52 protein-coding genes and 4 pseudogenes (2 of these 56 running past the window's edge) are annotated in these 56,978 nt (G+C 60.5%); 30 read left to right on the forward strand and 26 right to left on the reverse strand.

All coding sequences use genetic code 11. The features are described 5' to 3' along the window. The 3 genes in view from BT119_RS02960 to BT119_RS27420 are tightly spaced (at most 55 nt apart) and all read left to right on the forward strand, a layout consistent with a single transcriptional unit that may run on beyond the window. A protein-coding gene (locus BT119_RS02960) for a methyl-accepting chemotaxis protein (protein WP_072364736.1) crosses the window boundary here: on the forward strand, positions 1–1,542 show its 3' portion. Its footprint begins 591 nt before the window's first position; the window shows 1,542 of its 2,133 coding nt (coding positions 592–2,133); its start codon lies off the left edge, out of view; its stop codon occupies positions 1,540–1,542. Continuing rightward, positions 1,539–3,026 carry a chemotaxis protein CheW gene (locus tag BT119_RS02965; protein ID WP_044308321.1) on the forward strand — a complete coding sequence of 496 codons (1,488 nt, stop codon included), beginning with the start codon at positions 1,539–1,541 and terminating at the stop codon, positions 3,024–3,026. Before BT119_RS02960 ends, BT119_RS02965 begins: the two co-directional genes overlap by 4 nt. Positions 3,027–3,081: 55 nt before the next feature. After that, on the forward strand, positions 3,082–3,207 hold the full coding sequence (locus BT119_RS27420) for a hypothetical protein (protein ID WP_003315538.1): 126 nt from the start codon (positions 3,082–3,084) through the stop codon (positions 3,205–3,207). Positions 3,208–3,278: 71 nt separating this feature from the next. Here BT119_RS27420 and BT119_RS02975 read toward each other — a convergent pair whose 3' ends face one another. The 3 genes from BT119_RS02975 to BT119_RS02985 form a co-directional block, all read right to left on the reverse strand. Next, on the reverse strand, positions 3,279–3,764 hold the full coding sequence (locus BT119_RS02975) for a GNAT family N-acetyltransferase (protein ID WP_072364738.1): 486 nt from the start codon (positions 3,762–3,764) through the stop codon (positions 3,279–3,281). A gap of 61 nt (positions 3,765–3,825) precedes the next feature. Continuing rightward, positions 3,826–4,224, reverse strand: a complete 399-nt coding sequence (locus BT119_RS02980) for a hypothetical protein (RefSeq protein WP_003367095.1) — start codon at positions 4,222–4,224, stop codon at positions 3,826–3,828. A 121-nt stretch (positions 4,225–4,345) separates the two neighbouring features. Beyond that, positions 4,346–5,221 (reverse strand): MBL fold metallo-hydrolase, encoded by an 876-nt coding sequence (locus BT119_RS02985; RefSeq protein ID WP_072364740.1) that lies wholly within the window; start codon positions 5,219–5,221, stop codon positions 4,346–4,348. Between the two features lie 108 nt (positions 5,222–5,329). On the opposite strand from BT119_RS02985, the gene BT119_RS02990 reads away from it, so the two are divergent. After that, positions 5,330–6,220 carry a LysR family transcriptional regulator gene (locus tag BT119_RS02990; protein ID WP_256573016.1) on the forward strand — a complete coding sequence of 297 codons (891 nt, stop codon included), beginning with the start codon at positions 5,330–5,332 and terminating at the stop codon, positions 6,218–6,220. Positions 6,221–6,324: 104 nt separating this feature from the next. Here BT119_RS02990 and BT119_RS27670 read toward each other — a convergent pair whose 3' ends face one another. The 11 genes and pseudogenes from BT119_RS27670 to BT119_RS03045 form a co-directional block, all read right to left on the reverse strand. Then, positions 6,325–7,092, reverse strand: a complete 768-nt coding sequence (locus tag BT119_RS27670; RefSeq protein ID WP_371857159.1) for a methyl-accepting chemotaxis protein — start codon at positions 7,090–7,092, stop codon at positions 6,325–6,327. 90 nt (positions 7,093–7,182) lie between these two features. Beyond that, positions 7,183–8,337 (reverse strand): annotated as a pseudogene (locus tag BT119_RS27675) (cache domain-containing protein); the annotation flags it as partial. A gap of 142 nt (positions 8,338–8,479) precedes the next feature. After that, positions 8,480–9,052 (reverse strand): sarcosine oxidase subunit gamma, encoded by a 573-nt coding sequence (locus tag BT119_RS03000; protein WP_058416754.1) that lies wholly within the window; start codon positions 9,050–9,052, stop codon positions 8,480–8,482. A 3-nt stretch (positions 9,053–9,055) separates the two neighbouring features. Then, the gene (locus BT119_RS03005; protein WP_072364744.1) at positions 9,056–11,962 is read right to left on the reverse strand and encodes a 2Fe-2S iron-sulfur cluster-binding protein; all 2,907 of its coding nucleotides are present in this window, start codon (positions 11,960–11,962) and stop codon (positions 9,056–9,058) included. Continuing rightward, a complete protein-coding gene (locus BT119_RS03010) occupies positions 11,959–12,264 on the reverse strand; it encodes a sarcosine oxidase subunit delta (RefSeq protein WP_003367099.1) in 306 nt (101 codons plus the stop codon). The genes BT119_RS03005 and BT119_RS03010 overlap by 4 nt, the downstream gene beginning before the upstream one ends. Positions 12,265–12,277: 13 nt before the next feature. Beyond that, a complete protein-coding gene (locus BT119_RS03015; RefSeq protein ID WP_003432957.1) occupies positions 12,278–13,519 on the reverse strand; it encodes an FAD-dependent oxidoreductase in 1,242 nt (413 codons plus the stop codon). Then, positions 13,501–14,403, reverse strand: coding sequence for a bifunctional methylenetetrahydrofolate dehydrogenase/methenyltetrahydrofolate cyclohydrolase FolD (gene folD, locus BT119_RS03020; protein WP_072364746.1), 903 nt, complete (start codon positions 14,401–14,403; stop codon positions 13,501–13,503). The genes BT119_RS03015 and folD overlap by 19 nt, the downstream gene beginning before the upstream one ends. Next, a complete protein-coding gene (purU, locus tag BT119_RS03025) occupies positions 14,400–15,266 on the reverse strand; it encodes a formyltetrahydrofolate deformylase (protein WP_003407853.1) in 867 nt (288 codons plus the stop codon). The genes folD and purU overlap by 4 nt, the downstream gene beginning before the upstream one ends. Positions 15,267–15,560: 294 nt before the next feature. Next, the gene (locus BT119_RS03030; protein WP_024663487.1) at positions 15,561–16,016 is read right to left on the reverse strand and encodes a hypothetical protein; all 456 of its coding nucleotides are present in this window, start codon (positions 16,014–16,016) and stop codon (positions 15,561–15,563) included. A 361-nt stretch (positions 16,017–16,377) separates the two neighbouring features. Next, the gene (locus tag BT119_RS03040; RefSeq protein ID WP_003367111.1) at positions 16,378–17,106 is read right to left on the reverse strand and encodes a DUF4198 domain-containing protein; all 729 of its coding nucleotides are present in this window, start codon (positions 17,104–17,106) and stop codon (positions 16,378–16,380) included. A 53-nt stretch (positions 17,107–17,159) separates the two neighbouring features. Next, the gene (locus tag BT119_RS03045; protein ID WP_003432952.1) at positions 17,160–19,271 is read right to left on the reverse strand and encodes a TonB-dependent siderophore receptor; all 2,112 of its coding nucleotides are present in this window, start codon (positions 19,269–19,271) and stop codon (positions 17,160–17,162) included. 239 nt (positions 19,272–19,510) lie between these two features. Between BT119_RS03045 and BT119_RS03050 the strand changes: the two genes are divergently transcribed. After that, positions 19,511–20,260, forward strand: coding sequence for a carbon-nitrogen hydrolase family protein (locus tag BT119_RS03050; RefSeq protein ID WP_054081837.1), 750 nt, complete (start codon positions 19,511–19,513; stop codon positions 20,258–20,260). Positions 20,261–20,266: 6 nt separating this feature from the next. On the opposite strand, the gene BT119_RS03055 is transcribed toward BT119_RS03050, so the two are convergent. The 3 genes from BT119_RS03055 to BT119_RS03065 all read right to left on the reverse strand — a co-directional run bounded on the left by BT119_RS03055 (position 20,267) and on the right by BT119_RS03065 (position 22,182). Beyond that, complete coding sequence (locus tag BT119_RS03055; protein WP_054081836.1) at positions 20,267–21,520, reverse strand: MFS transporter; 1,254 nt, start codon at positions 21,518–21,520, stop codon at positions 20,267–20,269. A gap of 105 nt (positions 21,521–21,625) precedes the next feature. Continuing rightward, complete coding sequence (locus tag BT119_RS03060; RefSeq protein WP_003315517.1) at positions 21,626–21,808, reverse strand: DUF1289 domain-containing protein; 183 nt, start codon at positions 21,806–21,808, stop codon at positions 21,626–21,628. A gap of 2 nt (positions 21,809–21,810) precedes the next feature. Next, positions 21,811–22,182, reverse strand: coding sequence for a hypothetical protein (locus BT119_RS03065; protein ID WP_072364752.1), 372 nt, complete (start codon positions 22,180–22,182; stop codon positions 21,811–21,813). A 195-nt stretch (positions 22,183–22,377) separates the two neighbouring features. On the opposite strand from BT119_RS03065, the gene BT119_RS03070 reads away from it, so the two are divergent. From BT119_RS03070 to BT119_RS03085, 5 genes and pseudogenes are all read left to right on the forward strand, one after another. Continuing rightward, entirely contained in the window at positions 22,378–23,469 is a 1,092-nt protein-coding gene (locus BT119_RS03070) for an SMP-30/gluconolactonase/LRE family protein (RefSeq protein WP_003367125.1), read from the forward strand. A gap of 108 nt (positions 23,470–23,577) precedes the next feature. Then, the gene (locus BT119_RS03075; protein WP_003423890.1) at positions 23,578–24,414 is read left to right on the forward strand and encodes a DUF1206 domain-containing protein; all 837 of its coding nucleotides are present in this window, start codon (positions 23,578–23,580) and stop codon (positions 24,412–24,414) included. Positions 24,415–25,579: 1,165 nt separating this feature from the next. Next, positions 25,580–25,750, forward strand: a pseudogene (locus BT119_RS27680) (HAMP domain-containing protein); the annotation flags it as partial. Positions 25,751–25,846: 96 nt separating this feature from the next. Then, positions 25,847–26,605: a methyl-accepting chemotaxis protein gene (locus BT119_RS27685; protein ID WP_371857160.1), complete on the forward strand. Its 759-nt coding sequence runs from the start codon at positions 25,847–25,849 to the stop codon at positions 26,603–26,605. Positions 26,606–26,623: 18 nt separating this feature from the next. Next, positions 26,624–27,544, forward strand: a complete 921-nt coding sequence (locus BT119_RS03085) for a substrate-binding domain-containing protein (RefSeq protein WP_058396782.1) — start codon at positions 26,624–26,626, stop codon at positions 27,542–27,544. A 97-nt stretch (positions 27,545–27,641) separates the two neighbouring features. Here the strand turns inward: BT119_RS03085 and BT119_RS03090 are convergent, their stop codons facing one another. Beyond that, positions 27,642–28,586: a DNA/RNA non-specific endonuclease gene (locus BT119_RS03090; RefSeq protein WP_003432935.1), complete on the reverse strand. Its 945-nt coding sequence runs from the start codon at positions 28,584–28,586 to the stop codon at positions 27,642–27,644. Positions 28,587–28,794: 208 nt separating this feature from the next. Between BT119_RS03090 and BT119_RS27690 the strand changes: the two are divergent. From BT119_RS27690 to BT119_RS03100, 3 genes and pseudogenes are all read left to right on the forward strand, one after another. After that, positions 28,795–29,550: pseudogene (locus BT119_RS27690) on the forward strand (MCP four helix bundle domain-containing protein); the annotation flags it as partial. A 132-nt stretch (positions 29,551–29,682) separates the two neighbouring features. Continuing rightward, the gene (locus BT119_RS27695; protein ID WP_371857161.1) at positions 29,683–30,408 is read left to right on the forward strand and encodes a methyl-accepting chemotaxis protein; all 726 of its coding nucleotides are present in this window, start codon (positions 29,683–29,685) and stop codon (positions 30,406–30,408) included. A 162-nt stretch (positions 30,409–30,570) separates the two neighbouring features. Continuing rightward, complete coding sequence (locus tag BT119_RS03100; protein WP_003432933.1) at positions 30,571–32,367, forward strand: methyl-accepting chemotaxis protein; 1,797 nt, start codon at positions 30,571–30,573, stop codon at positions 32,365–32,367. Between the two features lie 45 nt (positions 32,368–32,412). Here the strand turns inward: BT119_RS03100 and BT119_RS03105 are convergent, their stop codons facing one another. Next, entirely contained in the window at positions 32,413–32,784 is a 372-nt protein-coding gene (locus BT119_RS03105) for a PH domain-containing protein (RefSeq protein ID WP_003367147.1), read from the reverse strand. Positions 32,785–32,989: 205 nt separating this feature from the next. Here BT119_RS03105 and BT119_RS03110 point away from each other — a divergent pair, with 205 nt between their 5' ends. Next, positions 32,990–33,301 carry a DUF6482 family protein gene (locus BT119_RS03110; protein ID WP_032609388.1) on the forward strand — a complete coding sequence of 104 codons (312 nt, stop codon included), beginning with the start codon at positions 32,990–32,992 and terminating at the stop codon, positions 33,299–33,301. A 6-nt stretch (positions 33,302–33,307) separates the two neighbouring features. Here BT119_RS03110 and BT119_RS03115 read toward each other — a convergent pair whose 3' ends face one another. The 3 genes from BT119_RS03115 to BT119_RS03125 form a co-directional block, all read right to left on the reverse strand. Then, a complete protein-coding gene (locus BT119_RS03115) occupies positions 33,308–33,709 on the reverse strand; it encodes a RidA family protein (RefSeq protein ID WP_003367150.1) in 402 nt (133 codons plus the stop codon). A gap of 63 nt (positions 33,710–33,772) precedes the next feature. Continuing rightward, the gene (locus BT119_RS03120; protein ID WP_072364754.1) at positions 33,773–35,749 is read right to left on the reverse strand and encodes a DNA topoisomerase III; all 1,977 of its coding nucleotides are present in this window, start codon (positions 35,747–35,749) and stop codon (positions 33,773–33,775) included. A gap of 170 nt (positions 35,750–35,919) precedes the next feature. Next, the gene (locus tag BT119_RS03125; protein WP_032609424.1) at positions 35,920–36,747 is read right to left on the reverse strand and encodes an HDOD domain-containing protein; all 828 of its coding nucleotides are present in this window, start codon (positions 36,745–36,747) and stop codon (positions 35,920–35,922) included. A gap of 333 nt (positions 36,748–37,080) precedes the next feature. On the opposite strand from BT119_RS03125, the pseudogene BT119_RS27700 reads away from it, so the two are divergent. The 16 genes and pseudogenes from BT119_RS27700 to BT119_RS03200 form a co-directional block, all read left to right on the forward strand. Continuing rightward, a pseudogene (locus BT119_RS27700) lies at positions 37,081–38,112 on the forward strand (cache domain-containing protein); the annotation flags it as partial. Positions 38,113–38,205: 93 nt separating this feature from the next. After that, entirely contained in the window at positions 38,206–38,970 is a 765-nt protein-coding gene (locus BT119_RS27705; protein WP_371124460.1) for a methyl-accepting chemotaxis protein, read from the forward strand. Positions 38,971–39,211: 241 nt separating this feature from the next. Further along, positions 39,212–40,045, forward strand: coding sequence for a phosphonate ABC transporter ATP-binding protein (phnC, locus tag BT119_RS03135; protein ID WP_044308342.1), 834 nt, complete (start codon positions 39,212–39,214; stop codon positions 40,043–40,045). A 44-nt stretch (positions 40,046–40,089) separates the two neighbouring features. Further along, positions 40,090–41,100, forward strand: a complete 1,011-nt coding sequence (gene phnD / locus BT119_RS03140) for a phosphonate ABC transporter substrate-binding protein (protein WP_003367161.1) — start codon at positions 40,090–40,092, stop codon at positions 41,098–41,100. Positions 41,101–41,128: 28 nt separating this feature from the next. Next, positions 41,129–41,917 carry a phosphonate ABC transporter, permease protein PhnE gene (gene phnE / locus BT119_RS03145; protein WP_003367163.1) on the forward strand — a complete coding sequence of 263 codons (789 nt, stop codon included), beginning with the start codon at positions 41,129–41,131 and terminating at the stop codon, positions 41,915–41,917. 36 nt (positions 41,918–41,953) lie between these two features. Then, on the forward strand, positions 41,954–42,703 hold the full coding sequence (gene phnF / locus BT119_RS03150; protein ID WP_042930461.1) for a phosphonate metabolism transcriptional regulator PhnF: 750 nt from the start codon (positions 41,954–41,956) through the stop codon (positions 42,701–42,703). Between the two features lie 14 nt (positions 42,704–42,717). Continuing rightward, positions 42,718–43,182 (forward strand): phosphonate C-P lyase system protein PhnG, encoded by a 465-nt coding sequence (gene phnG, locus BT119_RS03155; protein WP_072364756.1) that lies wholly within the window; start codon positions 42,718–42,720, stop codon positions 43,180–43,182. Further along, complete coding sequence (gene phnH / locus BT119_RS03160; protein ID WP_072364758.1) at positions 43,182–43,778, forward strand: phosphonate C-P lyase system protein PhnH; 597 nt, start codon at positions 43,182–43,184, stop codon at positions 43,776–43,778. Before phnG ends, phnH begins: the two co-directional genes overlap by 1 nt. Beyond that, positions 43,778–44,857, forward strand: a complete 1,080-nt coding sequence (locus tag BT119_RS03165; protein WP_044308344.1) for a carbon-phosphorus lyase complex subunit — start codon at positions 43,778–43,780, stop codon at positions 44,855–44,857. Before phnH ends, BT119_RS03165 begins: the two co-directional genes overlap by 1 nt. Positions 44,858–44,868: 11 nt before the next feature. Continuing rightward, on the forward strand, positions 44,869–45,741 hold the full coding sequence (locus tag BT119_RS03170) for an alpha-D-ribose 1-methylphosphonate 5-phosphate C-P-lyase PhnJ (RefSeq protein WP_003432920.1): 873 nt from the start codon (positions 44,869–44,871) through the stop codon (positions 45,739–45,741). Beyond that, positions 45,738–46,559, forward strand: a complete 822-nt coding sequence (phnK, locus tag BT119_RS03175) for a phosphonate C-P lyase system protein PhnK (protein ID WP_032609383.1) — start codon at positions 45,738–45,740, stop codon at positions 46,557–46,559. Before BT119_RS03170 ends, phnK begins: the two co-directional genes overlap by 4 nt. A gap of 41 nt (positions 46,560–46,600) precedes the next feature. Continuing rightward, entirely contained in the window at positions 46,601–47,317 is a 717-nt protein-coding gene (gene phnL / locus BT119_RS03180; RefSeq protein WP_003367180.1) for a phosphonate C-P lyase system protein PhnL, read from the forward strand. Then, complete coding sequence (locus BT119_RS03185; protein ID WP_003367182.1) at positions 47,311–48,456, forward strand: alpha-D-ribose 1-methylphosphonate 5-triphosphate diphosphatase; 1,146 nt, start codon at positions 47,311–47,313, stop codon at positions 48,454–48,456. Before phnL ends, BT119_RS03185 begins: the two co-directional genes overlap by 7 nt. After that, positions 48,456–49,022 carry a phosphonate metabolism protein/1,5-bisphosphokinase (PRPP-forming) PhnN gene (phnN, locus tag BT119_RS03190; RefSeq protein WP_024663751.1) on the forward strand — a complete coding sequence of 189 codons (567 nt, stop codon included), beginning with the start codon at positions 48,456–48,458 and terminating at the stop codon, positions 49,020–49,022. Before BT119_RS03185 ends, phnN begins: the two co-directional genes overlap by 1 nt. After that, positions 49,013–49,762, forward strand: a complete 750-nt coding sequence (phnP, locus tag BT119_RS03195) for a phosphonate metabolism protein PhnP (protein WP_044308345.1) — start codon at positions 49,013–49,015, stop codon at positions 49,760–49,762. Before phnN ends, phnP begins: the two co-directional genes overlap by 10 nt. A gap of 207 nt (positions 49,763–49,969) precedes the next feature. Further along, positions 49,970–52,351 carry a glucose/quinate/shikimate family membrane-bound PQQ-dependent dehydrogenase gene (locus tag BT119_RS03200; protein WP_072364760.1) on the forward strand — a complete coding sequence of 794 codons (2,382 nt, stop codon included), beginning with the start codon at positions 49,970–49,972 and terminating at the stop codon, positions 52,349–52,351. A 62-nt stretch (positions 52,352–52,413) separates the two neighbouring features. Here the strand turns inward: BT119_RS03200 and BT119_RS03205 are convergent, their stop codons facing one another. The 4 genes from BT119_RS03205 to BT119_RS03220 form a co-directional block, all read right to left on the reverse strand. Further along, positions 52,414–53,937 (reverse strand): amidase, encoded by a 1,524-nt coding sequence (locus BT119_RS03205; protein WP_072364762.1) that lies wholly within the window; start codon positions 53,935–53,937, stop codon positions 52,414–52,416. A 122-nt stretch (positions 53,938–54,059) separates the two neighbouring features. Then, a complete protein-coding gene (locus tag BT119_RS03210) occupies positions 54,060–55,211 on the reverse strand; it encodes a M20 family metallopeptidase (RefSeq protein ID WP_003367193.1) in 1,152 nt (383 codons plus the stop codon). Then, positions 55,208–56,635: a M20 family metallopeptidase gene (locus BT119_RS03215; RefSeq protein WP_003367195.1), complete on the reverse strand. Its 1,428-nt coding sequence runs from the start codon at positions 56,633–56,635 to the stop codon at positions 55,208–55,210. The genes BT119_RS03210 and BT119_RS03215 overlap by 4 nt, the downstream gene beginning before the upstream one ends. Next, on the reverse strand, positions 56,632–56,978 hold the end of the coding sequence (locus BT119_RS03220) for an ABC transporter ATP-binding protein (RefSeq protein ID WP_072364764.1). It continues 676 nt past the right edge of the window; 347 of the gene's 1,023 nt are visible here — the last part of the coding sequence; the start codon falls outside the window, past its right edge; the stop codon is at positions 56,632–56,634. Before BT119_RS03220 ends, BT119_RS03215 begins: the two co-directional genes overlap by 4 nt.

Genomic DNA, 56,978 nt, shown 5'->3' on the forward strand with positions numbered 1-56,978 from the left:
CCGGCCTATCGTGCCTTCTGGGCCAAGCTCGAACGTGGCGAGTATGACTCCGGCGAATACAAGCGCATCGGCAAGAACGGTCGCGAGTTGTGGATCAGCGCCACTTACAACCCGATATTCGACCCGGATGGTCGTCCTTACAAGGTCGTGAAGTTCGCCAACGATGTGACCGAGAGCCGCATTCGTCAGGCTGAGTCCGCGGGCAAGGTGACAGCCATCGAACGTTCTCAGGCGGTGATCGAATTCGATCTGACGGGCAAGGTGCTGCATGCCAACCGCAATTTTCTGGCGGTATTTGGCTACGAGCTCGATGAAATCGTCGGCGAGCACCACCGCATGTTCTGCTCCGAGGAATTTGTCAGCAGCCTGCAGTATCGTGAGCTCTGGGAGAAGCTGGGGCGCGGCGAGTACGACGCCAACGAATACAAGCGCAAGCGCAAGGACGGTAAGGAGATCTGGATTCAGGCCACCTACAACCCGATTTTCGATGCGCAGGGCAAACCCTACAAGATCGTCAAATTCGCGCTCGACGTGACTGTGGCCAAGGAAACCAGCGTCGAGGACCAGGGCAAGGTGAATGCCATCGACCGCGCCCAGGCCGTCATCGAATTCGACATGGCCGGCAACATCATCACCGCCAATGCCAACTTCCTCAAAGCGCTGGGTTATGGCCTTCAGGAAATCAAAGGCAAGCACCACCGTATCTTCTGTGAGGAAGAATACGTGCGCGGCACCGAGTACCGTGAATTCTGGCACGGGCTGGGGCAGGGCGAGTTCTACTCCGGGCGCTTCATGCGCGTCAGCAAATATGGGCAGAAAATCTGGATTCAGGCGACGTACAGCCCGATTTTCGACCACGACGGCTTGCCGTTCAAAGTGGTGAAATTCGCCACTGACATTACCCTTCAGGTCGAGATGGAACAGGCGATAGAGGCCAAGACCCGCGCCATGGGCGAGTCGGTGAAAGCACTGATGAATGCCATTTCCTATGTGGCACAGAGTACCGAGACGGCCACCGATCTGGCCAGAATGACGCGTGAGCAGGCCAGCACCGGTTCGCAGACGCTGGTCAAGGCCTCCGACGCGATGGACATGATTGCCAAGTCCGCCGAGGGTATTCAGGACATTATTCAGGTGATCAGCGAGATCGCCAGTCAGACCAACATGCTGGCCTTCAACGCGGCTATCGAAGCGGCCAGGGCCGGTGAACATGGCCTGGGCTTTTCGGTAGTCGCCGACGAGGTGCGCAAGCTGGCCGAGAAGTCTTCGCGTGCGACCAAGGAAATCAACAAGCTGATTCTGGAAACGGTCAGCCGGATCGAGTCGGGCAACGAGATTTCGCGCAGTGCCGGCGAAGCTTTCGAACACATCGTGGAAGGCGTGATGCAGACCACTCAGGCGATTGACGGGATCAACACGGCGACAGAGAAGCAACGTCTGTCGGCGCAGGAAGTCGAGGCACTGATCGTCGAGCTGCACAAAGCCAACCTGACCGGCTACACCCAGACTCTGGACAAGGTATCCATCGGACAACCTGCATGAGCAGCCTGAATGCCTATGGCGTCGTGCAGATCAACGGTGTGTATCTGGCGGTGGTTGCCGATGCGTTGATGGAGGCCGTGCACTGGCCCGCTGATCTGCATCCCCATCCATTGACACGGGGAGCGCTGCGTGGGGTGTTTACCTTGCGTGGCAAACCGGTGCCATTGGTCGACCTGCGGGCTCAATTGGCGGAGGGCGGCGATATGTCTTCGCCGACGCCACTGGTGGCGATTCTCAAGTACGGCGGTGGATACCTCGGGCTGGCGATTGACGCTGTGTGCGACATTCTCAAGGCCCGTGATTCTCAGTTCAGTCCACTGGGACCAGCGGGCAGCGGTGTCGGCTTGCTGCCCTCTCTGCTGCTCGGCGCCGAAGAGTCGCGGATGATCTACAAGCTTGACCTCGACTTCATGAGTGGTTTGCCAGGCGTGATGTTCGCTGCCGATCCGAGCGCGCAAGTGCTCAAGGACGAGGCACTGGCCGCCAAGGGCCGCTTGCTGCATTACCTGGTGTTTGAGTGCGACGGCCGCAACTTCTGTATCGATGCGAGCGTTGTGACCGAGTTGGTGGACGATCCCGAGATCACGGCGTCGGATTTTGCCAGTGACTGCTGCTTCGGCGTCACCTCGGTGCGTGGCACCAAGGTCCCGGCGCTCAACCTGTCAGAAGTGCTTGGCCTGGACCACCAGCGCCAGACGTCCAAGCCGCAGTTGCTGCTGTTGACTGCGCCGGACGGGCGGGTGTGCGGGTTTGGCTACGACCGCATGGTCGCCATTCAGCGTCAGGATCCGGACAGCCTGTTGGCGGCACCGCATTATGGCCTGCCGCACCCAGAGCTGCTGGCCGGGGTCATGAACCTGGAAGAGGGGCAGCAGGCCTTGTTGCTCGATCATCCGATGCTGTTGCAGCGCCCGGAAGTCAAAAGCTACACCCAGGTTTACCAGCACGACGTCAAACCTGCCCAGGCCTCGCACGATGTGACCAAGGCCATGCTGCGCCACGCCTGCCTGCTGTTCGATGCGCCGACCCGCTTCGTGGCACCGTTGAGCCAGATCGTGGAGATCATGAGCATGCCGCAGCAATTGATCGGCCTGTCGCAGCCGGAAACGCATTTGCTGGGACAGTTCAATCTGCGCGGCGAACAGGTGCCGCTGATCTGCCTGAGCAGTCTGCTGGGCGAAGGCGCACAGGTCCAGGGCGAAGCGTCGCGTGTATTGATCGTGCGTGGCGAGCGGCTGTGCTTCGGTTTTGCAGTGAACCGCGTCGATGCGATCGACGCGTTCAATCAGTTCGATCCGGCCATGCTGGAACAAGGCTGGCAAGCCAGTACTGGCAAGGGCATTTCGGTCAATGACCGGGTCCGCTCGCTGGTCAGCGTCGGCAGTCAGGAGCGCAGTTGGCGTGCGACCCTGCTTGATCTGCAGGGCCTGGCCCGACAGTTGGAATGCAACGTTGATCAGCGCCGCAGTGTGCAATCAGTCTGAACCGAATGCTCCGCGCGTGGCCTTATTTGAGTGTTCACCAGCGGAGTCAACGACCATGACTGACAAGAAAGACGAGAAAAAACCGGAACCGCAAAGCGACGTGCCCGCGCACTCGACGCCCGAAGAAAAGGAACGCCTGAAAGACTTCAACAAGGACGGCATCCCGCCTGGGGTTTGCTGACCGCTGTTGAATGCTTTTCTTAAACGCCCGGCCCACACAGGCCGGGCGTTTTCGTGTCAGGCCTTTGTGCTTCAATCGCCGCCTTTGGCGAAGTCCAGCAGCCCGGCACCCTCCATCCGGTAGCGAACCCATTCACTTTGCGGCGCAGCGCCGATCGCTTCGTAGAACTTGATGGCTGGCTCGTTCCAGTCCAGCACGCTCCACTCCAGGCGACCACAATCGTTGGCTACCGCTTCGCGAGCGATATGTCGAAGCAGTGCGCGTCCGGCGCCGATGCTGCGCTTCTCAGGAGTGATGTACAGGTCTTCCAGATACACGCCGTTGCGTCCCAGCCAGGTCGAGTAACTGTAGAAATAAACGGCATAGCCAACGGGCTGGCCGTCATGCAGGCACATCAGCGCCCTGGCCGGTGCGTTGTCGGCGAACAGGCTGCGTTGAATGTCGTTGGTACTGGCCTTGACCTCATGCCCTGCGCGTTCATAGATGGCAAGTTCGGTAATGAACGTCAGAATCTGACTGGCATCAGAGGCAGTGGCTGGACGGATTTCGAGGGACACGGAGGGCAATCCTTGGCTAATGGGCGCAGCATGATAGCCGCACTCGCCAGGCGCTCGATAGTCAGGCGTCACGCAGCAGGTCGTTGGCGTTGAGCAACTGATAGGCGATCTGTGGACGTGCTTCCAGGGCGCGGCGGATGGCGGCAGGTATCGATTGACGCGTCTTGCGACACAGCCCGACCTTTTCCTCGACGACAATGCTGATGCCGCGCATGGTGCGCACTTCATTGAAGCCCGGAGCGACGTCGACACGCACGCCCAGTTGCTGGAAAATCTTGCGCTGCATGTGCTCCAGATCTTCCAGACTTTCGATACGCTCCAGGCGATCCAGCAGGGTTTTTTCTGCGTCGCGGGACAGCAGCAGAATCCGCAGGTCTGCACCTTCCGCATCCAGCAGCTCGCGCTTGCAGTCGCAAGCGCCGGGCGGACAGGGGTTACGGATTTTCAGAGGGGCGTTCATGGGCGCAGCATAACGACTGACAAGGGCGTCTGACCATACCTCCGTGCGTGTCCGCAGCGCACGTAAAAGTCCGTCCACTGCGATATTCGCGCCGCCTCGCCGAGGCCTTACAGGTGCCGGATCAATTCGGCCATTTCATCTCGCCCTTGATGACTTTTGCACTCATCTCCAGCGAAGCCGGTTCGGCCAGTTGCGGCCAGGCTTTGTGCATGGCGTCGATCAGGGTGGTGGAATCCTTGGCTTTGGCGGCCTGTTCTTCGAAGGACTTCAGGTAGTCGGCGGTGAATGTCACAGCCTGGGTGCCTGACGGAATCTTGCCCAGGTAATGACCCGGAATTACGGTGGCCGGTTTCAGCGCCTCGATGCCTTTGAGTGTCGCGAGCCAGTCCTGACGCGATTTCGCGCTTTGCGTGTCAGCGACCCAGACATGGATGCCGCTGGAGACCACGACACCGCCAACCACTGCCTTGAGGGAGGGAATCCATACGTAACTGCGCTCGGGTGCCGGGCCGTTAAGGCCTTTGATCTGCAATGGTTGGCCTTCAAGCGCCAGGTGGTCGTCCTTGAGCTCTTCCGGCACAACCAGGCTGGTTGGCGCATTGTCCTTGAGAATCGGGCCCCAATAGGCGAGTTTGCCCTGCATCGAAACCTTGATCGCCTTCACGGTAGGCGCGCTGGCGACGATCTTCGCTTCGGGGAACGCGGCTTTGATGACGTCCAGACCGAAGTAGTAGTCCGGGTCGCTGTCGCTGATGTAGACGGTGGTGAGTTGCTTGCCGCTGGCCTTGATCTTTTGCACCAGTGCCTCGGCGTCGTTGCGCTGGAACTGCGCATCGATGAGCACCGCGTCATGCTTGCCGGTGATCAGTTCGGATGAAACCGGGAAGACGGCTTTTTCAGCCGGGTTGTATACCTCGATCGCCAAGGGAGCGGCGGCCTGGGCTGCGAGAGGGAACAGAGCGGCGAAGGACAGGGCAAGCAGGGATTTGCGCGGCATGGGATACGACCTTTGTTTGGACAGGGCTGAGGTCGTTATCTTAGGTTGCCTCAAGTGAAACAAAAGCCTCAGTATTGGCAACTATTGATTGCTTATATCGGACGAATTGTGGATCGGATCATAGCTGCACGGGTATTCATCGCCATCAACGAGAGGGGCAGCCTTATCGCCGCTGCCGAGGCGCTGGATATGTCTAGGGCCATGGTCACGCGTTATCTGGCGCAGATGGAGCGCTGGGCCGGAGCGCGACTGCTGCACCGGACCACGCGCAAGCTCGGCTTGACCGCCCCAGGGCAAGTGACCTTGTTGCGGTGTCAGCAACTGGTCGAGCTGGCCGACGCGGTGCCACTGGCAGCCGATACGCAAGTCGACGAGCCACGCGGCATGCTGCGTATCGCCTGTTCGCAGTCACTGGCCCAGGCCGTTCTGGCACCCGCGGTGACGGCTTACCTGCAACGCTATCCCGACACCTCGGCAGACCTGATTATCGGTAACGAGGCCGTGGATCTGGTCAGCGAGCGAATCGATCTGGCGATCCGCATCACCAATCAGTTGGACCCCAATGTCATTGCCCGTCCGCTGGGGCAGTGCGCTTCGGTGGTGTGTGCTTCTCCAGCCTATCTCGCCGTGCACGGCACACCGTCCAGGCCACAGGAACTGTCTGCTCACAACTGCCTGACCTATTCGTACTTCGGCAAAAGCCTGTGGGAGTTTACCCGCCAGCAGATGCCGCTCAGTGTGCCGGTCGGCGGCAACCTCAGTGCCAACGATTCAGTGGTGCTGCTGGAGGCCGCAGTGGCTGGCGCCGGTGTCAGCCTGCAACCGGTGCATTCGGCGGCGCCGCTGGTGGCGAGCGGCAAGCTGATCGCCCTGATGCCGGAGTACCAGTCACGGGCTTTGGGGATACACGCGATCTACACCTCAAGGCACCATCAGTCGGCAACGCTGCGCACTTTTCTGGATTTTCTGACTGAATGGTTTGAGAGGGGTGGAGATTAGATCTCCTGCTGTGGACAGGACTCAGAGCGTCCAGAACACGCGGAGCATGGGCACGATAGGAAGACACAGACGCCCATCGTTCCTCACGCTCCGCATAGGCAGGATCAGGTCTTGAACTTGCGCACCAGGCCGTCCAGCTCGCTTGACAGGATCTCCAGGCTTCTGGAATCCGCGCGGGCCGAGTCCGAGAGTTCGGCGATCAACTGGGCGTCGCCATGGATCTGGCTGATGTGCCGGTTGATGTCTTCGGCCACCTGATGCTGCTCCTCGGCAGCGGTTGCGATCTGGGTGTTCATGTCGCGAATCACATCCACTGACTCACGAATCTGCCCGAAGCTGCTGCGTGCCTGCCCGATCTTGGTCACCGATTGCTGCGATACGTCGAGGCTGGCATGCATCTGTTGCGCCACCGAGGCAGTGCGTTTGGCCAGGTTGCCCAGCAGGCTGTCGATTTCTGCGGTCGAGTCCGAGGTGCGTTTGGCCAGTGCGCGGACTTCGTCGGCTACGACGGCGAAGCCGCGCCCCTGTTCGCCTGCACGTGCTGCTTCGATGGCCGCGTTGAGGGCCAGCAGGTTGGTCTGCTCGGCAATCGAACGGATGGTATTGAGGATCGACTGAATGCCTGCGCTGTCCTTTTCCAGTTGCGTCATGTCCTTGGCCGAGCGGGTGAGTTCTTCGCTGAGCTGGTCGACGCTGCGCACCGCATCATCGATCTGCCGCTGACCTTCACGCGCCTGTTGCTGGCCGCTGTCGGCCGAGTCTGCGGCCTGGCTGCAGGAACGGGCGACTTCATTGGAGGTGGCGACCATTTCATGAAACGCCGTGGAGACCATGTCCACCGCTTCGCGCTGCCGGCCAGCAGCTTCGGCCATGTCGTTGGAGACACGCGTCGAGCTGTGTGAGGCTTCGAGAATCTTCCCGGCCGCCTGACCGATGTGCTGAATCAGGCTGCGGATCGCGGTCAGGAACTTGTTGAACCAGCCCGCCAACTGCGCAGTTTCATCCTTGCCGCGCACGGCGAGGTTCTGGGTCAGGTCGCCTTCACCGCCTGCAATACCTTCCAGGCCGCTGGACACGCTGTGAATCGGGCGCACGATGACCCGGGCAAAACTGGCCCCGACAATCGCAAAGACCACCGCCAGCACCACCGCGATGATGCCGATCAACCAGGTCAGGCGGGTGGCCGAGGCCATCACTTCGTCCTGTTTGATCAGGCCGATGAAGTTCCAGCCCAGTTGCTCGGACGAGTACACATTGGCCATGTAACGCTCGCCGTTGAGTGTCACCTCGACCAGACCACTGGCGGTTTTCGCCAAATCGCTGAAGCCGTCGCCCAGTTCTCCCAGTTTCTTGAAGTTATGCTCGGGCTGTTTGGGATCGACCAGCACGGTGCCGTTCTTTTCCATCAGCATCAGATAGCCGCTTTCGCCGAGCTTGATCTGCTTGACGATGTTGGTCAGTTGCTTGAGCGATACGTCGATATTGACCACGCCACCAGGGTTGCCCAGTTTATTGGGAATCGCCCGGATGGTACTGACCAGCACCGCGTCGTCGTTGGCCCAGTAATAGGCGTCGCTGCGCACGGTTTTGCCGGCATTGGCCATCGCCGTCTTGTACCACGGCCGCACACGCGGGTCGTAGTTGCTCATTTTCGGGTCTTCCGGCGTCATGATGTAGCTGCCGTTGATCAGACCATAAGAAACGTAGGAGTAGGCCGGGTGAGCCTTGGCGATATTGGCGAACAGCTCGGTCGCCTGCCTGTCATTCTCGGACTGCGGGGGAGGCGTGGCGCCCATGTAGTTGCGGAAATCATCGCTCGCCCCGGCGATCAGCGGGTGCGCCGCGATGTAATTGACGTTCTGCGTAATGCCGTCGAAAAACAGCTGCATGGCATTGTCGACCTGGCGAATCTCACGTGCGCTACCGTCCACGAAATCGCTGGTCGCCTTGTCGCGCAGGTTCACGACCACGATGGCGGCGACGACTAATATGGGCAAGCACGCAATGACTGCGAACGCCCACGTCAATTTCTGTTTGATATTCATTTGAGCTCCGGGGGGCGTGTTACTGCCGCAAGTGTCGGGTGCTGCATGGATGCAGTCTGCGACCCGAGGCATTGAGCTGAGGGTCGCTCTTATGGTCTACCAAGAGGTCAACGACTGTTTGCCAGCATTCTTTAGGCGGCTTGGCGGTAACAGACACTTGTTGTCGTTCCTGAGCACGAAACGGCCTTTATTCACCGAAGCAGTAACCCGTTGTTCATGAGAGGCGCCCCCCAAACTCGGTCATGGCATCCAGCATCGCGTCCTTGAAGTAAGCCAGTGAAGCCCGATCGAAGAGGATCTGGAAACAGGGTTCAGCCTGCGCGCCGAGGTTGATGACGATCACATTGATGCGCGCTGCCGAGGTCTGCGCCACCGAACCTGTCGCAAACGCTTCGGGGCGCAGATCCACGCCACACAGTTTGGCCATCACCTCGGCGATGCACGCGCCACTCAGTTGCAGCCAGGCATGGCTGTCTTCGCGAGGCAGCAGGTAATTGGCGCTGTGGTCGAGCTCCCAGCGAGCTTCTTCATCAGCGATGCGCTGCCCGTCATCGTGCGGGCTGCCCAGCAGCAGGTATTCGGTCTGTGAAAGGCGCGCGACGTGGCTGCCGTCCGCCTGTGTGACAGCGCGGTTCGGTGCCTCGGGCAGGTTGAAGCCGCTTGCCGTCAGGTAGTCAGCGCTTTGCGTACCGCGAAATCCCACGCGTGGCCGATCGGTCAGGTCTTGCAGCGTGCACAAGGCGCGCGCGTTGGCGCCGAGAGGACTGTTCTGGAGAAGGCTGGTCATGGGTCAGAGCTCCTGGCGCTGGTTTTCAGGGTCGAAGAAGGGCAGTTTCACGACGGTTGCCTGAACCACCACGCCATCTTCGACGCGGATCGGAATCTGCTGGCCGGGTGTGCTCTGGTCGAACGCGGCATAGGCCATGCCGATGATCATGCCCAGGGTCGAGGAGTACTCGCAGGACGTCACGTTGCCACTGATGTCCGGGCCCTTGAGCACCAGATGCCCCTCGAGCGGCAGCGGGCTGGCCTTGGGCAGGGTGAAGCCAACCAGTTTGCGCTTTTGCGGCTGGGCTTCGAGGATGTCCACCGAGCGGCGGCCGACGAAGAAAGGTTTGCTCCGGCTGACGGCCCAACCCATGTCGATTTCGGCCGGATGGGTCATGCCGTCGGTGTCCTGGCTGATGATGACGTGGCCTTTTTCCAGACGTAACAGACGTTGCGTCTCGACGCCGAACGGACGCATGTCGAAGACCTTGCCAGCCTCGACAAGGGCATCCCAGAGCCTGAGCGCGTGACGAGCGGGGACGTGGATCTCGTAGCCCAGTTCGCCGACGAAACCGACCCGTAGCAGCCGCGCCTTGATACCGGCAACAGTGCCCAGGCGCACGCCAAGATAAGGGAAACCTTCGGCAGACAGATCAAGGTCGGTACAGACCTGCTCCAGCACCTTGCGTGAATCCGGACCCGCCACGTTGACCGCGGCAATGGCCGCCGTGACGTTGGTGATGTCCACGTTCAGACGCCACTGGGCATTCCACTTGAGCATCTGCTGATAAATGCGATCCACGCCGCTGGTGGTGGCGGTAACGTAGAAATGCTGTTCGGCAAAGCGCGCGCAAACGCCGTCGTCGATGACCACACCTTGTTCGTTGGTCATCAGCGCATAACGCGAACGCCCGACCGGCTGTTTCAGAAAGGCGAAGGTATACATGCGGTTGAGCAGCTCGGCGGCATCGGGGCCGCGCACGTCCAGACCGCCGAGTGTCGACACGTCGATGATGCCGACCTTGTTACGCACGTGCAGCGCTTCCTGCTGCATGCAGGCATCGCGTTGCGAGGCTTTGCCATAGAACGCCGGACGCTGCCAGATCCCGGCCGGCATCATCTTCGCACCGGCCTGCACATGACGCTGGTGCATGGGCGTCTGCCGATACGGATCGAAGGCACGGCCCGCAACGTGTGCCAGTTTTTCTGCCTCGAAGGGCGGTCGGGCTGTGGTCACGCCGGTTTCACTGATACTGCGCTGTGTCGAAGCGGCCACCAGTCGCGCGGTCGGCAGTGCCGAATGACGACCCTGTGACGGGCCCATGCCTACCGTGGAATAGCGTTTTACCAACTGGATGTCGCGATAGCCGATGCGCGTGGCATTGACGATATCGCGTACCTGAAGGTCTTCGTCGAAATCGACAAAATCCTTGCCGTCAGGGTGCGGGAAGATCGGCCAGGCGAAGTTGACCTGCGCTTCGCTGCGCAGCGGAGCAGGGCTTTCAGCCGATGTCAGGCCCAGTGCCGTGACCACGCCGGCGGCAGCATGCGCCGCATCGGCCAGCACGTTGTCCAGCGCGTGGTAACCGTTGACCGAGCCTGCAATGCCAAGATTCTTCGGCAGGCTGCTGATGGCGAATTCGGCCTGCTGATCGTCATAGGCCAGCTTGCCGCCGGCCTGACACAACAACTGGTAGACCGGCATGTAGCCGCCGGACATGCACAGCAGGTCGCAGTCGACACGCGAGCCGCTGTTCGCCACCTGACCCTGGCCAGTGATTTTGCGCAGCTCGGCACCGCTCACATGGCGCATGCCTTTCTCATGCAGCGCTTCATAGACCGTTGTGTTCATGTGGCAGACGATGCCGCGCTTCTCCAGCGCAAGCCGTAGCGTCCGGTCCGACGGGCTGCTGCGCATGTCGGCCACTGCGACCACATCGACGCCCTGATCGTGCAAGTCCAGTGCGGCGAGGTAACCGTCATCGTTGCCGGTCAGCACTACCGCGCGTTTGCCGGGCTTGACGGCGTACAACTTGATCAGGCGCTGTACGGCGCTGGTCAGCATGACGCCGGGGAGGTCGTTGTTACGGAAAATCACCGGCTGATCGAACGAGCCGCTGCATACCAGACAGTGTGTGGCGCGCACCTTGTACAAACGCTTGCCCTGAATCACCGGCAGGTAATTGTCGGTGAACCATGCGTTGCAGGTCGCTTGCTTGAGCACCTGGATATTGTCATGTGCTTCTACCGCAGCGACCAGTTCACGCCGCAGCTGTTCGGCACGCAGGCCGTCGACATCGAAGCGGGCATAGGCCAGCGAACCGCCGAGAATGGGCTGCTGTTCGATCAGCAACACCTTGGCGCCTGCATTGGCGGCGCTCAGTGTTGCCTGCAAGCCGGCAGGTCCCGCGCCGATCACCGCCAGATCCGTGAACAGGTAGGCCTTGTCGTAGTACTCGGGCTGGAACGCCAGGTCCAGCACGCCAAGGCCGGCCTTCTTGCGAATGATCGGCTCCCAGACTTTCCACATGCCCTTGGGCTTGTAGAACGAGCGGTAATAGAAACCCACCGGCATGAACTTCGAGAACTTGCCCAGGTACGCGTCCCGGTCGTTGTCCAGCGAGCCGTTGAAGTTCTGGCCGGTGGCCTGCAAGCCTTCCTGCAGGGCAACGGTGTCGGCCATTACGTTGGGCTCGTGAGGCAACTGGATCAGGCTGTTGGCGTCCTGCCCGGCCATGGTCAGGGGGCCGCGCGGGCGGTGGTACTTGAACGACCGCGAAAGCAGGAAGCGACCGTTGGCCAGCAGAGCACTGGCGATACTGTCGCCCTGCAGGCCCTGATAGGTTTTGCCATCGAAGCTGAACGTGAGCGGCCGGGTGCGATCGATCAGCAGGCCCATGGGCGCGGGCAGGCGGGCGGGGGTGGTCATCCTGCGATCTCCTTGGAGGCGAGGGGGGCGAAGTCGATACGTGCGGTAAACAGGTCGCGTGGGTCGAAGGTGCGGATGATCTCGTCGCTGCCGGTGTGGCGCTCGGCCAGGAACCAGTAGCTGGAGGGGTTGTGCATCCACCACTCGCACACCACGCCCAGTGTGTCTTCACTGTTGAACACGTAATCGGCCCACTCGCTGTCGCTGCAGGTTTGCGGGTCGGGCATGTGTTTGAATTCCCCGCCGTAGGTGAACTCGCTGATGTTGCGCGGCCCGTTGAGCGGGCAGGTCATGATTTTCATGTGTCGCTCTCCGTCAGTGGCTGGCCGCTGTTGCGCCCATTTCGTTGACTTGCTGGAAGGTTGAGAAGCGTTCGAGCGCGAATGGCCTGATCAACTCGGGCACCTTGCCGCCGCTGGCCACCAGTTCTGCCATGGTCTTGCCGCAGATCGGCGTGGCCTTGAAGCCCCAGGTGCCCCAGCCCGCATCGAGGTAGTAGTTCCTGACGGGGGAAAGGCCCATGATCGGGCTGTAGTCCGGGGTCATGTCGGTGATCCCGGCCCATTGGCGCATCAGTTTGGCGTTGGCCAGAAACGGAAACATCTCGATGGCGTGGGCCAGCAGGCTTTCCTTGAGGTCCAGCGTCGAGCGGCTGTTGAACAACGGGTACGGATCAGAACCGCCGCCAAACACCACTTCGCCACGGCTGGTCTGCTGCACATAGCAGTGCAGGGCGGACGAACTCACCAGCGGGTCGAGAAAGGGTTTGAAAGGTTGAGTGACCATCGCCTGCAGCGGGAAGGTCTGGATCGGCGAGCGAATCCCGGCCTTCTTCATCATCTGCGAACTCATGCCCGCCACCGCCTGTACGGCGCAGCCGCACTGGAGGGTGCCGCGATTGGTCTTCACCGCAGTGATGGTGCCGTTCTCGATCACCAGTTCCTGCACTTCGGTCAGTTGATGAATCTCCACACCGCGCTTGGCCGCCTGCTTGGCGTAGCCCCAGGCAACCGCGTCATGCCGGGCGGTGCCGCCGTCGATGTGCCACAGGCCGGCGAGCACCGGCAGATGACCGGGGTCCAGATTGAGGCTTGGCACCAGTTCGCGGATCTGCTGGCGGTCGATCATCTCGGTGCGGCCGCCGAAATGCTTGTTGACCTCGGCGCGCTGGCGGAACGAACGGACCGTGGCATCGGTATGCGCGAGAGTCAGTTGGCCGCGCTCGGAGTACATAATGTTGAAGTCGAACTCGTTGGACAGGCCCTGAAACATCTTCACCGACTCGGCATAGAACTTCACACCTTCGCTGGTCAGGTAATTGGAGCGGATCACCGCCGTGTTGCGCGCCGTGTTGCCGCCGCCCAGGTAACCTTTTTCCAGCACGGCGATATTGGTGATGCCGTGGTATTTCGACAGGTAGTAGGCGGTGGCCAGGCCATGCCCGCCGCCGCCGATGATCACCACGTCGTAGGAGGACTTCAGTTCCTTCGGCGCAGGCAGATCTACCTCGACCGGGTACTCCGAACTGAGCCCGTATTTCAACAGGTTGAAAGGCATACGGCCTCCGATTGGCTGCGTTGCGCGTGGGCCTGCTGCCGGGCAGCAGTCACGGTGTTTTTCATCAGAAAAGCGATGGTCATCGGTCCGACCCCGCCGGGAACGGGCGTGATCGCAGAGGCGACTTCGATGGCGCTGTCGAAGTCCACATCGCCCACCAGGCGGCTACGGCCGTGGTCGTCGATGCGGTTGATACCGACATCGATCACCACCGCGCCGCGCTTGAGCCAGCTGGCATCTATCAGGCGCGGGCGGCCAACCGCTGCCACGACGATGTCGGCCAACTGACACAAGGCCCTGCCATCATTACTGCGCGAATGCACCACCGTCACCGAGCAGTGCGCTTGCAGCAGCAGGGCGGCCATGGGTTTGCCGACGATGTTGGAACGACCGATTACCACCGCATGCTTGCCGCTCAGATCGCCGCAGGTTTCTTCGAGCAAGTGCAGGCAGCCGCTGGGGGTGCAGGGCTTCAATACGTTGCGCCCCTGGCTCAGACCACCGACGTTTTCACTGTGAAAGCCGTCTACGTCCTTGCCCGGATCGATAGCCTGCAGGACGCGGTTTTCTTCTATGTGAGCGGGTAAGGGCAGTTGCAGGAGAATGCCGTGTACCGTGTTGTCGGCATTCAATTCGGCAATCAGCGCCAGTAAGCGGGCCTGGCTGCTGTCGGCCGGCAGGCGGTGTTCCAGCGAGCGAATGCCGGCTTCCTCGGCACGCAGGACCTTGTTGCGTACGTAAACCTCACTGGCCGCGTCATTACCGACCAGAATGACCGCCAGTGCCGGTTCGATGCCTTCGACCTTCAAGGTGTTCACATCGTGTCTGACCTGTTGCAGAACGCGAGCGGCGGCGGCCTTGCCGTCGATGATGTGTGCGCTCATCGGAACACCACCGTTCGATCCGTGTTGAGAAACACGCGGTGCTCCAGGTGATATTTGACGGCCCGCGACAGCGCGATGGTTTCGTTATTGCGTCCCGCCGCGACCAGGTCGGCAGGCAGGTAGACGTGATCGACGCGCTGCACTTCCTGCTCGATGATCGGACCTTCGTCCAGGTCACTGGTGACGTAGTGCGCGGTGGCACCGATCAGCTTCACACCGCGCTCGTAAGCCTGATGGTAGGGCTTGGCGCCTTTGAAACCCGGCAGAAACGAGTGATGGATATTGATCGCCCGGCCAGCCAGTTGCTGGCACAGGTCGTCGGAGAGAATCTGCATGTAGCGCGCCAGTACTACTAGCTCGGTGCCGGTTTCATCGACCACCTTCATCAGTGCGGCTTCCTGCGCGGCCTTGGTTTCCCGGGTCACGGGCAGGTAGATGAAGCGAATCCCCTCACGTTCGGCCATCGGTCGCAGGTCAAGATGATTGGACACGATGGCGGTGATGGTCATGTCCATTTCGCCCTTGTGGTAGCGGTACAGCAGGTCGGTCAGGCAGTGATCGAACTTGCTGACCATCAGCAGCACACGCATCGGCCGGCGCGTGTCGTGTAGCTCCCACTGCATGGCAAAGTCGCTGGCAACGGCGTCGAAGCCGGCTTTCAACTGCTGGATGTCGCCCTCATGACCATCGTTGAAGCGAAACACTGCACGCATGAAAAAAGTGCCGCTGTACTCATCGTCGAACTGGGCCATTTCACCGATGTAGCAGCTGTTGCCAGCCAGGTAGGAAGTCACCGCCGCGACAATCCCGGAGGTCGCCGGGCAGCTGATCTTCAGGATGAAATGGTTCTTCTCGTGTTGCATGGCGTGTCCTCTGAAGGGTAGCGGCAGTTTGGCGCAGGGCGAAAAAGGTCAGGTGCAGAGGTTTTTCGTCGATGAATAAAATTCTCTACAGGAATTTAATATTCTTGAAGGCTGTTTTATAGGCGAAAGGAAATCCAGCGTCCAGAGGTTTCTGGAAACTTTGTTTACTAAAGGGAATATTGCAGGTTTCTTGTGGGGGGCGGGGTCGCCGGATTTCACTGTAGTGGCAAGCTGCTATTCCGGCGGAGCGTTGCGCCCGCTGGAAATATTCACGGCCCGGTCAATGCGTGACGCCTATTTCATCCCGATCAGGCCCTTGGCCTGGCTACGGCTATCGGAGTCCATATTATTGGACGACATCGCGTTATTCAGCGCGCTCATGGCTTGGGACAACGCTGATTGCATGCTCCTGATGGTGGACGTCAAAAGCTCTCTCTGCCGTTTCTTCTCATCTTCCGACAGGGTCTTGTCGTTCAGCAGTTCCATCAATTCCTGGTTCTTTTCAGCGATCTTATCCTGAAGCTTACGGATGTTTTTCAAGACTTCCTTGACGTCCTCAGGCAGGCCGGACCGATCAATGTCCGCGTTCCTTTCACTTTCGAGTTTTTCCTGACCTTCCTTCGAGATCTGAACCTTAACAGCGGCAGGTGTAACACTGGATACTGCGGAGCTTTCTGTCACCGAAGCTGGCGTTGAGCTCACGACTTGAATATTCATGATCGGAGGGGTGTCGAAAGGTGCGATTTTCATTGAGGTTCCGGTCCCGGAGGATTTGTGGAGTCTTGTTTAGTAAGCCTATCGGCCCGCAACAGCGGGCCTTTAGATTGATGTATCTATTTTGTACAAAATTGTATATTCGCGCACGCATTCCATGGTCAGGCTCTTGGGTTGAACCTGACTGCCTGACCAAGGCTTCGACGATGTTTGCTGTGACTTGACCGAACTCGGCCACTCATTGAAGCCGCAGCTGGAAATGCTGTCCGCATGGGCAAGCATCAACAGGCAGGCAATCGAGCAGGCACGCGCAAAGTGCGATCAGCAAGGTTCTCCGGCAACGTCGGCCGAAGATACCTTGCGTGGCTGAGTAGAAGTTATTTGCTACTGCGCGTCATCAGTCGTGATGCGCTTCACCAACAAACGTCAGCGAGGTAAACAAGCCGCGTTCAGCGATGTCGGCGTTGTCCTTGACCGGCAGCGTGACTTCGGCGGCGATGATATTCAGCCCCTCGTTACGCACGATGACGCTGGCCAGACCTTGTGCATCGGTTTCGGCGCTGACGACATCCGGTGCACTGCGGTAATCGCCGATCAGTTTGATGCCGGCGGCGGGTTTGCCGTCGATCAGTACGCGCACCGGCAGTGGTTTGCCTGCGCCGACTTTCAAAGGGTCGGTCTGCGGCACGATCACGAAATTCAACTTGTTGAACGCTGGCAGGTGCGCGCCTTCGGCGTAAATGGCCACGCTGTATTTGAAGGTGTGGATGGAGTCGGTGCCATTGGGTACTTTGCTGCGACCTTCATTGACCCATCGCTTCTCGGCGTCGCGCGTCCACATGCCGTTATCCAGCGCAACGCTCATGACCGCAGGCGGCTTGAGCGGCACCAGACGCGCGTGGTCTTCAAGGCGTTGTACCGTCACCGGGATCATTTTGCCCTGCAGGTCGTAGGCCCACGCGCCGCTGACTTTCTGCGCCTTGAAAGCGTTGTCTTCGGCGCCATGACCGTAGACCACTTCGATATTGCCGCGACGCTGTTCGGTCCACAGACCGTGCGCATTGACGTGGCTGGCGAACAAAGCGCCGAGCAGGCCCAGGGCCAGGAAAGGTTTGTTTGAAAGCATGATGCGTCCTTGTTGTTGGGAGCGGGGTGTATTGAGTCGGGTTGTCATGGGCGTCAGAGGCTGAGGGTCAGGCTCACCGTAACGTTGCGCGGTTCGCCAGGCGCGACCCAGTAATTGCTGTAGGAGCGCTCGTAGTATTTTTCATCGAAAATGTTGTTCAGGTTCAGACCCACCGTGACGTTCTCGCTGGCTTTGTAATGCGCCAGCAGGTCTACGGTCTGGTAGGCCGGCAACTCGAAGTCAGCGCCCGACTGCCCAGAGCGGTCGCCGACGTAGGTATACGCCGCGCCCACGTCCGAGCCGCGCAACGCGCCTTCCTGGAACTCATAGACGCCCAGCAGGCTGCCGCTGTGTTTGGCGACACCGAGGATGCGACTGCCGGTGGGGATGGTCTGGTCGCCCTTGGTCACTTCGGCGTCAATGTAGGCGAAGGCACCGATGACCCGAATGGCTTCGCTGACCTGCCCGGTCAATTGCAGATCCAAGCCCTGGCTGCGAGCCTTGCCCACCGCACGATTGGTGTCGGTGCCAGGATCAAGGGCGAGAACGTTTTCCTTCTCGATATGAAAGGCGGCGAGGGTCGTGCTCAGGCGATCGTCGAACAGTTCGCTCTTGATCCCGACTTCATAGCCGACGCCTTCTTCCGGGTCGAAGGTTTTGCCGGCGGCATCCAGGCCATTGTTGGGCTTGAACGAGGTGGACGCGTTGGCGAACAGACCGACTTGCGGTGTGAGTTGATAAAGCAACCCGGCGCGGTGAGTGAAAGCGTCCTGGCGCTGCCCGGAGGTGGCGTTGGTGGTGAAGTCATCGACCTGCTGATCGAAGTGCTCGTAGCGTGCCCCGATCATGCCGCGCAGCTTGTCGGTAAAGACAATCTGGTCCTGCAGGTTCAGCGCGCGGCTTTCGACATGCTCGTAAAAATCAGTACCGGAGCGTGCGCCGGCGGGTTTCGGTTGGCCGTAGACCGGGTTGTAGATGTCGATGGCGTAGGGGCTGCCGGCGATGGTCGTGACGCGCTCGTTCTTGCGATAGTTCTCGTACTCGGTGCCGATCAGCACTTCGTGCTCGACTCCCATACCATCGAAACGACCGCGTAATTCCAACTGAGTGATGCTGTCATGCCAATTGTTGTCGCGCTCCCGATAACGCCGATTGACCGTGTGCCCGTCGGCATTCAACGGGCGCGCCTCGCTGGCAAAACCCGACATCTCGCCCTGTTTGTAATGGCTGGCCAGACGCAGTGACCAGATATCGTTGAGCTGGTGGTCCAACGCGAACTGGACCATGTTGTTGTCGTTATCGATGTCATCGTCCGGCTCACCGAGGAAGGTCGAGCGAGACACGCCGCTCCAGGTGTTGTTGGGGGCGACCACGCCCCGGTCGAAAGTCGATGTGTGGCGCACGAATTCGGTTTCCACCAGCAGACGGGTGTCTGGGTTCAGTTGCCAACTGAAGGACGGGGCGACAAACACCCGTTTGCTTTCTACATGGTCACGAAAGCTGTTGTTGTCTTCGACGGCCAGATTGACCCGCGAGAGCAGATTGCCTTCTTCATCCAGCGGGGTGTTGACGTCCAGCGCGGTGCGATAGCGATCCCAACTGCCTGCGCTGGTCTGCAAGGTGGTAAAGGCTTCACGCTGGGGTTTCTTGGTGACGATATTGACCGTGCCGCCCGGATCGCCACGCCCGTACAGGCTGGCGGCGGGGCCTTTCAGCACTTCGATACGCTCGATATTTGCGGCATCCGGCGTGGCAGGGTAGCCGCGGTTGGCGCTGAAGCCGTCCTTGTAAAATTCGGAAGTGGTAAAGCCCCGGATGCTGTACTCGTAAAGCGTCAGACCGCCGAAGTTGTTCTGCTTCGACACGCCGCCGGCGAAATCCAGCGCACGCTCGACGCTGTTGCTGCCAAGGTCCTTGAGCACCGAGGCAGGCACCACGCTGATCGACTGCGGGATATCCGCGATGGCGGTATCGGTTTTGGTGGCCGTGGCCGAGCGGGTAGCGCGATAGCCCTGGACCGGGCTGGTCGCCGTCTCGTACTGATAGTCGGACGTGACGTTGACGCTTTCCAGTTCTATGGTCTGCGGGCTTTCCTCCGCGTAACCCGTATTGCCCAAAACGCCGATTGCCAAGCCTGCCAGAGACGCGATTCTACGAGACGACATGTGAGACTTCCTGATGATAATAGATACAATATAACATATCCGTTGAGAATTATTGTTGTTTGTTGCTGGGGATGTAACATCGGGCTGATCAGTAGGGGGGGCGATCCTTGCAACTCAGCGCTCAGGTGGGGGACTACGTCGTACAACTTCGCTGGGCCTTGAAAATGTAATATGCGTCAACCCGGCTATTGAGGTCGGCGAACCTCTCGCCTGTGATTCCTGTGTGCTCTGGAGAGCCAATGACGTTTCCAATACTCGCCGCTGCCCAATTCTGCTCTGCACGGGGAGCTATCGAGCACAACCTCTCCGGGCACCTGGCGTTCATGCAACGGGCAGCTGAACAGGGCGCCACTTACCTGCTGTTTCCAGAGTTGTCACTCACAGGCTACGAACCGGATCTGGCTCGCGAACTCGCCCTGCTTGCCGACGATGTGCGTCTGGCGCCGCTCGCGGCACTGGCGGTGAAGTTGCGATTGACGACCACCCTTGGCGTGCCGCTCAAGGGGCCGGACGATAGCGTCCTGATTGGCGCATTGACCTTCACCGCTGCGGGCGATGTCATCGCCTATGCCAAGCAATACTTGCATCCCGGTGAAGACGTGGTGTTTAGCGCAGGCAATGCGGACTGCTATCTGCCACTTGGTCAGCAGCGGATCGGTCTGTGCGTGTGTGCAGACTTTGCCCACGCCGAGCATGCGCGCCGCCTGGCGCAAGGCGGAGCCTGGGTGTACGCAGCCAGTGTGCTGATCTCGCCGGGAGGCTATGACTACGACGCCGGACTGCTTTCGGGGCATGCCCGCCGCCACTCGCTGCCGGTGTTGATGGCCAATCATGGAGGGCCGACTGGCGGCTGGCAGTCGGCGGGGCGCAGTGGTCTGTGGGACGAGGAAGGGCGTTGGGTCGGCGGGATGGAAGGTGAAGGAGGTGGTCTGGTAGTCGCGACCCGCCAGCACGAGGGCTGGCAGGTCAGGGCGGTTACGCTGGAGTAAGACGTTTCACGCGCCCATGGCAGTGTCCGGCTTGAGCCCGGGTTCGTTATGCGAGCGCGAAAGGGTCTCTGGCACGGCCAGCCACAACAGGCAGAACGCTACCGCTGCCACACCGGCAAGGGTCAGAAATGCCGCGCTGTAACCTGCCGCATGCACGACAAAACCCGCCAGGCTATTGCTCAGCGCTGCACCCAGCCCGAACAGCGTGGACAGCGCACCCAGACTCACGTTGAAACGCCCGCTGCCTTGAGTGAGGTCCTTGACCATCAATGGGAACAGGGCACCGAACAGGCCCGCACCGATGCCGTCGAGCATCTGCACCGCTACCAGCCAATAGGGATCATCGGAGAGGGTGTAAAGCACACCGCGAATCGGCAAGAACAGAAAACCGGCCAGCAGCAGCGGCTTGCGCCCCCAGACATCCGCTTTCATACCTACCAGCAGCGCGGCTGGCACCATCACCAGTTGGGCCGCGACGATGCACGCTGAAGTGAGCGGTGTCGCCATTTGCATGTTGATCTGTGACAGCTTCTGACTCACCAGCGGCAGCATCGCTGCGTTGGCCAGATGAAACAGGGCGCAGCAGATACCAAACATCAGCAGCGGCTTGTTGCTCAACAGTGCAGAAAGCCCCGACGGCTGATGACCACTGACGTCGTGACTGGCGTCGAAGCCCCGAGCCACGTCGTGATCGATGGCGTCTGCGGAAACGAAGCTGACCGCGACAATACTCGCCAGCGCCATTGCGGCCATCAGGTAAAACACCGCAATAGGGCCGAATAGATAGGCGAAGCCGCCAGCCAGAAGGGCTGCGCAGGCGTTACCAGCGTGGTTGAACGTTTCGTTGCGTCCGGTACGGCGGGTAAACGCTTTTGGCCCGGTGATGCCCAGCGAAATGGCCGCGATGGCCGGTGCAAATACCGAGGCCGCAATGCTGCTCAACGCCTGGGTCAGGGCGACAATGGAAAAGGACGAGGTAAACGGCAGAATCACGCAACTCAGCGTCACCAACAAGGCCGCCACACCAATCATGGCGCGCTTGTAGGGCGTACGGTCGATCAGCGCCCCGGCAGGTGTCTGGGTCAGCAGCCCGGCAATGCCGGCGATGGTCATCACCACACCGATGCTGGCCGGGTCCCATTTGTGCACCGCCAGCAGGTAGATCGCCAGATACGGGCCCAGGCCATCGCGCACATCGGCAAGGAAGAAATTCAGGCTGTCCAGTGAAAGGGTGTTGCGGCGATCTGCATGACTGACCAAGAGTGAAGTTCCTGTAATTCGTCCGACTCCAGGCAACCGAGTCACGGGTAATACTGACCCGGGCCGTTTTAAAGAAGTTTCCGCACTGAAGATGAAATTTAGGCTTCAAATGCTCTTTTTCTGCAGGCTTTTCAGTCGCTGGGTCGCGCGTTGCACGGCAGCCATTTTTTCTGGCCGCTTCATGCGCTTCCACTTGCGGATATCGTCCTTGGTACGCCCGCAGCTCACACACAGATCGCCGCTGAGCTGGCATACGGAAATGCACGGGTTTTCGATGTCCTTGGCCATGTTCAACCTCGTCTGGCGTATTTGCGTTTGATGCGCTGCTGCCAGTCGCCCGCGTTCTCGCGCAGGCACTGCTCTTCGCAGTCGACATGCACATGAGCCGCTGGATTCGACAGGCTGACCTGTGCATCGTCAAGTGCCTCTACCGTAAGACCGATCATCCGCTCGCCCAACCCGCGCTCCAGTGCAGCGTTCTTGTCAGCCTGCGTGTCAAACACCCATACCACCTGCAGGCTGGCCGGGAACGCCGCGTAATCGACTTCATGAGTCAGCCAGCAAAAACCGGGCATTTCGGCCTTAGCGGTCTCGCAGGCGTGCGTCAGTGCGCTCACCAGACGACGATCTGTCTGGGCCTGTTCGCGTTTGCTGGATGGCATGGGGGACCCTGGGCCGTGGAAAAGAAGTGGCGCAAGATACCTTATTGCAGGCGTGTGCCGAAGCGTGGGAGGCGGTATATCTTCAGGCGAAGTCTGATCTCACACGGCCATCATTCAAGCTATGCAGCGTTATCTTGTAGGATGACGTTCGGCCGCAAGGCCGGCGCCATTCCAAAAATAACAAGGAGACGCATGATGGATTTCTCAACCTCAAGCCCCGCTCTGGAGCCAAGCCGTCGGAGCTTTCTGAAAAAATCGCTGGCCGTTTCAGCAACCGTTGCCGCCATCGGCGCATTGCCGCGTCTTTCCAGCGCTCAGCCGCTGACCCAGCGCTATCCCGACCCGTTGGTCCGTGTGCTGGATGACAGCTTTACTGACATACGAATATTCAATGCCAGCGTCGAGAAGCTGGCCAGCGGCATGCGCTGGGCCGAAGGGCCGGTGTGGATCGGAGACGGTCGCTACTTGCTGGTCAGCGATATCGCCAACAATCGCATCATGCGCTGGGACGAGGTAACGGGTGAGCTGTCGGTGTACCGCGAGCACTCGAACTTTTCCAATGGCATGTGCCGCGACCGTCAGGGTCGGTTGCTGGTTTGTGAGGGGTCGAGCACCACCACCGAAGGGCGGCGGGTGACGCGTACCGAGTACAACGGGCGTATCACCGTGCTGGCCGACAGCTTCGAGGGCAAACCTTTCAATTCGCCCAACGACATCGCCTGCAAACGTGATGGTTCTATCTGGTTCACCGACCCTACCTTTCAGGCCGAAAGCAACTATGAAGGTCAAAAGGTCAAGCAGGAGCAACCCTTCGGCGTCTATCGCATAGACCCCTCGAACGGCAAGGTCTCCAGGGTTATCGATGATCTGGCCGGTCCGAATGGTCTGTGCTTTTCGCCGGACGAGAAAACCTTGTATGTGGTCGAAGGGCGGGCCAAACCCAATGGCCTTATCTGGGCTATAGCGGTCAAGGAAGATGGCACGCTGGGCGAACGGCGCAAGCACATCGAAGGTCTGGACTACGCGGCCATCGACGGCATCAAGTGCGACGAAAGCGGCAATCTGTGGTGCGGCTGGGGCGGCAATGGTGACCCCAAGGCGGATATGGAGAAACTCGACGGCGTGCGCGTGTTCAACCCTCAAGGCAAGGCCATCGGCCACATCAGCCTGCCCGAACGCTGCGCCAACATCTGCTTCGGCGGGCGAGAGGGTAATCGGCTGTTCATGGCCAGCAGCCATTCGCTTTATTCGGTGTTCGTCAACGCGCGCGGTGCCACGTTTGCCTGACGGTGTGTGACCCGATGACGGCGCCTGGCATGACGCGTCGTCAATCGGGTCGAACCCCCCGGGCTGTGCCCGGTCTGTTCCTGTAATCACTTTCAGGGATAGTTAATTATGTCGGCGCAACGCGGCCTTGTTCTACTTGCACGGGGCGGTTATGCCGCCCGTGGTGTTGTTTATCTGATTATCGGTCTGTTCGCGGTACTGGCGGCGCAAGGCTCATCGCAGCCTGCCGACAGCCACAGCAGTCTTGAAGCGCTGTTGAGCCAGCCATTCGGCGGTGTTCTGGTCGGGGTGGTGATCGTCGGCCTGCTGGCGTTTGCGGCATGGCGTGTCTTGCAGGCTACCCGGGACGTTGATCATCATGGCCGCGAATTCAAAGGGCTGGTGATTCGCGGTGGTCTGTTGGTGGGCGGCTTTACGTACGGCGCACTGGCGTTCTTCGCCCTTGGCCTGCTGGTCAGTGGGCTGAAGAGCTCCGGTGGCTCATCGGACGGTGGTCAGGCCAAGGACCTGCTGGCAGCCATTCTGTCCTGGGATCACTCCAATCTGCTGGTCTACGTGGTCGCCCTGGTGCCCTTGGGGTTGGGCATTGTGCACATCATCAAGGGCTACAAGGCTTCCTTCGAGAAGTATTTCGAGGCCGACGAGGACGTCATGAAGTACGTGCGTCCGGTATCGCGCTTCGGCTTGATCGCCCGGGGCGTGGCATTCATTGAAATTGCCGTGTTACTGGCGGTAAGCGGTTCCAGTTATCAGGCCATGCACCCGCCGGGCATGAAGGACGCGCTCAACGGTTTGCAGGATTTGCCCGCAGGTGGCCTGGTATTGCTGATTGTGGCGCTCGGGCTGATTGCGTTTTCGGTATACAGCTTCGCGCAGGCGGCCTGGCGCCGGATCAATATGGACGTGCCTGATGCGCCGGAAGCCGTGGCGCGTCATTTCCGCTGATCACCATATTTGATAGAGGACTGCTTGACGTCTCAGGTCAGGCAGTCCTTTTTAGTGGCTCCTGCCAGTAAAAAAACGTGACCTACTTCTCAAGTCGCCCTTGGCGCAGCCGACATTCTCTTTAGCGCTCCGATCATTTTCCGGACTGACGTTCTCGACGCGGGCCCGGATCAGATTCAGCGCAATAAAAATAAAGAGGATAGCCATGACCATTCTTCAGCGAGTGATCGGTGGATTTGCTGTGCTGGTAGTACTGCTGCTTGCCATGGCAGGTATCAGCTATCAAAGCACCCATTCCATAAGCGATCGGATAAGCGTCATCACAGGGCAGTCCGCACCCTTGAGCAGGGCGGCGAGCGAGCTTTACGTGCATGTGCTGCGCGCCAATCAGGCACTGCTCGGGATCCTGGTCAGCAATGATCCCAGACAGATCGACGATGGCAAACAGCCCTTCAACGACAGCATGGCTCGGTTCAATCAGCTGCTGGACAGCACGCCTGCCTATATTGGCGATCGTTCCGAACTGCGCGACAACCTGAACCAGCAGCGCCAACTGAGTGCTGCCTATGCCGAGCAGGCGCAGACGCTGATTGCCAGCCATCGACAGCACGTTCTGCAGACAATTCAGAGCCGAGTGTTGCAGGGCTACAGCAACAGTCAGGGCGCGCAACTGACCGGTTATCTTCGTGACTACATTGCCCGCGAGCGCAACGCCGGTTCCGCCGAAACTGTGGCAGCGGGGGAAAAGCTTTTACTGGAAGTCGGCAAATCCTACGAAGGTCTGGCTGCCCATGCCGCCACACCGAATATTCAGGCCTTGCAGCGCGTGCTCAACCTGCAGGATGAGGTGATAAGCACCCGCACACGGGAGCTCATCGCAGCCGACCCGCGTGCTGGCCGGATTGCCGGCGTGATGGTCAACCGCCTGCTTAATGATCTGACCGGCAGCGACGGCGTTTATCAGGCCTACAGGCAGGAAGCGGCGCTCGCCGAGCAGGTCGACAAACAGCGCCAGGCAGCGGAAACCCGTCTTCAGGCAACGCTGGACAAGATTGGCGAGTTCGGCAATCAGTCACTGGCGGTGGCCAATGAGGCCAAGGCCGGGGCGGATTCGACCATTGCCACCAGCCTTAGCCTGTTGCTGATCGCCTGCCTGCTGGCCGTCATGGCGGCAGCGATCATCGGCACATGGGTCGCCTTCAGCCTGCGTCGCCCTCTGGCGGCGTTTCGCGAGGTTTTGAAGACTCTCACCGGTGGCGACATGCGGGTACGTTTCGACGTTAGCCGTCGCGATGAGTTTGGTGAGTTGGGTGGTTATCTCAATGAATTCACCCAGTCGTTGCAACAGACGTTTCGTCAGTTGATCGGGTCGGCCGATACCCTGGCGCTGACCGCCAGCCAGAACGCGCAGATCAGTGAGCAGACGACCCGCGTGGTCGACCAGCAAAAGGATCGGCTCAACTCTGCCGCGTCAGCCATGAATGAAATGGAAAGCACGGTCGAGGAAGTGGCCCGTCGGGCTCAGGACACACGCGGCGCGGTGGACAGCACCAGTGAGCTGACCGGAAAGGTGCAAAAGCGTGTGGCTGAAACCATCGTCAACATTCGCCAGCAGGCTGAACAGGTCAACAAGGCGTCTGCGGTGACCGACGAATTGCAGAAATACGGGCAGAACATCGACGGTATCGTCGACGCCATTCGCACCATTGCCGAACAGACCAACCTGCTGGCGCTCAACGCAGCCATCGAAGCGGCGCGGGCTGGCGAGCAGGGCAGGGGCTTTGCGGTGGTGGCCGATGAGGTGCGCTCGCTGGCCAGTCGCACACAGACCTCCACCAGCGAGATCCAGGAAATGATCGGCCAGATGCAGAGCAAGATCCATTCGGCGGTAGAGGTGATGAACGAAAGCCAGATCCAGTCCGACCATTGCGTAACACTGGCCTCCGGCGCTGATCAATTGCTGGTGGAAATGGGCGAGGCGGTGGATACGATTCGCGACATGAACATTCAGATCGCTGCGGCCACCGAGCAGCAAAGCGCAACGGTGCAGGAGACCAGTCGCATGGTCACGCACATCAACGATTCTGCCCAGCAGGCCGCCGACGGTGCCGAGCAATCGGCAATCAGCAGTCAGGATCTGTCGAAAATGGCCAGGGATCAGCGCGAGCTGCTCCATCATTTCAGCGTTTAACGCCCCGGGAGTCAGAACATGAAACAGTGGTTATCGATTTCCCTGAGTGCGAGCCTGCTGTTCGCTGGCCTGGCGCAGGCAGCAACGCCGCTGATCGGTGTAGGCATGGCCAAATACAACGACAATTTCCAGACCATCCTGCGCCACGGCGTGGAGAAACAGGTAGCCCTGCTGGACGCCGACATTTTCATGGAAAACGGCCAGGACGACGTGGAGCTGCAGATGCGGCAGTTTCGCAATCTGGTGAACTCGAAAGTCGATGCCATCGTGGTCGCGATGGTGAGTGGCAAAAGTGCGCCGGAAATGATGCGTCTGGCCAATGAAGCCAAGGTTCCTCTAGTATTCGTCAACCGTAATCCGGAACCTGCCAAATGGCCTGCGCTGACGGCGTTCGTCGGCTCTGACGAACTGGAGTCCGGCACCCTGCAGATGGAAGAGCTGGCCCGCCGCGCCAATTACAAGGGCAATGTGGTGATTCTGGTCGGCGACCCGAGCAACAAATCATCGGTCATGCGCACCGAGGACGTGGAGAAGGTGGTCGCCAAGTACCCGGACATGAGGGTCGTGCAGAAGAAAATCGGCAACTGGGAGCGCAGTCAGGCTGCGACCATCGTGATTGAATGGGTCAAGCAGGGCGTGGACTTCTCCATCGTCGCCGCCAACAATGACGAAATGGCCATTGGGGCAATCATGGGGCTGGAAAAAACCGGCAAAAAGGCGGGTGATTATCTGGTGGGCGGGATCGATGGCACCCCGGACGGTTTGAAGCTGATGGCCGAAGGCAAGATGGCGGTGAGCGTGTTCCAGGATGCGCTCGGGCAGGCCAACGGCGCAGTGGATGCCGCGATGCGCATGGCGCGCGGCGAAACCCTGGCGTCCCCGGTCATCTGGGTGCCGTTCAAGCTTATTACTCCGGAAAACCGTCAGCAGTTCGAGTAGTGTGCAGGTTACAAACGTGTGGCGCTGTGCGTCACACGTTTGTGTCCTTGCTGCACACTCGGGATCGAACGTGGAGTAGGCCGCGCTTACCGGCAAGTCAGACCCGAATATCCTGTGGTCCGCGGATCTGGGCTTCGATGCGTGTGCCGGTCAGGCGCTCTTCGTTGGAGAAGCCGTCGTAGCTGGACAGATCGCCAAAACGGATACCGGTGAGTTGCTCGATCTGCGCCACGCTGCGTTGCCAGGTTTTGAGCGGGCCGAACATGATGTCCAGCTTACCCAGCTCGCGGGTCTGGTCGATCATATAGGCGCTGGCCGAAGGCTTGCCGTCATCGCCGAGAAACGCCACGACTTTCCAGAATGCCGAAGGGATTTTGACATTGCGGTAGCTGCGGTCATCGTCGCGCAGCACGGGGCCGGTAAACACCGTTACCCGTGACTTCCAGCGTCGTGTGTTGTCGAGAATGTAGTCCTCCAGCTCCAGCCAGGTCTTCTGATTGAACGCACCCATCTGCGGCGAGCAGTTGGTGAAGTGGAAGGTATCGCTGTTGGCAACTTCGGCTTCCTTGCCCCAGTTAGGGTCCTGACGCCGAACCAGATGGCCGCGATCCAGCAGGTTGTCGGCGTACACACTTTCGCCAATCTGCGCCTCGGCGGGCAGGCGACCGTCAAATGCCCAGGAATCCTTGCTGCGTTTGACCTCTACGCTGTTGGCACCATCAATGTTGACGCCGACATACAGCGCCAGACGCCGACTGCGCGACATGGTGATGGAAAAGTGCGTGTAATCGAGGCGATTACCGGTGTTCTTTAACGGGTAGACATCAGGCGCAAGTTCTTCGTCGGTGGTCGGCCAGGGCACGATGAAATCACCAAGGAAGTTCTCGGCGTAGCCGGTGCGTTTTTTCAAGTCGCTTGCCGGTGTAGTGCGTGGTGCGGCCAACGCCTGAGGTTCCAGCAGCGTGGTAGTCGACGTCAGCGGTTTGAGGTCGGCAAGGCGGGGCCGGTAGGCGAGATCGATGGCGAACTTCTTGTCAGGCACGGTGCTGGCTCCTGTGTGTGGATTGAATGTCCTCAGTTCACCATAGACGCGTTACAGAGCGGCGTCAGGCCTGACGTTCAACGTGATCGTCTGCGGATTCGGCAATATCCGTTAAATAAGCTTAAGTATCTGGCAACGTGCGTCGATAAGCTCTTGAATAAGAGCAATCCGCAGCTCGCGTTATTTCATTGACCAGAGGGGCTACAGGATGTCGATAAAACTACGTCTGTTCTTGCTGATAGGCACCAGTGTGCTGACCGTCATGATCATCAGCCTGGTCAACTACCTGGGTAATACGCGCATGGAGGCGGCGATGCTCGACAGTGAAGTCAGCATGGCTGCACTGGGCAATCACCTCGAAGCCGACATGATGCACGATGCGCTGCGCGCCGATGTGCTGTCAGCGATGCTGTTCGGCCTGGGCAAGAGCAACAGTACGCGCGACGAAGTGCAGGCATCCCTCAAAGAGCATGCCGCGCTGTTTCGCAAGGTCGTGGGCGATAACCTGCAATTGCCGCTCACTGATGCCATCAAGGCAGAGCTGAGCAGGATAAAGCCAAGCCTCGACGCTTATATCAGCGCAGGCGAGCGAATTGTCGGGCTGGCCATCGACAGCCCGGACCGCGCGCAGCAAGAGCTGGGTACTTTTTCCAGTGCCTTCACGCAGTTGGAGGGGCAGATGTCGAGCTTGAGTGACCTGATCGAGGACAACGCCAAAGCCAGCGGCGAACGCACCCGTCAGACCACTCTTAGTGCCAATGTCACCTTGTTAGTCGTGCTTTCGATCAGTATTTTGCTGCTGCTGGTGCAGGGGCATTGGGTGACGCGCAGCATCATGATCCCGCTCGCGTCCGCCAGCCGTATTGCCGACAGTATTGCCCATGGCAACCTGCGCGAACCCATCGCCGAGTCAAGTGGCCGTGACGAAGCCAGCATGCTGATTCGCAGCCTGGCGATCATGCAGCGTGACCTGCGCAGCATGATCGAAGTGGTGCGCAGCAATGCCAATGACGTCAGTGGCATGAGCCGTCAGCTCAGCAGTGGTTGCCATGAGGTGGCCGACAGCAGCCGGCAACAGAGTTCAGCAGCTGGCACCATGTCGGCGGCGACCAGCGAGATGACCGCAAGCATTGAAGAAATCACCCGACATGCGGGGCAGGCGCTGGATATGGCCAGTCAGGCAGAATCCCTGGCCAAGAACGGCGGTAAGGTGATCCATCAGGTGGTCAGTGACATGGACAGCATTGCCCGTTCGGCACAGCAGTCGGCTCAGGTGATCCGCACGCTGGACAAGGATTCGGAAGGCATCTTCAATATTATTCAGGTCATCAAGGGCATTGCCGACCAGACCAACCTGTTGGCGCTCAACGCGGCCATCGAAGCCGCCCGCGCTGGCGAGCAGGGCCGTGGTTTTGCCGTGGTGGCCGACGAGGTGCGCAGCCTGGCAGGGCGCACCAGTGCTTCCACTCAGGAAATAACCACCATGGTTGCGCGCATTCAGCAGAGCACCCGCGAGGCGGTTACCAGCATGGAAGCCGGCGTGGCCCAGGTCGACAAGGGCATGGCGGTCACCGCTGAAGTGGAGCGTGCGATCAGCGATATCCTGGATGCTACATTGAGCACCACGCAGTTGGTCAATGACATCACCCGTACCATTGGCGAGCAGAGCCTGGCCAGCAACGAAATCGCCCATCAGGTAGAAATGATTGCCAGCATGTCCGAGGGCAATAGCCGTGTCATCGGCCAGACAGCCAGTACCACTGATGAACTGTCGTTGATGGCCGGGCAGCTTTCACAATCGGTTGATCGCTTTCAACTGTGATATCAAATTGCCCAGCTCTGCAGTACTCTGCGGCGCGAAAAGCGCCGCGAGCTGTGTGGTCGAAGTTTTTCCGCCTCCGCTGAAGGCGAACGCATTAAAGCTTTGGTCGCGACAGACGTTAACCATCGCACGAGAATCATCCTTGTACCCAGGAGCAGGAAAATGCAGACGTTAAAGGCTTTGTACGAGTCAGTTGAAAAGCAGTTTTTCAACACGCTGACCAAGAAGCTATCAAGCCTTTTCCTGCTGGTCCTGGTCAGCGCCTTGCTGTATTGGGTGGCGCTGAACATTCGTTCCGACATCATGCTGCAATTGCGCGGCACGCAAACGGACCCTGCCGCGCTGGGCGTGATCCAGAGTCAGCTCGATCTGCTGAGCAACGCAATTCTGCTGAGCACCCTGTTCACGCTGGTCATGGTCAGCTTCATGGTGTGGTATTTCCGCCACCTGATCGTGCGTCCGGTGATGTCCATGACTCGCGCGCTCGAAGAGGTCGCCAGTGGCGAAGGTGATCTATCAAGGGATCTGCCGCTGCTCACCCATGATGAAATTCGCGGGCTGGCCAGTACCTGCAATCTCTTTCTGGCCAAACAGCGCGAGATCATCAGTAGCATTCAGGGGCTGACTGTGCAGATCGCCGTCGAGTCGGCGCGTTCGCTGAAGAACATCAGTGACTCCAGCGACAGCGCGACCGATCAGGCACGCTTCGCCAGAGAAGTGATGGACCAGAGCAATATGGCAGTGGGCAGCATCGAGGATGTTTCGCAGCAGACCCAGGGTATTTCCAGCACCACTGCGCAGAATCTGAGCATGGCACGCGACTCTTACGCCGAACTGCTTGAGGTGACCGGCAATATCAGCCAGATATCCACCAGTCTCAACGAGTTCGGTGGGCTGGTCTCCGGCCTGAATGAGCGTTCATCAAGCATCAAGTCGATTGTCGGGCTGATTCAGCAGATTTCCTCGCAAACCAACCTGCTGGCGCTCAATGCGGCCATCGAAGCGGCGCGGGCGGGGGAGAGTGGTCGAGGTTTTGCGGTGGTGGCCGACGAGGTGCGCACGCTGGCGCAAAACGTCAGCAAAGCCACTGACGACATCTCGCGCAACATCGACGCGATGCTTCAGGAAGTCAGTTCCACACACGAACAGACCATCCAGATCAGCCACAGCGCCCGTGAAACCCAACTGGTGGTGGAGCGCGCATCCGGCCATTTCGAGAGCATGATCGGCGATTTCGAGTCGACCAACGACAAGCTCGCCGACATCGCTGCACACATTCAGCAGTTCGCCTCTACCAACACGGGGATCAATGAACGGGTAACGCGGATCTATTCCGATAGCCAGGCCATCGATCAGCGCATGCAGCACTCCGCAACGGCTACTCGGGATCTGTCCAGTGTGGCTGAGCAAGTGCAGGCGCTGCTGGGGCGTTTCGTGCTTGGGCATGGCGAACTGGATGCGGCGATCACTCGCGCCAGTCAGTGCCGTGACATTCTGCAAGTACGCCTGGCCGAGCTGCACAAACAGGGCGTCAATCTGTTCGATCAGAGTTACAAGCTGATTCCGGGCACAGACCCCAAACAATACACCACCGGTTACACCGAGCGTTTTGCGCAAGTCTGCCAGGAAGAATGCGACAAGCTGACCAAGGGCACACGCGGCGGCAAGGTCACCTTCATCGTCGACAGCAAAGGCTATTGCCCGGTCAACAACAGTTGGGTATCGCAAAAGCCTACCGGCAACCGCGAAGTCGATCTGCCGGTGTGCCGCAACAAACGCATGTTCTCCGACCCGATTGGTCTGCGCGCCGCAGGCAACAAGCAGCGTTTTCTGTTGCAGACTTATTTGCGCGATACCGGAGAGATCATGACCGAAATCGATGTGCCGTTCTTTTTCGAGGGGCGCCACTGGGGCAACTTGCGGATGGGCTTCGACGCAGCGCTGCTGTTGGGCAAGTGACCTAAGATGCCAGGGCCTGCGCCATGCGCAGGCTGATGGCGTTTTTCAGCCCAGAAGGTGTTGGGAGATGTACCTGGATATCTGAACGATTGAGGTCTTGCCGGTGAATTCGAATTTTACCTTGCCTACCGCCGAGAAGTAGATTTCCAGTTCAGAGTCCAGGTCGAACGTACCCGACGTCTCGACCGACCACGCCACGATGTTCTTGTACGGCAAGGAGGTGAAGTCCTTCTTGCTGCCTGTCAGCCCCTGGACGTTGACCGCAATGATGCGTTTGCTCGTGAACACTACGCCATCACGCATGGACTTGTAGGCATCGATAACCTCTTCGCCGTCGAGCAGCAGGTCCTTGACCCGGTCCGCGTATTCGTCATTCTGTTTGAGTTTGAAGAAGCCCTTGTTGTTGAAGTCGATCATCTGTCTATCCTTGAATATCTGTTCGGGGGGGGACGCGACGTGCGCAGCCGGGTGTCCGAAGCCGCCGCAGAATAACATCGCTCAACCTGTCTCATGTATTTGCGACATGGATATTCAGGCTGGCCGTCCCCCAAACGACTGAACGTTTGCGCCAATAAAAGCTCCATTTTCAAGCGGCGCTGATTTCCAGAACGCCACCGGAGGTGTGACTTTGAACATTCAAGACCTGACCAAACATGTAAAGGATCAAACGGTTCGTGAACTCGATCTGATCTCCATGGAAGGCGGTTCCTACGTGCTGCACGCAAAGCTCGAGGGCAAGTCTGTGCCAGTGGAAGATTCGAGCGGAAAAACCCTGCACGTTGCTTCGGTGGAAGAGGCGCGCAAGGTGCTGTCTTCGGTCTCTGACGTAAAACTGTTCATGACCCAGGCCGTGGCGCATGACGAAATGGTCGGTCTGGACGATGTTCAGGCACAAACTTCGCGGCACGAGATACCCCTGCGCTCGAGTCTGTGATGTCGATCAGGCGTTGTTGCGCCTGATCGCAACGCACTTGATTTCGAGCAGCAACCCGGGGTGCGCCAGTTCGGCAACGCCGATGCAGGTCCAGGCGCACTGGCCACGCGGGAATATGCGGTTTTTTACTTCACGAAAGACCGCCATGTGTTCGCTCATGGCGACATGGTAAGTCGTCATGTCGACTATATCCTCGAAGGTGCAACCGCCCTCGGCGAGCACCGTGCGCAGATTCTCCCAGCAGGCGATGAACTGAGCCTCCGGGTTGAGGATGACTTCCATATCCCGCGTACGCCCCACCTGGCCCGCGCAGTACAGGGTATCCCCAACCCTGACCGCAGGTGCATAGCCTGCACGGTCCATGATCGACTGCATGGTGGACGGAATGATGAGCTCTCGGTCTGACATGTTGTAACACCTGTTCGTAACGCTTGAATGTGCAATGGCTGATCTGGTTATCGCTGTTCCGGCCTACGCCTTGGCGGCCGGTCTGGCAGCGCGCCGCGGCTTTTTCGCCGCAGTATCCGTCGTGGCGGTGGAGGTCTTGGCGGGCCGTTTAGTGGTCTTGCGCTTTTTCTTCCAGGGCGGTGTAACGCCTGCCGGGCTGGCTGGTCCGCTGATACTCATACGCATGCCGACGCAACGGCTGACCTGTTTGCTCATCCACGCCGCCTGTTTGGCGACGAACTCTTCAAGGCTCATTTCGCCGCTCTGGACCATGTCCAGCGCCTGTTCCCAGATGGCGGTGGTGCCCGGATCGGCGATGGCACGGGGCACGGCGTCGATCAGGCTGAAGGCTGCCGGTGCTGCGCACAGCGACTTGCCTTGCTTGGTCAGGTAGCCACGGTCCAACAGGCCTTGAATGATCCCGGCGCGGGTGGCTTCGGTGCCAATGCCGGTGGTGTCCTTGAGCTTCTGTTTGAGCAGCGGGTCTTCCACCAGTCTGGCGACGTTCTTCATTGCCTTGATCAGGTCTCCCTCGGTGAACGGCTTGGGCGGCTGGGTCCAGAGGTCCTTGAGGATGACCTCGGCGACCGCACACTCGCAGCCCTGAAACAATGCCGGCAACGGCTGCGGGGCAGGCGCTTCGCGACCCTTGACCGGGGCCAGCGCTTCGGGCATCGCACGCTTCCAGCCTGGCTCGACAATCTGTTTGCCCACCGCACGCAGCGCGTGGCCTGCACAGTCGAAGTCAGCCTGGGTGCGATCGAATTCGTGGTTGGGCAGAAACTGCGCGAGGTAACGCGCCCTGATCAGGGTATACACCGCTCGCGGTTTGCCGGTCAGACGTTCTACGCCGCGCACCGCCGCGGTGGGAATGATGCCGTGGTGGGCTGTCACTTTGCTGTCATTCCAGGCCCGTGATCGACGTTGTGGGTCGAGGTGCGGCGACAGGCCTGCCAGCGCAGGGTCGGCCTTGCACAGCGCCGCGATAATGCCTGCGGCCTCACCATGCTGACTGTTCGGCAGGTACCCGCAATCGCTGCGCGGATAGGTGATGACCTTGTGGGTTTCATACAGGGACTGGGCGATGTCGAGGGTTTCCTGCGCGCCGAGCCCGAGCTTCTTCGAACAGATTTCCTGCAGGGTGCCCAGGTCGAACGGCAAAGGCGCCGCTTCGCGAATGCGCTCGGTGCGCAGCTTGACCAGTCGTGCGCTGGCCGCGCCGCGCATGTCGTGCGCAGCCTGTTGCGCAAGCGCTTGGTTCAGGCAACGGTCCTGGTCGTCGCAGGCATCCGATGGTGCGCGCCACTGGGCGATGAACGCCTGATTGTCATGCAGCAGCCTGACGTCGATAGCCCAGTAGGGCGCCGGGACGAAGTCGGCGATGCTGCGATCACGGTCTACCACCAGTCGCAGGGTCGGGGTTTGTACCCGACCTACTGGCAACACGCCCTGATAACCGGATTGTCGACCCAGCAGTGTAAACAGGCGACTCATGTTCATGCCTATCAGCCAGTCGGCGCGTGATCGACCCAGCGCCGAGTGATACAGGCTGAACGTATCGGCACCGGGCTTGAGCGCCGCCAGCGCCTTGCGGATCGAGGCGTCATCCAGTGCCGACAGCCACAAACGCTGAATCGGCCCGCGATAGCGACAGTGCTCGATCAGTTCGCGGGCGATCATTTCGCCCTCACGGTCGGCGTCGGTGGCGATCACCAGTTCCCGGGCTTCACTCAGCAGCCGCTTGACTGCCTTGAACTGGCTGGCGGTTCTGGGCTTGACCAGCATTTTCCATTTTTCCGGCACGATGGGCAGGTCCTCCAGTACCCAGCGTTTGTAACGTGCATCGTAGGCGTCGGGCGGGGCGGTTTCCAGCAGGTGGCCGATGCACCAGGTGACCGTCGCATTGGCACCCACCCAGCAGCCGTCGCCACGCCGGGTTGCGCCGAGCGCAGCCGCAATGTCTTTGGCCTGGGAAGGTTTTTCGCAGAGAAACAGCCGCATGACTACCGTCGTCGATTACCGGTGCAAGGGCTGCAAGGATGAACGTTGAATGCGTAGCGGGCAAGGTTTATCTGTATGGATATACAGATAAACGCGCTATACGGCCTCAAAAATGGACCGCCTGACGCCATGCCCGCATACGCTGGTCAGCCTGGAGAATTGCTTTTGGTTCAGTTCAGTAATTCGGAGAACGCCTTGTCTGCTTCCAGCACCGCCGGCAACCCGGCAAACAGCGCGTCCAGATCGATGCCTTCCATCAGCGGACCGCCTGACGCCTGCTGCGCCTGAGGTGTCGCGCCGCCGTGGGCCTCCAGCGCATCCGAAATGGTAATGGCCTGGGCGACGATCCTCGGCAGCGATGCGTCAGCCGGAGCCCTCATCGGCGTTGCCTGATAGGCGATAGCCTGTTGAATAACCTTGGGTAAATGCCAGCGACTGGCCAGCTCTGCACCGACTTCCGGGTAGCTGAAACCCAGTTGCAGGGTTTCGCTGGCCGCACGTCCAGGCGTCCCGGCTTTGGCGGCGTTGTTCAGGCGTTCGGCAACATCGGGCGCGCCGGTCTGGATCAGCAACTCACCGATGTTATGCATCACCCCGCAGGTAAAGGCTATTTCAGGGTCGGCGCCCGTCTGTTTCGCCAGCATCCGGCAGATTCCTGCTACCTGAAAGCTTTTCAGCCAGAACCCCTTGAGATCAAAACTCGGCCCGGCCTTGAATGCACCGGTCACTGCCGAGGCCATCACCAGCGTACGCAGCGTATTGAAACCCAGGCGCATGGCCGCGTCTTCGATACTCGAGGATTCCCTTGAGCCGCGAAAGCGCGCCGAGTTGGCCAGACGCAATACCTTGGCCGCAATCACCGGATCTTTCTCTATATTGCGGGCAATGCTTTCCAGGTTCGAAGAGGGATTGTCAAATTGCAGCATCAGATCCTGAGCCACTTTGGGAATACTCGGGAGGCTATGCAAACCGTCAAAAAGTTGCTCGATACTTGGCATGGCGAGACCATCCTGTGCAGGGCGGGGGATGATTTCAACCATAGCCAGTTTTTCCTGTTCTGCACGCTTGAGTGTCGATTGTGGGAAGGGCGTCTCGACCTGCGACGAAAAAAATAATCAAGGACTCGTGGATCGCGCCGATATGGCGATACAAGCGTCTCTGTAAGGTTTCGATACTCGGACCTGCCTGGTGATTGACGCCGTGGCAGACGTATCGGCTCCGGTTGCTGAACGGCCTGTGGGTTGTAATGTGAAATAGACGGCACTGTTGTGAAGTTTGATTGGCGATCCAGAGATCGTCCTTATTGGTTTTTTGCCGTGGAAGTAACCGCTATGAAAAGTCTGGGTTTCAGCAAAAAGATTCTTCTCGCCGCTGCATTGATTGTGGTCGTGGCGTTCAGTGTATTCATTGTCGTCAATGACTATCGACAGCGTCAGTCGCTCAAATCCAGCGTCAAGTCCGAGTTGCAACAACTGGGTACGCTCACCACGCAGAACATTCAAACCTGGCTGGAAAGCCGCATGCAATTGCTGCAATCGATGTCGCAGCAAATCGCCGCGGATGGCAAGGAACTGCCCCAGTTGCAACGCGCCATCGGCCTGCCTGCCTACAGTGACAGTTTTCAGCTGAGCTACTTTGGCAGCACCGATGGCGTGATGTTCTCGGTGCCGTCGGCCAATCGCCCATCTGACTACGATCCGCGTGCACGTGGCTGGTACAAGGCGGCACAGAATGCCCCCGGCACCATTGTGACCGAACCCTACATCGCGGCATCTTCCGGCAAGCTGGTCATGACCATGGCCACACCGGTCAAGTTCCAGAATCAGTTCGTGGGCGTGGCCGGTGCCGATATCGCTCTGGACAACGTCACCAAGATCATCAACTCGCTGAACTTCGATGGCCATGGTTATGCGTTTCTGGTCAGCGCCGACGGCAAGATTCTGGTGCACCCGGACAGCAAACTGGTGCTCAAGAACATCAGTGAAGCCTACCCGACCAATACGCCGAAAATTGCTGCCGGGGTGAGTGAAATCGACTCCGGTAAAAAGCCCGAGATCATTTCCTTCACGCCCGTTCAAGGTGTCTCGACGGCCAACTGGTACGTGGCACTGGTACTGGAGCAGGATTCCGCCTACGCCATGTTGACCGAGTTCCGTACCTCGGCCATCACTGCGATGGTGGTTGTGGTGATGGTGATCATCCTGTTGCTGGGCCTGTTGATCCGGGTGTTGATGCAACCCCTGCATCAGATGGGCCGCGCGATGCGTGATATCGCCGATGGCGAGGGCGATCTGACCAAGCGTCTGGCCATCACTTCGCAGGATGAATTCGGCGCACTGGCCGAGTCGTTCAACCATTTTGTCGAACGTATCCATACCTCGATCCGCGAAGTGGCTTCGACTGCCGCGCAATTGGGCGAGGTTGCCACCCGGGTGGTCAAGGTCTCCAACGCGTCGATGGGCAACTCCGACCAGCAGGCCAATCGCACTGAAAGCGTGGCAGCGGCGATCAACGAATTGGGTGCCGCTGCCCAGGAAATTGCCCAGAATGCGGCGCGCACCTCGCAGCAGTCGAGCGATGCTAGCGGCCTGGCCAGCGACGGTCAGAACGTTGTGCAGCAGACTATCAAGGCGATGAACGAGCTGTCCGGCAAGATCAGCGAGTCGTGCGTGAACATCGAAAGCCTGAATGGCAAGACCGCCAACATCGGGCAGATTCTCGAAGTGATCACCAGCATTTCCCAGCAGACCAACCTGCTGGCGCTCAACGCCGCCATCGAAGCGGCGCGTGCCGGTGAAGCAGGGCGCGGTTTTGCGGTAGTGGCCGACGAGGTGCGCAACCTGGCGCACCGCACTCAGGATTCTGCCCAGCAAGTACAGACCATGATCGAAGAGCTGCAGGTCGGCGCTCGCGAAGCAGTGACCAACATGACCGAGAGCCAGCGTCAGAGCGAGGACAGCGTCGGCATCGCCAATCTGGCCGGCGAGCGTCTGAGCAGCGTGACCCGCCGCATCGAAGAGATCAACGGCATGAACCAGTCGGTCGCGGCGGCAACTGAAGAGCAGACCTCGGTGGTCGAGTCGATCAATGTCGACATCACTCACATCAACACCCTCAACCAGCTGGGCGTCGACAACCTGCGCCAGACCCTGGATGCCTGCAACTCGCTGGAAGAGCAGGCTGCGCGTCTGCAGCAGCTGGTGGGCAGCTTCAGGATCTGATCCGGCTGCGTTTGCGCCGCTCCGCAGTACCGGGAGCGGCTGCCTGGGCTTCTTTCAGTCCCAATGCTTCAGCGTGGCAATGCAGCGGATGAGGGTCCCACCGCTGTCCGTTGCCACACGATGGGTGACAAACTGTTATCACTTGGTCACTCGCGGTTCATGACGCTGCAACAACACAGGTTCAGTTTGGTTGACAACCAAATGCGACCTGTCCCGGGTCGTGCACAGACCGAGAAGCCTCATGAACGAAGCCATTCATGTACAAGGCCTGAACAAGACCTTTTCCCACAAAAGCGCTCTCATTGATCTCGCGTTGTCTATACAACCTGGTGAGATGGTCGCGCTGATTGGCGCTTCCGGTTCGGGCAAGTCAACGCTGCTTCGGCATCTCGCCGGTCTGGCGTGCTGTGATCGCAGCAATGGCGGTCAGGTTCAGGTATTGGGCCGCGAGGTTCAGTCCTCCGGCCGCCTCAACAGCCAGGTGCGACGTCTGCGCGCTGATATCGGTTATATCTTCCAGCAATTCAATCTGGTCAATCGCCTCAGCGTGCTGGACAACGTCCTGCTCGGTTGTCTGGGGCGCATGCCACGCTGGCGCGGCAGTCTGGCGCTGTTCAACAACGAGGAAAAACAGCGTGCAATGGCCGCGCTGGAAAGGGTCGGGCTGGCGGACCTTGCCGCGCAACGGGCTTCGACCCTGTCCGGCGGGCAGCAGCAGCGGGTAGCGATTGCCCGCGCCTTGACCCAGCGCGCCGAAGTGATCCTCGCCGATGAACCGATTGCCTCACTGGACCCGGAATCGGCCCGCCGCGTCATGGAAATCCTCGCCGACATCAACCGCCGCGACGGCAAGACGGTCGTGGTGACCCTGCATCAGGTCGATTATGCCGTGCGCTATTGCCCGCGTGCGGTGGCGCTCAAATCCGGGCGTATTCATTTTGATGGCCTGGCGCAGGAGCTCAGCAAACAGTTCCTCAACGACCTCTACGGTGCAGACGCGGACGCGAGTCTGATGATCACCGAACGAAGCCGGCGCGTGCGGCAAAAAGCCAGCCTGACGCTGGCCAAGGTCTGACGTCCTTTCAACATCCCCCACCTGACATTTTCCGGAGAGCCTGCATGTTCAAGCGTATCGGTCGTCTTCTCGCCTCTGCCGCCTTGCTGACTGCCTGCGCGTTGGGCACCGTCCAGGCCGCAGAAGAAAAAGCCATCAATTTCGGCATCATGTCCACCGAGTCTTCGCAAAACCTGAAAAGTATCTGGCAGCCGTTCCTCGATGACATGAGCCGCAAGACCGGTCTCAAGGTCAATGCCACCTTCGCTTCGGACTACGCCGGCCTTATTCAGGGCATGCGCTTCAACAAGGTGGACGTGGCCTGGCTGGGCAACAAGGCGGCGATGGAAGCGGTGGACCGCTCCAACGGCGAGATCTTTGCCCAGACCTCCGCCGCCAACGGTGACGCGGGTTACTGGAGCCTGCTGATCGTGCGCAAGGACAGCCCGATCAATAGCGTCGAAGACATGCTCAAGAATGCCAAGAGCCTGACCTTCGGCAACGGCGACCCGAACTCCACCTCGGGCTATCTGGTGCCAGGTTATTACGTATTTGCGAAAAACCACGTCGATGCGTCCACTGCCTTCAAGCGCACCTTGAACTCCAGTCATGAAGTCAACGCCCTGAGTGTTGCCAAGGGGCAGCTGGACGTTGCGACCTTCAATACCGAAAGCTGGGATCGCCTGGCTGTGACCCAACCCGACAAGGTCGAGCAACTCAAGGTGATCTGGAAATCGCCGCTGATCCCGGCCGACCCGATTGTCTGGAGCAAGGCGCTGTCGGACCAGGACAAGGCAAAGATTCGTGAGTTCTTCACCAGTTATGGCAATACCGATGAAGAGAAAACCGTCCTGAAGAACATGCAGATGGGCAAGTTTCTCAAGTCCAGCGATGACCAATTGCTGCCCATCCGCCAGCTCGAACTGTTCAAGCAGCGCACCGAAGTGGCTGCCAGCACCACGCTGGACGCCCAGGAGAAAACTGCCCGTCTCAAGGATATCGATGCCAGCCTGAGCAAGTTGCAGGAGCGTATCACTGAGCTGAACCAGAAAACCGCAGGCAGCTCCGCAGGTTGAGCCAGCCGTTCACGATCAGGAGTTCGTCATGACCACTCACGTTGCCTACGCCCAGGTTGCAGGCAAACCCAACTGGTCCCGTTATCTGGGCTGGGGCCTGTTGCTCGCTGCACTGGCCTGGGCCTGGCAGGGCGCAGAAATGAACCCGATGGCACTGGTTCGCGACTCGTCGAACATGGCCACATTCGCCGCCGATTTCTTCCCTCCGGACTTCCGTGAGTGGCGCAGCTACCTCAAGGAAATGCTGGTGACTATCCAGATCGCCCTGTGGGGTACGACGCTGGCGATTGTCTGCTCGATACCGTTGGGCATCCTGTGCGCCGAGAACATCACGCCGTGGTGGATTCATCTGCCGCTGCGGCGCTGCATGGACGCTTTTCGTTCGATCAACGAGATGGTGTTCGCGATGCTGTTTGTGGTCGCCGTCGGGCTGGGGCCGTTCGCCGGGGTGCTGGCACTGTGGATCAGCACCACCGGGGTCCTCGCCAAACTGTTCGCCGAAGCTGTCGAAGCCATAGAGCCCGGACCGGTCGAAGGGGTGCGCGCCACCGGTGCCAGCGCCTTGCAGGAAGTCATCTACGGGGTCATTCCGCAGGTCATGCCGCTGTGGATCTCCTATGCTCTATACCGGTTCGAATCCAATGTGCGCTCGGCAACCGTGGTCGGGATGGTCGGCGCAGGGGGCATTGGGGTTATCCTCTGGGAAAACATTCGCGCCTTTGCGTTCGTCCAGACCAGCGCCGTGCTGCTGGTGATCATCGTTGTGGTAAGCGTCATCGACATCATGTCGCAGCGCCTGCGCAAGCAATTCATCTGACAGAAGAGGGGTGTTCAATGAACACTTTTTTTAACCATGCAGTTGTCTAGACAAGCTGAGCCGATGTACCTGGAACTGGCCGAGACGCTGCGTGACGAGCTGGCCACGTACCTGCCTGGCGATTACCTGCCCGCCGAGTTTCAGCTGGCCGAACGCTTCAGCGTCAACCGCCACACGATTCGCCGTGCTGTCGACGAACTGGTCCGCGAGGGCAGTGTGCTGCGCCGGCAGGGCAAGGGCACTCAGGTACTGGAACGCCCGTTGATCTACCCGATGCAGGCCGAAAGCGCCTATAGCAAGTCGCTGTCGGCGCAGGGCATCGGGGTCGAGGCCGTGCTGCTGGTGCGCCGCGAATGCATCGCCAGCCAGGAAGATGCGCTGCATCTGGGGCTGGCCGAGCATGCGCCACTGATTGAACTGCAGACCTTGCGCAAGCTGGACGGGCAGGCCGTGAGTCTGATCTGCCATCGCTATAGCGCCCGTTACAGCGAGTTGCTGGCTGAGTATCAGGGCGGCTCGGTGCGCCAGTACCTGGCCGAGCGCGAGTTGCCGTTGAGCCGTGCACAGAGCCTGATCGGTGCCCGCTTGCCGTCCCGCGGAGAGGCCGGGTTGCTGCTGATGCCCCGACACATGCCTGCGCTGACGGTGTTGACGGTTTCGTGTGACCGGTCGGGGCGGCCCGTAGAGCTTTCACGCTCGGTCAGCCGTTCAGACCGCTTCCAGTACCAAGTGGCATTCAACCCGATTGCCGACAGCCAGATGGCTGGCCACCCAACGACGGACTGACCCCGAGGTGTTCCATGCAAGCATCCCCTGAAACAGCCGCACGTCAGCACTGGATGGGCGTCTTGGCACGTGCCCATGTCGATGAGCCGAGTCGCGAGCGATTGCAGCGTCACGAAGCGGCGTTGCGCGACACCGATTACCAGATGATCCGCGCTCCGGAAATCGGCATGACCCTGGTGAGGGGCCGTATGGGCGGCACCGGTTCAGCTTTCAACCTCGGCGAAATGAGTGTGACGCGCTGTGTGGTGCGTCTGGTCGATGGTCGCACCGGCTACAGCTATCTGGCCGGACGCGACAAGCGCCACGCCGAACTGGCGGCTCTGGCCGACGCGCATTTGCAGGGCGCGCAGCAGGCCTGGTGGCTGTCCGAACTGATCGAGCCGCTGGCGCGTGCGCAAGCCGAGCGTCGGGCGCGCAAGGACGCGGAGGCCGCTGCCACCAAAGTCGAATTCTTTACCCTGGTCCGAGGAGAAGACTGATGAATGCCGTCCTTTTGCAACCTGCCTTCACCGATCCGGTACTGGATGCCCAACGCAGTTTTCGCGTCGCCCTCAAGGCGTTGTCCGGGCCGGGCGTGATTCAGACCCTGCCCACCGCGCACCAACCGCCGGCCTTGCAGGGCCTGGACAGTGCATCCCATGCCCTGTGCCTGGCGTTGCTGGACCTGGACACGCCAGTGTGGCTGGCGCCGGCATTCGATACCCCGGCGATTCGCGCAAACATTGCCTTTCATTGCGGCAGCCCGATTGTCACTGACCGGCACGCGGCCCGCTTCGCGTTGCTCGATGCATCGACTGCTCTGCAACTGCACGATTTCGATACCGGCAATGATCGCTACCCGGATCAATCCTGCACCTTGCTGATCCAGCTGCCTGACCTGGAAGGCGGGCGGATGCTTGCCTGGAGCGGTCCCGGCATCGAGCGACACCATTTGGTGGCGTTGCCGCTGGATGAAGGTTTCTGGGCTGCACGTGAAGCACGTAATGTCTTCCCTTGCGGGCTGGACGTGTTCTTTGTCTCTGGCAATCGACTGCTCGGCTTGCCACGCAGCACCCGTGTGCAGGAGTGTGCCTGATGTACGTCGCGGTCAAGGGTGGCGAACAGGCCATCGATAACGCTCACCGTCTGCTGGCCAGCAGGCGTCGTGGCGACACCGGCATTGCCGAACTCGACGTCGAGCAGGTCCGCCAGCAACTGCCGCTGGCGGTCGCGCGGGTCATGAGCGAGGGTTCGCTGTACGACCCGCAACTGGCTGCGCTGGCGATCAAGCAATCGGCGGGCGATCTGATCGAAGCGATCTTCCTGTTGCGCGCCTATCGCACCACGCTGACGCGCTTCTGCGCCAGCCTGCCCATCGACACCTCGAACATGCAGCTCAACCGTCGCCTGTCGGCCACGTTCAAGGACGTCCCCGGCGGTCAATTGCTGGGGCCGACCTTCGACTACACCCACCGCCTGCTGGATTTCACCTTGCTGGCCGAAGGCGAGCACCCGGGCCCGGAAGTTACCCCGCACGCCACCCTTGAGCCCTGTCCGCGAGTGCTCGGGTTGCTGGCCAAGGAAGGGCTTATGAAGCCCGAAGTCGACGACGGTGAGCGCGTGGCGGACATCACCCGCGAACCGCTGGAGTATCCGTCCAGTCGTGCCCAGCGCCTGCAGGCGCTGGCGCGTGGCGATGAGGGGTTCCTGCTGGCGCTGGGTTATTCGACCCAGCGCGGTTATGGCCGCAATCACCCGTTCGCCGGGGAAATCCGCATCGGCGAGGTGGAAGTCTGGATCGAACCTGAAGAACTGGGCTTCCCGATTGCGATTGGCGACATCGAAGTCACCGAATGCGAGATGGTCAATCAGTTCGTCGGCTCGGCCAGCGAACCCGCGCAGTTTACCCGGGGTTACGGCCTTGCCTTCGGCAACGCGGAGCGCAAGGCGATGGGCATGGCGCTGGTGGACCGCTCGCTGCGCGCCGAGGAATTCAACGAAGAAGTCCGCTCACCGGCCCAGCAGGAAGAGTTCGTCCTGGCGCATTGCGACAACGTCGAAGCGGCGGGTTTCGTCTCGCACCTCAAGCTGCCGCATTACGTCGATTTCCAGTCCGAACTGGAGTTGATCCGCAAGCTGCGCAAGTCTGCACCGAAACCGGGGAGCGACCAATGAGTAATGCACCGATGAACACCGCACAGCAAAGGCCTGCACGGGATGAGGCCTACAACTTCGCTTATCTGGACGAGCAGACCAAACGCATGATTCGTCGCGCCTTGCTCAAGGCGGTGGCGATCCCCGGTTATCAGGTGCCGTTTGGCGGGCGCGAAATGCCGCTGCCGTATGGCTGGGGCACTGGCGGGATGCAGCTGACCGCTGCGATCCTGGGCGCTGATGATGTGCTCAAGGTCATCGATCAGGGCGCTGACGACACCACCAACGCTGTCTCGATCAGGCGTTTCTTTGCCCGCACGGCTGGCATTGCCACCACCGAGCGCACGCCTGAGGCGACCGTCATCCAGACCCGTCACCGGATCCCGGAAACGCCGCTGCAGGCCGATCAGATCATGGTCTATCAGGTGCCGATTCCCGAGCCGCTGCGTTTCATCGAGCCCTCGGAAACCGAGACCCGGACCATGCACGCGCTGGATGATTATGGCGTTATGCACGTCAAACTCTACGAGGACATCGCCACCTTCGGCCATATCGCCACCAGTTACGCCTACCCGGTGATGGTCGATGAACGCTACGTGATGGACCCGTCGCCGATTCCCAAATTCGATAACCCCAAGCTGCACATGAGCCCGGCATTGATGCTCTTCGGTGCGGGGCGCGAAAAGCGTCTGTACGCCGTGCCGCCGTATACGCAGGTAGTAAGCCTGGACTTTGAAGATCACCCGTTCGAGGTGCAGCGCTGGGAGCAGTGCTGTGCGATCTGCGGCAGTCATGATTCCTTTCTCGACGAGCTGATTCTCGACGATGCCGGGACGCAGAGCTTTGTCTGCTCCGACACCGATTACTGCGCCCAGCGCGTCAAACAGCAGGAGAACGACCGATGATCAGTGCACGTTCATTGGACGCGGCGGGCGGGCGCCTTCCTGATGCGGTGCAGCCGCTGCTCAAGGTACGCGGCCTGACCCGCCTGTACGGTGTGCAGAAGGGCTGTCAGGACGTCAGTTTCGATCTGTACCCCGGCGAAGTGCTGGGCATCGTTGGCGAGTCCGGCTCGGGGAAATCCACGCTGCTCTCGCTGTTGAGCGGACGTTGCCCGCCGGACCGCGGCAGCATCGACTATCGCAGCAAGGCGGGCGACTGGTTCGACCTGTACAGCGCCAGTGAGGCGCAGCGGCGCACCTTGCTGCGCACCGAGTGGGGTTTTGTCGAACAGAACCCGCGCGATGGCCTGCGCATGGGCGTGTCGGCCGGCGCCAATATCGGCGAGCGTCTGATGGCGCAGGGGGTACGTAATTATCAGCAGTTGCGGGGTGCCGCGCTGGACTGGCTGACCCAGGTGGAGATCGATCCGCAGCGCATTGACGACCTGCCGCGGACCTTTTCCGGCGGCATGCAGCAGCGCCTGCAAATCGCCCGCAATCTGGTCTCCAGCCCCAGACTGGTGTTCATGGACGAACCCACCGGCGGGCTCGACGTGTCAGTGCAGGCCCGCTTGCTCGATTTGTTGCGCGGCCTGGTGCGGGAGCTGGATCTGGCCGTGGTCATCGTTACCCACGATCTGGCGGTCGCGCGGCTGCTCGCCGACCGGTTGATGGTCATGCGTCGCTCGGAAGTGGTCGAAAGCGGCCTGACTGACCAGATTCTCGATGACCCGCAACACCCGTATTCGCAACTGTTGGTGTCCTCGGTATTGCAGCCATGAGTCGCACTGTCCGAACAGCCTGTACAGAAGAGGTGAGCCCGATGACAACCTTGATCGAGGTCCGTGACCTGTCGAAAACCTTCACCCTGCATCAGCACAACGGCGTGGTCCTCAATGTGCTGCGCGGCCTGAATTTCTCGGTGCGCGCCGGCGAATGCCTGGTGCTCAGCGGGCAATCCGGCGCGGGCAAGAGCACGCTGCTGCGCACCCTGTATGGCAACTACCTGCCTGCCGCCGGCAGCATTCGCGTGCAGCATGAAGGCGAGTGGACCGAGCTGGTCGGCGCAACCCCGCGCCAGGTGCTTGAGGTGCGGCGCAAAACGCTCGGCTACGTTAGCCAGTTCCTGCGCGTGATTCCGCGTGTGTCCAGCCTGGACGTGGTCATGGAACCGGCTCTGGCGCGCGGCTGGTCCCGTGAGCAGGCGCAGGAGCGCGCGCAACTGCTGCTGGGGCGGCTGAATATTCCGCAGCGCCTGTGGCCGTTGGCGCCCAGCACGTTTTCCGGTGGCGAACAGCAGCGCATCAACATTGCGCGCGCGTTCATGGTGCCGTGGCCGGTGCTGCTCCTCGACGAACCGACTGCGTCATTGGACGACGCCAATCGCCGGGTGGTGCTGGAACTGGTCGACGAGGCCAAACAGGCCGGTGCCGCCCTGATCGGTATCTTCCATGACCGCGACGCCCGTGACGCTGTCGCCAATCGTCAACTCGACATGACCCCGGTGGACCTTACCGCCAAGGAGTTGCTGCAATGCTGAATGAACAGGTTTTCAGTAACGCCCGCGTGGTGACGGCCGAGCAGGTATTCACCGGCACTGTGGTGGTCCGTGACGGCCTGATTGCCGAGGTCGAGAGTGGATGCAGCCAGTTGAGTCAGGCCCAGGACATGCAGGGCGATTACCTGCTGCCGGGGCTGGTGGAATTGCACACCGACAACCTGGAAAAGCACCTGTCGCCGCGTCCGGGTGTCGACTGGCCGTCGATGTCGGCGGTGATCAGCCATGATGCGCAAATCGTCGCGGCGGGCATCACCACGGTGTTCGACGCGCTGTCGATCGGCGACATCAACCCCAAAGGCAAGCGCATGCAGCAATTGCCCGCCATGCTACAGGCGATTGCCGACGCCAATGCGGCAGGCCTGACTCGCGCCGAGCACGTGTTGCACCTGCGCTGCGAGGTCAGTCACCCGGACACCTTGAGCGTGTTTCGCGATCTGGTGGACCAGCCACTGGTGCAACTGGTCTCGGTGATGGACCACGCGCCCGGCCAGCGTCAGTTTGCCCTGGAGTCCAAGTACCGTGAGTACTACATGGGCAAGTACCACATGAACAATGAGGAAATGGACCGTTTCATCGTTGAACAGGTGGCCAACTCCAACGAGTACGCCGACCGTTACCGGCGTGCGATTGTCGAACTGTGCCTGGCGCGCGGCCTGTCGATTGCCAGTCACGACGATGCAACCATGGCGCATGTCGAGGAGTCGGCAGGTTTCGGCATGAACATCGCCGAGTTCCCGACCACGCTCGAAGCGGCCCGTGGCTGTCGGCAACTGGGCATGAGCGTGTTGATGGGCGCACCGAACATCGTGCGCGGCGGCTCGCACTCCGGTAACGTGGCGGCAGCATCGCTGGCCCGTGACGGGTTGCTGGATATTCTGTCCAGCGATTACTACCCGGCCAGCCTGTTGCAGTCTGCATTCATGCTCGCCGCTCAGGACAACGCATGTGACCTGCCGCAGGCGATCAACATGGTCAGCCGTACGCCGGCCGTGGCTGCCGGGTTGGCGGATCGTGGTGAAATACGTGTGGGGCTGCGCGCTGATCTGATCCAGGCGCGTAATCATGCCGGCCTGCCGGTTATCGACAGGGTCTGGCGACAAGGCAAGAGGGTGTTTTGATGGTTGGCAGGTTGATCTATCTCATCGGGCCGTCCGGATCAGGCAAGGACAGCCTGCTGGACGCGGCCCGGGATACCCTGGCGCAACGTGATTGCCGGGTCGTTCGGCGGGTGATCACCCGTTCCGCCGAAGCGGTGGGCGAGGCAGCCCAGGCGGTGACCGTCGAGCAGTTCGAGCAGATGCGCGAGCGAGGCGCGTTCGCCTTGAGCTGGCAGGCCAATGGTCTTCACTACGGCATTCCCGTCGAGATCGATCAGTGGCTGCTGGAAGGCCATGACGTCCTTATCAACGGCTCCAGGGCGCATCTGCAAAAGGCGCAGGCGCGCTATCCCACGCTGCTGGCGGTGTTGCTGACCGTCAATCAGGAGGTGTTACGCAAGCGCCTGCTGGCGCGCAACCGGGAAAGCCTCGCGGAAATCGAGGAGCGCCTTGCGCGCAACTCGCGCTTTGCCGGAGATTTGCTGGCGAGCAATCCGCAGGTTTTCCCGCTGGATAATTCCGCTGATCTGCAACACACCGTTGCCACGCTGCTTGGCTTGCTCGACAAGCGTCACGCATGCGCCTGACCCTGTTGGGCACCGGTGACGCCCGACAGGTGCCGGTCTACGGTTGTCAGTGCGTGGCGTGTGCTGCCGCGCGGGCCGACCATGATCTGCGCCGCTTGCCGTGCAGCGCGCTGATTGAATGCGCCGATCAGCGCTGGTTGATCGACAGCGGCCTGACCGACCTCACCGAGCGTTTCCCACCGCGCAGCCTGAGCGGGATTCTGCAGACGCACTATCACGCCGACCATGCGCAGGGGCTGTTGCACCTGCGCTGGGGCCAGGGGCTGGTGATTCCGGTCCACGGCCCGGCGGATCCGGAAGGCTTGGCCGACCTCTACAAACACCCCGGCATTCTGGATTTCAGCCAGCCATTCGCGGCTTTCGAGCGCCGTGCACTGGGTGCGTTGCAGGTCACAGCGCTGCCACTGGCGCACTCAAAACCTACGTTCGGTTACCTGTTCGAAGGCGACGGGCAACGTTTTGCCTACCTGACCGACACCGTCGGCCTGCCCGACGACACCCGCGAGTACCTGCAACGTGCACCGCTGGACCTGCTGGTACTCGACTGCTCGATGCCTCCACAGCCTCAGCCGCCGCGTAATCACAACGACTTGACGTTGGCGCTGCAAACCATCGAGTGTCTGCGACCGGGCAGGGCGGTGCTGACGCATGTCGGCCATACGCTGGATGCGTGGTTGATGGGGCGAGCGGGGCAACTGCCTGATCAAGTGTTCGTCGGTCAGGACAGGATGATCCTGTAAGACGCTAGCGCGAAAATTCTGTTCGCTGATCGCCCGCAATCCATCGCGTCAGACGCCTCGCGGCTTTGCCCGGTCCTGTCAGTAACCTGAGTCTGCCTGATGTCGCTCGGCCATGACTTTATCCATGCCTGGCAGGCTGCGACAATTTGTCTTAATGAACCGTTTAGTACATTCTGCGCGCCTGTGAAAATCCGACAGGTTTGAAAAATGACAAATGCGCAAAATACAGGGGCAGCCGGCAGGTTCCTGCTGCCTGGACTGGGTGGGTTGATCGCCTTGATCGGACTCGGGCTGGCAGGTGGCGGTGGCTATCTGGTAGCGCTCGGCGGCAGTTGGTTCTTCCTACTGATGGGCCTGGCGATGCTGGTCAGTGGTGCACTGATCGCCGCCCGCAAGCCCAAAGGTGCGTTACTGTATGGCATTGCCCTGATACTGACCGCCATCTGGGCTGTCTGGGATGCAGGCCTGCATTACTGGCCGCTGGTTTCCCGAGTATTGACCTTCGCCGTTATCGGCCTGGTGGTGGCACTGATCTATCCGACACTGGTTCGCGCCTCGGGTGCTCAGGCAGGCCGCGGTGCCTATGGCCTGGCCGGTCTGTTGGCCATTGGTGTTGTGGCGACCATCGGTTATATGTTCGTCCCGAGCCATGTGGTCAGCGCCGCCAGCATGCCTGATGTGATTCCGGTGGCTCCGGGCTCCGAGCAGAAGAACTGGGCGCACTGGGGCAATACCCCGGCAGGCAATCGCTTTGCCGCTTTGGATCAGATCAACAAAAGCAACGTCGACAAGCTGCAGGTTGCCTGGACCTTTCATACCGGCGACATCCCGCAAAGTACCGGGGCCGGCGCAGAGGACCAGAACACCCCGCTGCAAATCGGCGACACGGTTTACACCTGTACCGCTTACGGCAAGGTCTTCGCACTCGATGCAGATACCGGCACACAGCGCTGGAAGTTCGATCCTCAGGGCAGTGCGCCCAACTGGCAACGTTGCCGAGGCTTGGGCTACTTCGCGGCACCTGTAGCCGAAGCAGCGACAGCCAATGCGCCAGCACCATCAGTCTCAGGCGCATGCGTCGCGCGCGTGTTCCTGCCGACTGGCGACGCGCGTCTGATCGCACTCGACGCCAAGACGGGCGAGACCTGCAAGGACTTCGGCAGTCAAGGCGTGGTTGATCTGAAAACCGACATGGGCGAAGTCAAGGAGGGCTACTACCAGCAAACCTCGACGCCATTGGTGGCGGGCAATGTAGTGGTTGTCGGTGGTCGTGTTGCCGACAACTTCTCTACCGGTGAGCCACCGGGCGTAGTACGCGCCTACGACGTGCACACGGGTGAGTTGGTCTGGGCGTGGGATCCGGGTAATCCGAATACCACCAAACGTCCGCCCGCAGGCGAAACCTATACCCGTGGCACGCCTAACGTCTGGTCGGCCATGTCCTACGATGACAAGCTTGGCCTGATCTACCTGCCGACCGGTAACGCAACACCCGACTTCTTCGGCGGGACGCGTACCGAGCAGGATGACAAGTGGTCCTCGTCAGTCGTGGCGGTGGACGTCAAGACCGGTCAGGTGCGCTGGAGCTTCCAGATGACTCACCACGATCTGTGGGACTTCGACATTCCGGCGCAGCCGTTGCTGTATGACATCCCGGACGGCAAGGGCGGTACCCAGCCGGCACTGGCACAAGTCACCAAGCAGGGCGAGATCTTCCTGCTCAACCGCGAAACCGGCGTGCCGATCTCGCGGGTCGAGGAACGCGCTGTGCCGCAAGGTAACGTGCCGGGCGAACGCTATTCGCCTACCCAGCCTTTCTCGGTGGACATGCCGTCGATCGGCAACCAGACCTTGAAAGAGTCGGACATGTGGGGCGCCACGGCATTCGACCAGTTGATGTGCCGGATCGCCTTCAAAGGCATGCGTCACGAGGGTGTCTACACGCCACCGGGGCTCGACCCGGCGTTGCAGTTCCCCGGTTCGCTGGGTGGCATGAACTGGGGGAGTGTCTCGGTTGACCCGACCAACAGCTACATGTTCGTCAATGACATGCGCCTGGGCCTGGCCAACTACATGATCCCGCGCGACAAGATCGCCGCCGGTGCCAGCGGTATCGAAATGGGCGTCGTGCCACAGACCGGCACTCCTTTCGGGGCCATGCGTCAGCGTTTCCTGTCTGCCGTCGGCATCCCCTGCCAGGCACCGCCGTTCGGCACCATGTCGGCAATTGACCTGAAAACCAAAAAATTGATGTGGCAGGTTCCGGTCGGCACCGTGAAAGACACAGGCCCGATGGGCATCCGCATGGGCCTGCCGATTCCGATCGGCATGCCGACGCTGGGCGCTTCGTTGTCCACCCAGTCGGGCTTGCTGTTCTTCGCCGGTACTCAGGACTTCTACCTGCGTGCCTTCGACAGCGGCAACGGCAATGAAATCTGGAAGGCCCGTCTGCCAGTCGGCAGCCAGTCAGGCCCGATGACCTACGTGTCGCCCAAAACCGGCAAGCAGTACATCCTGCTCACCGCCGGCGGCGCCCGCCAATCGCCGGATCGTGGCGATTACGTGATTGCCTACGCGTTACCCAAGTAACGCATGTCACCTCTGAGGGGCAGATGCTGCCCCTCAGCCTTGTTTATCTTGCTGCGCCGCTTTCACATCGCACCAATCTCCGGCTTGCCCGTTCTCGATCCGCCGTAAACCGGTGGATGCGTGACGATGTGCTTCAGATCGACCGCCGAGGCCAGCAGTTTCTGTAGGTCCGGGCGTGGGCGAGACAAGCGTGGGTCATTCGCCGTCGCCTGTTCAAGCGCTTCGGCGCAGGCGAGCAGTTTTGCGTCGCCGCGGAACCCGCCGATTACCTGCAGCCCGAACGGCATGCCGTTGTGGTCGGTGCCGCAGGGCAAGGACAGCGCCGGGTTGGTGGTCAGGGTGATGGTGTAGCACAGCGCCAGCCAGCGATAGTAATTGTCCAGAGGCACGCCGTTGACTTCGCGCAGGTACAGCTCGCTCCAGGGGAAGGGCGAGACTGGCGTGGTGGGCGCGAGGATCAGGTCGTAGTGCTCGAATTGTTTCTGGAAGCCGCGAAAGATCCGGCTTTGCTCGCCATGCGCCTTGACGCAGTCCTGCAGTGACATCGCGGCACCCATGTCGAAATTGGCGCGGGTGTTGGGCCCCAGTGCATCAGGATCGCGGTCGTGAGCGTCCTGCAGCCCGGCGACGAACGCTTCGGCGCGCAGTACGTCGAAGGTGCGATGGGCGCTGGTCAGGTTCAGGTCGATGGCTTCGCAGGACTTGAACAGCGATTTCAGGGCGCTGATCTTTTCCCGAAAGACGGCACGGATTTTGTCATCCACAGCACACGTGCCGAAGTCTTCGCTGTAGCCAACGCGCAGCTGGCTGAGGTCGATCGGGCGCGGTGCGAACTCGTCGGCGGCGATGGCATAACTCAACGGATCGGACTGCCCCAACCCGGCGCTGGCGCGCAGTTGCAGCAGGGTATCGGCAACGTTGCGACCCATCGGGCCTACCACTGAAATCGGTGTCCAGCCAAGCTTCTTGCGTTCGCTCGGTACCAGCCCTGGTGAGGGACGCAGGCCGACGATACCGCACAGCGCGGCGGGAATGCGCAGCGAACCGCCGGTGTCCGAGCCGCTGCACAACGGCACCATGTCGACGGCCAGTGCGGCGGCGGATCCACCCGAGGAGCCGCCGGCGTTCAGTTCAGGATTGAACGGGTTACCGGTCGCGCCCCACACCACATTGCGGGTATTGGCACCTGCGCCCAGTTCCGGAACATTGGTCTTGCCGACCACGATTGCCCCGGCAGCACGCAGGCGTGCGACGAACAGGTTGTCCTGCGCGGGAATGTTGTCGCGAAACAGTTGCGAGCCGTAGGTGGTGAGTACCCCGGCGGTTTCTTCCAGGTCCTTGATGCCGATTGGCAGGCCATGCAGCAGCCCCAGTGGCTTGCCCTGCAGGACGGCATGTTCGGCCAGCAGTGCCTCGTCGCGGGCGCGCTCGAAACAGGTCGCGGCGAAGGCATTGAGCTTCGGGTTCAGACTTTCAATCCGCTCGATACAGGCGTCCAGCAATTCCACCGGAGAGAGCTGTTTATTGCCGATCAGCGCACGCAGTTCGGTGGCGGATTTACCGAGCAGCTCGGACGAATTTTGCATGGAGTGTTCTCCCGAATGTCATCGTTCCGCACGCTCCGCGTGGGAATGCATTTCGTGACGCTCTGCATCACACATTTGCGTCGCGCCTCTTTTTCCAGATTGGGCGCACGTGGGCAGTCTCTTCAAACATCCCCCAACGCCAGTATCGTCCCGACCAGCGCCTGGCCTCTGGGCACCAGGGTGTTCAGTTCCAGGTACTCGCGGTCGGTGTGAACCTTGCCGCCCACCGGGCCGAGGCCGCACAGGGTCGGGATCCCCAGGCTGGCGGTAAAACCCGAGTCGGCGCAGCCCCCGGTGAATTCGCCCTCCACGTTGAACCCCAGTTCCTGCGCAAGACCTTGATAAATACCCAGCAGTTCAGTGCTGTGCCGGGCTTCCATCGGCAGGAAGGTCGTGGCTTCCAGCAGTCTGGCTGACGTGCCGGGCAGTTCCTCTTCGGCGACGATCGCTTGCACGGCTGCAAGTATTTCCTCCCATTGCCGAAGCTCGACAAAACGCACATCGAGCTTCGCCGTGGCGCTGGGCGCTACCGTGTTGCTGGAGGTACCGCCAGAGATCAGCCCGACATTGGTGGTGATGCCCGCTGCATAATCAGTCAACGCATGCAACTTGATTACCTTGTGCGCCAGCGCCTGAATGGCACTGGCGCCGTCGGCATGATTGACTCCCGAATGCGCCGCGCGGCCGCTGACTTCGATAATCAGCGTGGCACCGCCTTTGCGCGCGCTGACCACATTGCCACTGGCGCGTCCCGGTTCGGGGTTAAGCACCGCGCGCGCCTGGCGGGCGTAGTGTTCGATGTGAGTGCGAGCGCTGGCGGAGCCGATTTCCTCGTCGCCGGTATACAGAATCTGCACCGGGAACGGCAGCGGGCCTGCGCGCTTCAAGGCCTTCAGCGCAAAGCAGTTGAGCACCAGCCCGCCTTTCATATCCGCCACGCCAGGGCCATAAGCCAGTTCAGCATCTTTGGTATAACCGCGAGCGGACGTGGTGCCTTTGGGAAATACCGTGTCGCGATGACCCAGCAACAACACTGGTTTGCCGGGCCCACCGGGCAATTCAGCCAGCAGCACATCGCCGAAACCCTCAACCGGGATACGTTCGACGCTGATCCCGTCGGCCTGCAATTGCGCGGCGAGCAGTTCGCCGACCGCATCCACTCCGGCCTTGTCGTAACTGTTGGAATCGGTATCGACCAGGCGCTGCAGCAGCGCTTCCATCGCCTCATATTGCTCGGCCAGCCACGCGGTGGCGTGCAGTTGTGCCTCATTCATTCACTCAGCTCCTGTGCCCGCTGCTCCCGGGTCAGTCGTGCGCCGTCCGTGCCCAGGTCCCAGAACAGTCCGGCCATGATTTGCAGGCTCTCCTTGACCACCGGAGCCAGCAAGTGCTCGTCAGGTGCATGCTGCGAGCACGCCGGGTATGAGTGTGGCACCCAGACCGTCGGCAGGCCCAGCACTTCAGCGAATACGTCATTGGGCAGCGAACCGCCCAGATTGGGCAGCAGCGCGGGTTTCTTGCCCGTGGTGGTGGCCAGCGAATCCAGCGCCCAGCCGACCCACGGGCTGTCCGGTGACAGGCGCGTGGCGTGCATCACGTCCATGCGCGTCTGTCTGACCTCGACACGATCAAAGCCATGGGCATCCAGGTGCGCGCGCACCGCGGGGATGAACGCGTTGTAATCACTGTCGACCACAAAGCGAATGTGACACAACGCGTGAGCCTTGCCGGGAATGGCGTGTACCGGGGCGTCCGGGTTGCCGGTCTTGAAGGCGAGCACGTCGAGGGTGTTCCAGCCGAAGACCTTTTCGCTGAGCGACAGCGCCGGGTTGCCCCAGTCGGCGTCGATGTCCGGATCGCCAGGGCCGCCGCCGACCTCGATATCCGCCAATGCGGCCTTCACCGCGTCGGGGATGGCCTTGGGCATGAGCCCCGCGACTTTCACCCGGCCATGCTCATCGACCATGCTCGCGATGGCATTGGCCAGAATGATCCCCGGGTTGGCCAGCAGACCGCCCCAATTGCCGGAATGGTGCGCGCCTTCGCGCAGGTTCACCGTCAGCTCGAAGTTGAACACCCCGCGCGAGCCGAGAAACAGGGTAGGGCGTGCCGCTGCGAGGCGCGGGCCATCGGAGGCGATGAAGATGTCGGCGGCGAGTTCTTCTGCGTGCGCCTGGCAGAACGCGCTCAGGCCGGGGGAGCCATCTTCCTCGCCCATTTCCAGAAGCAGTTTGACGTTGAAACCCAGCTTGCCGTCGCGCGCCTTGAGGGTCTGCTCCAGTGCCGTCAGGTTGATCAGGTGCTGGCCCTTGTTGTCGGCGGTGCCACGTCCGTACCAGCGCTCGCCACGTTCGATCACCTGCCACGGCGACAGGCCTGTCTGCCATTGCGCGTCATAGCCGCGAACCACGTCACCGTGGCCGTAACTGAGCAGCGTTGGCAGTTCAGGGGCTTCGATGCGCGTGGCGATCATCAGCGGGCCGCGTCCGGCGACCGGGTTGTCATGCACGGTAACGCTGAAACCCAGACGCTCGACATGCGGGGTGATGAACTCATGAAGATAACGATACAGCTCGGGCAGGCTTTCGGCCTCTTGGCTCTGGGTCGGGTAGGCAACGCTTTTGCCGAGCAGGGCGAAAAACGCGCCGTTGTCGAACTGTTCAGTGACGTTTTCGATGGCGTGCGAACGGCTACTCATGAGGGCATCTGCTCCAGAGGTTTTGAGGTGTCGTGCAGGTGGCAGCGAACGGTTCCGCCTTCCATGCGGCCAATGGCCGGGGCTTTTTCCTTGCACTGGGGCATGCAGGCCGGGCAGCGCGGATGAAAGGCGCAGCCGGACGGCGGCGACATGGGATTGGGAAAGGCCCCGTGCAAACCCAGATCGGGAATGCCCAAGTGCGGGTCTGGGGTCAGCACCGAGTCCAGCAACGCCTGGGTGTAGGGATGGCCAGGCCGGGCGAACAATGATTCGCGGCTGCGCTCTTCGACGATCCGCCCCAGGTACATGACCGCCACGCGGTCGGCCAGATGTTCGATGACGG

It is taken from the genome of Pseudomonas sp. NFACC10-1, assembly GCF_900119195.1.
In the GTDB taxonomy this organism is placed as follows: Bacteria; Pseudomonadota; Gammaproteobacteria; order Pseudomonadales; family Pseudomonadaceae; genus Aquipseudomonas; species Aquipseudomonas cerasi.

Bases quoted from the DNA above. Each gene is read 5' to 3' on its own strand.
- BT119_RS02965 (WP_044308321.1), top strand. From the start codon at position 1,539: ATGAGCAGCCTGAATGCCTATGGCGTCGTGCAGATCAACGGTGTGTAT.
- BT119_RS27420 (WP_003315538.1), top strand. From the start codon at position 3,082: ATGACTGACAAGAAAGACGAGAAAAAACCGGAACCGCAAAGCGACGTG.
- BT119_RS02980 (WP_003367095.1), bottom strand. From the start codon at position 4,224: ATGAACGCCCCTCTGAAAATCCGTAACCCCTGTCCGCCCGGCGCTTGC.
- BT119_RS02985 (WP_072364740.1), bottom strand. From the start codon at position 5,221: ATGCCGCGCAAATCCCTGCTTGCCCTGTCCTTCGCCGCTCTGTTCCCT.
- BT119_RS27670 (WP_371857159.1), bottom strand. From the start codon at position 7,092: ATGGCCGAAGCTGCTGGCCGGCAGCGCGAAGCGGTGGACATGGTCTCC.
- BT119_RS03000 (WP_058416754.1), bottom strand. From the start codon at position 9,052: ATGACCAGCCTTCTCCAGAACAGTCCTCTCGGCGCCAACGCGCGCGCC.
- BT119_RS03005 (WP_072364744.1), bottom strand. From the start codon at position 11,962: ATGACCACCCCCGCCCGCCTGCCCGCGCCCATGGGCCTGCTGATCGAT.
- BT119_RS03010 (WP_003367099.1), bottom strand. From the start codon at position 12,264: ATGAAAATCATGACCTGCCCGCTCAACGGGCCGCGCAACATCAGCGAG.
- BT119_RS03015 (WP_003432957.1), bottom strand. From the start codon at position 13,519: ATGCCTTTCAACCTGTTGAAATACGGGCTCAGTTCGGAGTACCCGGTC.
- folD (WP_072364746.1), bottom strand. From the start codon at position 14,403: ATGAGCGCACACATCATCGACGGCAAGGCCGCCGCCGCTCGCGTTCTG.
- purU (WP_003407853.1), bottom strand. From the start codon at position 15,266: ATGCAACACGAGAAGAACCATTTCATCCTGAAGATCAGCTGCCCGGCG.
- BT119_RS03030 (WP_024663487.1), bottom strand. From the start codon at position 16,016: ATGAAAATCGCACCTTTCGACACCCCTCCGATCATGAATATTCAAGTC.
- BT119_RS03040 (WP_003367111.1), bottom strand. From the start codon at position 17,106: ATGCTTTCAAACAAACCTTTCCTGGCCCTGGGCCTGCTCGGCGCTTTG.
- BT119_RS03045 (WP_003432952.1), bottom strand. From the start codon at position 19,271: ATGTCGTCTCGTAGAATCGCGTCTCTGGCAGGCTTGGCAATCGGCGTT.
- BT119_RS03050 (WP_054081837.1), top strand. From the start codon at position 19,511: ATGACGTTTCCAATACTCGCCGCTGCCCAATTCTGCTCTGCACGGGGA.
- BT119_RS03060 (WP_003315517.1), bottom strand. From the start codon at position 21,808: ATGGCCAAGGACATCGAAAACCCGTGCATTTCCGTATGCCAGCTCAGC.
- BT119_RS03065 (WP_072364752.1), bottom strand. From the start codon at position 22,182: ATGCCATCCAGCAAACGCGAACAGGCCCAGACAGATCGTCGTCTGGTG.
- BT119_RS03070 (WP_003367125.1), top strand. From the start codon at position 22,378: ATGGATTTCTCAACCTCAAGCCCCGCTCTGGAGCCAAGCCGTCGGAGC.
- BT119_RS03075 (WP_003423890.1), top strand. From the start codon at position 23,578: ATGTCGGCGCAACGCGGCCTTGTTCTACTTGCACGGGGCGGTTATGCC.
- BT119_RS03085 (WP_058396782.1), top strand. From the start codon at position 26,624: ATGAAACAGTGGTTATCGATTTCCCTGAGTGCGAGCCTGCTGTTCGCT.
- BT119_RS27695 (WP_371857161.1), top strand. From the start codon at position 29,683: ATGTCGGCGGCGACCAGCGAGATGACCGCAAGCATTGAAGAAATCACC.
- BT119_RS03100 (WP_003432933.1), top strand. From the start codon at position 30,571: ATGCAGACGTTAAAGGCTTTGTACGAGTCAGTTGAAAAGCAGTTTTTC.
- BT119_RS03105 (WP_003367147.1), bottom strand. From the start codon at position 32,784: ATGATCGACTTCAACAACAAGGGCTTCTTCAAACTCAAACAGAATGAC.
- BT119_RS03115 (WP_003367150.1), bottom strand. From the start codon at position 33,709: ATGTCAGACCGAGAGCTCATCATTCCGTCCACCATGCAGTCGATCATG.
- BT119_RS03120 (WP_072364754.1), bottom strand. From the start codon at position 35,749: ATGCGGCTGTTTCTCTGCGAAAAACCTTCCCAGGCCAAAGACATTGCG.
- BT119_RS03125 (WP_032609424.1), bottom strand. From the start codon at position 36,747: ATGCCAAGTATCGAGCAACTTTTTGACGGTTTGCATAGCCTCCCGAGT.
- BT119_RS27705 (WP_371124460.1), top strand. From the start codon at position 38,206: ATGGGCAACTCCGACCAGCAGGCCAATCGCACTGAAAGCGTGGCAGCG.
- phnC (WP_044308342.1), top strand. From the start codon at position 39,212: ATGAACGAAGCCATTCATGTACAAGGCCTGAACAAGACCTTTTCCCAC.
- phnD (WP_003367161.1), top strand. From the start codon at position 40,090: ATGTTCAAGCGTATCGGTCGTCTTCTCGCCTCTGCCGCCTTGCTGACT.
- phnE (WP_003367163.1), top strand. From the start codon at position 41,129: ATGACCACTCACGTTGCCTACGCCCAGGTTGCAGGCAAACCCAACTGG.
- phnF (WP_042930461.1), top strand. From the start codon at position 41,954: ATGCAGTTGTCTAGACAAGCTGAGCCGATGTACCTGGAACTGGCCGAG.
- phnG (WP_072364756.1), top strand. From the start codon at position 42,718: ATGCAAGCATCCCCTGAAACAGCCGCACGTCAGCACTGGATGGGCGTC.
- phnH (WP_072364758.1), top strand. From the start codon at position 43,182: ATGAATGCCGTCCTTTTGCAACCTGCCTTCACCGATCCGGTACTGGAT.
- BT119_RS03165 (WP_044308344.1), top strand. From the start codon at position 43,778: ATGTACGTCGCGGTCAAGGGTGGCGAACAGGCCATCGATAACGCTCAC.
- BT119_RS03170 (WP_003432920.1), top strand. From the start codon at position 44,869: ATGAACACCGCACAGCAAAGGCCTGCACGGGATGAGGCCTACAACTTC.
- phnK (WP_032609383.1), top strand. From the start codon at position 45,738: ATGATCAGTGCACGTTCATTGGACGCGGCGGGCGGGCGCCTTCCTGAT.
- phnL (WP_003367180.1), top strand. From the start codon at position 46,601: ATGACAACCTTGATCGAGGTCCGTGACCTGTCGAAAACCTTCACCCTG.
- BT119_RS03185 (WP_003367182.1), top strand. From the start codon at position 47,311: ATGCTGAATGAACAGGTTTTCAGTAACGCCCGCGTGGTGACGGCCGAG.
- phnN (WP_024663751.1), top strand. From the start codon at position 48,456: ATGGTTGGCAGGTTGATCTATCTCATCGGGCCGTCCGGATCAGGCAAG.
- phnP (WP_044308345.1), top strand. From the start codon at position 49,013: ATGCGCCTGACCCTGTTGGGCACCGGTGACGCCCGACAGGTGCCGGTC.
- BT119_RS03200 (WP_072364760.1), top strand. From the start codon at position 49,970: ATGACAAATGCGCAAAATACAGGGGCAGCCGGCAGGTTCCTGCTGCCT.
- BT119_RS03205 (WP_072364762.1), bottom strand. From the start codon at position 53,937: ATGCAAAATTCGTCCGAGCTGCTCGGTAAATCCGCCACCGAACTGCGT.
- BT119_RS03210 (WP_003367193.1), bottom strand. From the start codon at position 55,211: ATGAATGAGGCACAACTGCACGCCACCGCGTGGCTGGCCGAGCAATAT.
- BT119_RS03215 (WP_003367195.1), bottom strand. From the start codon at position 56,635: ATGAGTAGCCGTTCGCACGCCATCGAAAACGTCACTGAACAGTTCGAC.